Origin of the sequence: Exiguobacterium acetylicum DSM 20416 (assembly GCF_000702605.1) — a bacterium.
Taxonomy (GTDB): domain Bacteria; phylum Bacillota; class Bacilli; order Exiguobacteriales; family Exiguobacteriaceae; genus Exiguobacterium_A; species Exiguobacterium_A acetylicum.
The window spans coordinates 2,870,001-2,926,592 of the sequence record NZ_JNIR01000001.1 but is presented as its reverse complement, the minus strand read 5'-3'; the positions used below and the strand labels follow the sequence as shown (position 1 = coordinate 2,926,592).

At 47.7% G+C, this 56,592-nt stretch carries 58 protein-coding genes, 7 tRNA genes, 2 rRNA genes and 2 pseudogenes (2 of these 69 running past the window's edge); 19 read left to right on the top strand and 50 right to left on the bottom strand.

From position 1 onward, the window contains the following. Positions 1-343, bottom strand: partial view of a ribitol-5-phosphate dehydrogenase gene (locus tag P401_RS0115580; RefSeq protein ID WP_029343156.1) — the start only. It extends 683 nt beyond the left edge of the window; the window shows 343 of its 1,026 coding nt (coding positions 1-343); its start codon is at positions 341-343; the stop codon falls past the left edge of the window. Then, entirely contained in the window at positions 340-1,053 is a 714-nt protein-coding gene (locus P401_RS0115575) for an IspD/TarI family cytidylyltransferase (RefSeq protein ID WP_029343155.1), read from the bottom strand. The genes P401_RS0115580 and P401_RS0115575 overlap by 4 nt, the downstream gene beginning before the upstream one ends. A gap of 298 nt (positions 1,054-1,351) precedes the next feature. Between P401_RS0115575 and P401_RS0115570 the strand changes: the two genes are divergently transcribed. From P401_RS0115570 to P401_RS17855, 3 genes and pseudogenes are all read left to right on the top strand, one after another. Then, positions 1,352-3,118 carry a CDP-glycerol glycerophosphotransferase family protein gene (locus P401_RS0115570; RefSeq protein ID WP_236627125.1) on the top strand — a complete coding sequence of 589 codons (1,767 nt, stop codon included), beginning with the start codon at positions 1,352-1,354 and terminating at the stop codon, positions 3,116-3,118. Continuing rightward, the gene (locus P401_RS0115565; protein WP_029343153.1) at positions 3,115-4,176 is read left to right on the top strand and encodes an acyltransferase family protein; all 1,062 of its coding nucleotides are present in this window, start codon (positions 3,115-3,117) and stop codon (positions 4,174-4,176) included. Before P401_RS0115570 ends, P401_RS0115565 begins: the two co-directional genes overlap by 4 nt. Before the next feature lie 148 nt (positions 4,177-4,324). After that, positions 4,325-5,522 (top strand): annotated as a pseudogene (locus P401_RS17855) (MFS transporter). A gap of 51 nt (positions 5,523-5,573) precedes the next feature. Here the strand turns inward: P401_RS17855 and P401_RS0115555 are convergent. The 3 genes from P401_RS0115555 to P401_RS0115545 all read right to left on the bottom strand — a co-directional run bounded on the left by P401_RS0115555 (position 5,574) and on the right by P401_RS0115545 (position 7,267). Continuing rightward, the gene (locus P401_RS0115555) at positions 5,574-6,068 is read right to left on the bottom strand and encodes a DM13 domain-containing protein (RefSeq protein ID WP_236627124.1); all 495 of its coding nucleotides are present in this window, start codon (positions 6,066-6,068) and stop codon (positions 5,574-5,576) included. Positions 6,069-6,135: 67 nt separating this feature from the next. Continuing rightward, positions 6,136-6,588 carry a DUF4385 domain-containing protein gene (locus tag P401_RS0115550; RefSeq protein WP_029343151.1) on the bottom strand — a complete coding sequence of 151 codons (453 nt, stop codon included), beginning with the start codon at positions 6,586-6,588 and terminating at the stop codon, positions 6,136-6,138. Between the two features lie 49 nt (positions 6,589-6,637). Then, complete coding sequence (locus P401_RS0115545) at positions 6,638-7,267, bottom strand: TetR/AcrR family transcriptional regulator (protein ID WP_029343150.1); 630 nt, start codon at positions 7,265-7,267, stop codon at positions 6,638-6,640. Positions 7,268-7,375: 108 nt separating this feature from the next. On the opposite strand from P401_RS0115545, the gene kynU reads away from it, so the two are divergent. From kynU to kynB, 4 genes are read left to right on the top strand one after another with little or no spacing between them, the layout of a single operon-like run. Continuing rightward, complete coding sequence (gene kynU, locus P401_RS0115540) at positions 7,376-8,653, top strand: kynureninase (RefSeq protein WP_029343149.1); 1,278 nt, start codon at positions 7,376-7,378, stop codon at positions 8,651-8,653. A gap of 10 nt (positions 8,654-8,663) precedes the next feature. Next, positions 8,664-10,043 (top strand): amino acid permease, encoded by a 1,380-nt coding sequence (locus P401_RS0115535; protein ID WP_029343148.1) that lies wholly within the window; start codon positions 8,664-8,666, stop codon positions 10,041-10,043. 23 nt (positions 10,044-10,066) lie between these two features. Next, on the top strand, positions 10,067-10,906 hold the full coding sequence (gene kynA / locus P401_RS0115530; RefSeq protein ID WP_029343147.1) for a tryptophan 2,3-dioxygenase: 840 nt from the start codon (positions 10,067-10,069) through the stop codon (positions 10,904-10,906). 13 nt (positions 10,907-10,919) lie between these two features. Next, the gene (gene kynB, locus P401_RS0115525) at positions 10,920-11,543 is read left to right on the top strand and encodes an arylformamidase (protein WP_029343146.1); all 624 of its coding nucleotides are present in this window, start codon (positions 10,920-10,922) and stop codon (positions 11,541-11,543) included. A 37-nt stretch (positions 11,544-11,580) separates the two neighbouring features. Here the strand turns inward: kynB and P401_RS0115520 are convergent, their stop codons facing one another. From P401_RS0115520 to cydD, 3 genes are all read right to left on the bottom strand, one after another. Further along, positions 11,581-12,222, bottom strand: a complete 642-nt coding sequence (locus P401_RS0115520) for an alpha/beta hydrolase (protein ID WP_029343145.1) — start codon at positions 12,220-12,222, stop codon at positions 11,581-11,583. A 266-nt stretch (positions 12,223-12,488) separates the two neighbouring features. After that, positions 12,489-14,198 (bottom strand): thiol reductant ABC exporter subunit CydC, encoded by a 1,710-nt coding sequence (gene cydC, locus P401_RS0115510; RefSeq protein WP_029343144.1) that lies wholly within the window; start codon positions 14,196-14,198, stop codon positions 12,489-12,491. Next, positions 14,195-15,925: a thiol reductant ABC exporter subunit CydD gene (gene cydD / locus P401_RS0115505; RefSeq protein WP_029343143.1), complete on the bottom strand. Its 1,731-nt coding sequence runs from the start codon at positions 15,923-15,925 to the stop codon at positions 14,195-14,197. The genes cydC and cydD overlap by 4 nt, the downstream gene beginning before the upstream one ends. Before the next feature lie 208 nt (positions 15,926-16,133). On the opposite strand from cydD, the gene P401_RS0115500 reads away from it, so the two are divergent. Both P401_RS0115500 and P401_RS0115495 read left to right on the top strand, forming a co-directional pair. Next, complete coding sequence (locus tag P401_RS0115500) at positions 16,134-16,616, top strand: Rrf2 family transcriptional regulator (protein ID WP_029343142.1); 483 nt, start codon at positions 16,134-16,136, stop codon at positions 16,614-16,616. A gap of 22 nt (positions 16,617-16,638) precedes the next feature. Further along, complete coding sequence (locus P401_RS0115495; RefSeq protein WP_029343141.1) at positions 16,639-17,007, top strand: nuclear transport factor 2 family protein; 369 nt, start codon at positions 16,639-16,641, stop codon at positions 17,005-17,007. Between the two features lie 73 nt (positions 17,008-17,080). Here P401_RS0115495 and P401_RS0115490 read toward each other — a convergent pair. From P401_RS0115490 to ypfJ, 3 genes are all read right to left on the bottom strand, one after another. Next, positions 17,081-18,243 (bottom strand): IS3 family transposase gene (locus tag P401_RS0115490; RefSeq protein WP_152548189.1). Its coding sequence is split into 2 segments (ribosomal slippage): positions 17,081-17,967 and positions 17,967-18,243, totalling 1,164 coding nucleotides; the frame shifts between segments, so codons are not numbered across the junction. A 120-nt stretch (positions 18,244-18,363) separates the two neighbouring features. Beyond that, positions 18,364-18,531, bottom strand: coding sequence for a hypothetical protein (locus tag P401_RS18615; RefSeq protein ID WP_156772481.1), 168 nt, complete (start codon positions 18,529-18,531; stop codon positions 18,364-18,366). Between the two features lie 83 nt (positions 18,532-18,614). Beyond that, positions 18,615-19,457, bottom strand: coding sequence for a KPN_02809 family neutral zinc metallopeptidase (ypfJ, locus tag P401_RS0115475; protein WP_029343140.1), 843 nt, complete (start codon positions 19,455-19,457; stop codon positions 18,615-18,617). Between the two features lie 183 nt (positions 19,458-19,640). Between ypfJ and P401_RS0115470 the strand changes: the two genes are divergently transcribed. The 4 genes from P401_RS0115470 to P401_RS0115455 are packed head-to-tail and all read left to right on the top strand — an operon-like array spanning position 19,641 to position 23,263. Beyond that, a complete protein-coding gene (locus tag P401_RS0115470) occupies positions 19,641-20,537 on the top strand; it encodes a hypothetical protein (protein WP_029343139.1) in 897 nt (298 codons plus the stop codon). An 11-nt stretch (positions 20,538-20,548) separates the two neighbouring features. Further along, positions 20,549-21,259: a polysaccharide biosynthesis protein gene (locus P401_RS0115465; protein ID WP_029343138.1), complete on the top strand. Its 711-nt coding sequence runs from the start codon at positions 20,549-20,551 to the stop codon at positions 21,257-21,259. A 1-nt stretch (position 21,260) separates the two neighbouring features. After that, the gene (locus tag P401_RS0115460; RefSeq protein WP_029343137.1) at positions 21,261-22,400 is read left to right on the top strand and encodes a glycosyltransferase family 4 protein; all 1,140 of its coding nucleotides are present in this window, start codon (positions 21,261-21,263) and stop codon (positions 22,398-22,400) included. After that, entirely contained in the window at positions 22,397-23,263 is an 867-nt protein-coding gene (locus tag P401_RS0115455) for a glycosyltransferase family 2 protein (RefSeq protein ID WP_029343136.1), read from the top strand. The genes P401_RS0115460 and P401_RS0115455 overlap by 4 nt, the downstream gene beginning before the upstream one ends. On the opposite strand, the gene P401_RS0115450 is transcribed toward P401_RS0115455, so the two are convergent. Next, positions 23,247-23,747 (bottom strand): response regulator, encoded by a 501-nt coding sequence (locus tag P401_RS0115450; RefSeq protein ID WP_081834758.1) that lies wholly within the window; start codon positions 23,745-23,747, stop codon positions 23,247-23,249. The genes P401_RS0115455 and P401_RS0115450 overlap by 17 nt on opposite strands. Before the next feature lie 151 nt (positions 23,748-23,898). Here P401_RS0115450 and P401_RS0115440 point away from each other — a divergent pair, with 151 nt between their 5' ends. Next, positions 23,899-25,233: a sugar phosphate nucleotidyltransferase gene (locus P401_RS0115440; RefSeq protein ID WP_051656325.1), complete on the top strand. Its 1,335-nt coding sequence runs from the start codon at positions 23,899-23,901 to the stop codon at positions 25,231-25,233. A gap of 41 nt (positions 25,234-25,274) precedes the next feature. On the opposite strand, the gene manA is transcribed toward P401_RS0115440, so the two are convergent. The 10 genes from manA to P401_RS0115390 form a co-directional block, all read right to left on the bottom strand. Continuing rightward, a complete protein-coding gene (gene manA / locus P401_RS0115435) occupies positions 25,275-26,225 on the bottom strand; it encodes a mannose-6-phosphate isomerase, class I (RefSeq protein ID WP_029343133.1) in 951 nt (316 codons plus the stop codon). Positions 26,226-26,401: 176 nt separating this feature from the next. Next, positions 26,402-27,043, bottom strand: a complete 642-nt coding sequence (locus P401_RS0115430) for a peroxiredoxin-like family protein (RefSeq protein ID WP_029343132.1) — start codon at positions 27,041-27,043, stop codon at positions 26,402-26,404. Positions 27,044-27,083: 40 nt separating this feature from the next. Next, positions 27,084-28,151: a YcjF family protein gene (locus tag P401_RS0115425; protein ID WP_029343131.1), complete on the bottom strand. Its 1,068-nt coding sequence runs from the start codon at positions 28,149-28,151 to the stop codon at positions 27,084-27,086. A gap of 98 nt (positions 28,152-28,249) precedes the next feature. Further along, positions 28,250-28,732: a GNAT family N-acetyltransferase gene (locus P401_RS0115420; protein WP_029343130.1), complete on the bottom strand. Its 483-nt coding sequence runs from the start codon at positions 28,730-28,732 to the stop codon at positions 28,250-28,252. Positions 28,733-28,769: 37 nt separating this feature from the next. After that, complete coding sequence (locus P401_RS0115415; RefSeq protein WP_081834757.1) at positions 28,770-29,207, bottom strand: GNAT family N-acetyltransferase; 438 nt, start codon at positions 29,205-29,207, stop codon at positions 28,770-28,772. A 110-nt stretch (positions 29,208-29,317) separates the two neighbouring features. After that, the gene (locus P401_RS0115410) at positions 29,318-30,016 is read right to left on the bottom strand and encodes a YjjG family noncanonical pyrimidine nucleotidase (RefSeq protein WP_029343128.1); all 699 of its coding nucleotides are present in this window, start codon (positions 30,014-30,016) and stop codon (positions 29,318-29,320) included. Positions 30,017-30,018: 2 nt separating this feature from the next. Beyond that, complete coding sequence (locus P401_RS0115405) at positions 30,019-30,489, bottom strand: DMT family transporter (protein ID WP_029343127.1); 471 nt, start codon at positions 30,487-30,489, stop codon at positions 30,019-30,021. 12 nt (positions 30,490-30,501) lie between these two features. Then, a complete protein-coding gene (locus P401_RS0115400) occupies positions 30,502-31,164 on the bottom strand; it encodes a Crp/Fnr family transcriptional regulator (RefSeq protein WP_029343126.1) in 663 nt (220 codons plus the stop codon). A gap of 12 nt (positions 31,165-31,176) precedes the next feature. After that, positions 31,177-31,602 (bottom strand): DMT family transporter, encoded by a 426-nt coding sequence (locus P401_RS0115395; protein WP_023466686.1) that lies wholly within the window; start codon positions 31,600-31,602, stop codon positions 31,177-31,179. A gap of 121 nt (positions 31,603-31,723) precedes the next feature. Beyond that, entirely contained in the window at positions 31,724-32,341 is a 618-nt protein-coding gene (locus tag P401_RS0115390) for a GntR family transcriptional regulator (RefSeq protein ID WP_034786168.1), read from the bottom strand. A gap of 187 nt (positions 32,342-32,528) precedes the next feature. Here P401_RS0115390 and garR point away from each other — a divergent pair, with 187 nt between their 5' ends. From garR to P401_RS0115375, 3 genes are all read left to right on the top strand, one after another. Beyond that, positions 32,529-33,419, top strand: coding sequence for a 2-hydroxy-3-oxopropionate reductase (gene garR, locus P401_RS0115385; protein ID WP_029343124.1), 891 nt, complete (start codon positions 32,529-32,531; stop codon positions 33,417-33,419). 3 nt (positions 33,420-33,422) lie between these two features. Continuing rightward, positions 33,423-34,862: a four-carbon acid sugar kinase family protein gene (locus P401_RS0115380; RefSeq protein WP_029343123.1), complete on the top strand. Its 1,440-nt coding sequence runs from the start codon at positions 33,423-33,425 to the stop codon at positions 34,860-34,862. Between the two features lie 71 nt (positions 34,863-34,933). After that, positions 34,934-36,277 (top strand): GntP family permease, encoded by a 1,344-nt coding sequence (locus P401_RS0115375; RefSeq protein WP_029343122.1) that lies wholly within the window; start codon positions 34,934-34,936, stop codon positions 36,275-36,277. 42 nt (positions 36,278-36,319) lie between these two features. Here P401_RS0115375 and P401_RS0115370 read toward each other — a convergent pair whose 3' ends face one another. Together P401_RS0115370 and P401_RS0115365 are read right to left on the bottom strand one after the other, a co-directional pair. Beyond that, positions 36,320-37,171 carry a PPK2 family polyphosphate kinase gene (locus P401_RS0115370; RefSeq protein ID WP_029343121.1) on the bottom strand — a complete coding sequence of 284 codons (852 nt, stop codon included), beginning with the start codon at positions 37,169-37,171 and terminating at the stop codon, positions 36,320-36,322. A gap of 74 nt (positions 37,172-37,245) precedes the next feature. After that, a complete protein-coding gene (locus P401_RS0115365) occupies positions 37,246-38,100 on the bottom strand; it encodes an SDR family oxidoreductase (protein ID WP_029343120.1) in 855 nt (284 codons plus the stop codon). A gap of 122 nt (positions 38,101-38,222) precedes the next feature. On the opposite strand from P401_RS0115365, the gene P401_RS0115360 reads away from it, so the two are divergent. Then, a complete protein-coding gene (locus P401_RS0115360) occupies positions 38,223-38,555 on the top strand; it encodes a winged helix-turn-helix transcriptional regulator (protein ID WP_231681699.1) in 333 nt (110 codons plus the stop codon). A 60-nt stretch (positions 38,556-38,615) separates the two neighbouring features. Here P401_RS0115360 and P401_RS0115355 read toward each other — a convergent pair whose 3' ends face one another. From P401_RS0115355 to P401_RS0115340, 4 genes are all read right to left on the bottom strand, one after another. After that, complete coding sequence (locus tag P401_RS0115355) at positions 38,616-39,608, bottom strand: NAD(P)/FAD-dependent oxidoreductase (RefSeq protein WP_029343118.1); 993 nt, start codon at positions 39,606-39,608, stop codon at positions 38,616-38,618. A gap of 64 nt (positions 39,609-39,672) precedes the next feature. Next, positions 39,673-40,566, bottom strand: a complete 894-nt coding sequence (locus tag P401_RS18125) for a phosphotransferase family protein (protein WP_029343117.1) — start codon at positions 40,564-40,566, stop codon at positions 39,673-39,675. Beyond that, complete coding sequence (locus P401_RS0115345) at positions 40,563-41,045, bottom strand: GNAT family N-acetyltransferase (RefSeq protein WP_029343116.1); 483 nt, start codon at positions 41,043-41,045, stop codon at positions 40,563-40,565. The genes P401_RS18125 and P401_RS0115345 overlap by 4 nt, the downstream gene beginning before the upstream one ends. A 13-nt stretch (positions 41,046-41,058) precedes the next feature. After that, positions 41,059-41,619: an isochorismatase family protein gene (locus P401_RS0115340; protein ID WP_029343115.1), complete on the bottom strand. Its 561-nt coding sequence runs from the start codon at positions 41,617-41,619 to the stop codon at positions 41,059-41,061. A gap of 129 nt (positions 41,620-41,748) precedes the next feature. On the opposite strand from P401_RS0115340, the gene P401_RS18610 reads away from it, so the two are divergent. Continuing rightward, positions 41,749-41,922, top strand: a complete 174-nt coding sequence (locus P401_RS18610) for a hypothetical protein (protein ID WP_156772479.1) — start codon at positions 41,749-41,751, stop codon at positions 41,920-41,922. 37 nt (positions 41,923-41,959) lie between these two features. Here the strand turns inward: P401_RS18610 and P401_RS0115330 are convergent, their stop codons facing one another. The 22 genes and pseudogenes from P401_RS0115330 to P401_RS0115225 form a co-directional block, all read right to left on the bottom strand. Continuing rightward, the gene (locus tag P401_RS0115330; RefSeq protein ID WP_029343114.1) at positions 41,960-42,559 is read right to left on the bottom strand and encodes a short chain dehydrogenase; all 600 of its coding nucleotides are present in this window, start codon (positions 42,557-42,559) and stop codon (positions 41,960-41,962) included. 38 nt (positions 42,560-42,597) lie between these two features. Further along, the gene (locus P401_RS0115325; protein WP_051656324.1) at positions 42,598-43,365 is read right to left on the bottom strand and encodes an alpha/beta hydrolase; all 768 of its coding nucleotides are present in this window, start codon (positions 43,363-43,365) and stop codon (positions 42,598-42,600) included. A 23-nt stretch (positions 43,366-43,388) separates the two neighbouring features. Further along, a complete protein-coding gene (locus tag P401_RS0115320; RefSeq protein ID WP_029343112.1) occupies positions 43,389-43,955 on the bottom strand; it encodes a hypothetical protein in 567 nt (188 codons plus the stop codon). 66 nt (positions 43,956-44,021) lie between these two features. After that, the gene (locus P401_RS0115315; protein ID WP_051656323.1) at positions 44,022-44,471 is read right to left on the bottom strand and encodes a toll/interleukin-1 receptor domain-containing protein; all 450 of its coding nucleotides are present in this window, start codon (positions 44,469-44,471) and stop codon (positions 44,022-44,024) included. Between the two features lie 56 nt (positions 44,472-44,527). Beyond that, on the bottom strand, positions 44,528-44,839 hold the full coding sequence (locus P401_RS0115310; RefSeq protein ID WP_029343110.1) for a hypothetical protein: 312 nt from the start codon (positions 44,837-44,839) through the stop codon (positions 44,528-44,530). A 261-nt stretch (positions 44,840-45,100) separates the two neighbouring features. Beyond that, a complete protein-coding gene (locus P401_RS0115305; RefSeq protein WP_029343109.1) occupies positions 45,101-45,829 on the bottom strand; it encodes a hypothetical protein in 729 nt (242 codons plus the stop codon). A gap of 344 nt (positions 45,830-46,173) precedes the next feature. Continuing rightward, positions 46,174-47,970, bottom strand: a complete 1,797-nt coding sequence (gene glmS, locus P401_RS0115300; RefSeq protein ID WP_029343108.1) for a glutamine--fructose-6-phosphate transaminase (isomerizing) — start codon at positions 47,968-47,970, stop codon at positions 46,174-46,176. 412 nt (positions 47,971-48,382) lie between these two features. Next, positions 48,383-49,738 carry a phosphoglucosamine mutase gene (gene glmM / locus P401_RS0115295; protein ID WP_029343107.1) on the bottom strand — a complete coding sequence of 452 codons (1,356 nt, stop codon included), beginning with the start codon at positions 49,736-49,738 and terminating at the stop codon, positions 48,383-48,385. Positions 49,739-49,767: 29 nt separating this feature from the next. Beyond that, on the bottom strand, positions 49,768-51,054 hold the full coding sequence (locus tag P401_RS0115290; RefSeq protein WP_029343106.1) for a CdaR family protein: 1,287 nt from the start codon (positions 51,052-51,054) through the stop codon (positions 49,768-49,770). Next, on the bottom strand, positions 51,054-51,914 hold the full coding sequence (gene cdaA, locus P401_RS0115285; protein ID WP_050676886.1) for a diadenylate cyclase CdaA: 861 nt from the start codon (positions 51,912-51,914) through the stop codon (positions 51,054-51,056). Before cdaA ends, P401_RS0115290 begins: the two co-directional genes overlap by 1 nt. A gap of 79 nt (positions 51,915-51,993) precedes the next feature. Continuing rightward, positions 51,994-52,614 (bottom strand): anti-sigma factor, encoded by a 621-nt coding sequence (locus P401_RS0115280; protein WP_029343104.1) that lies wholly within the window; start codon positions 52,612-52,614, stop codon positions 51,994-51,996. Positions 52,615-52,630: 16 nt separating this feature from the next. After that, a pseudogene (gene sigW / locus P401_RS17845) lies at positions 52,631-53,192 on the bottom strand (RNA polymerase sigma factor SigW). A gap of 124 nt (positions 53,193-53,316) precedes the next feature. After that, entirely contained in the window at positions 53,317-54,225 is a 909-nt protein-coding gene (gene rocF, locus P401_RS0115270; protein ID WP_029343103.1) for an arginase, read from the bottom strand. Between the two features lie 211 nt (positions 54,226-54,436). Further along, positions 54,437-54,512, bottom strand: a tRNA-Ala gene (locus tag P401_RS0115265). Positions 54,513-54,521: 9 nt separating this feature from the next. After that, positions 54,522-54,593: transfer RNA gene (locus P401_RS0115260), tRNA-Gly, on the bottom strand. A gap of 6 nt (positions 54,594-54,599) precedes the next feature. Next, a tRNA-Lys gene (locus tag P401_RS0115255) sits at positions 54,600-54,672 on the bottom strand. 4 nt (positions 54,673-54,676) lie between these two features. Further along, positions 54,677-54,758 (bottom strand) — tRNA-Tyr (locus tag P401_RS0115250). Positions 54,759-54,796: 38 nt separating this feature from the next. Beyond that, a tRNA-Thr gene (locus P401_RS0115245) sits at positions 54,797-54,869 on the bottom strand. A 13-nt stretch (positions 54,870-54,882) separates the two neighbouring features. Then, a tRNA-Glu gene (locus P401_RS0115240) sits at positions 54,883-54,957 on the bottom strand. Between the two features lie 2 nt (positions 54,958-54,959). Next, positions 54,960-55,034: transfer RNA gene (locus tag P401_RS0115235), tRNA-Asn, on the bottom strand. 6 nt (positions 55,035-55,040) lie between these two features. Further along, positions 55,041-55,156 (bottom strand): 5S ribosomal RNA (rrf, locus tag P401_RS0115230). Between the two features lie 46 nt (positions 55,157-55,202). Next, positions 55,203-56,592, bottom strand: a 23S ribosomal RNA gene (locus P401_RS0115225); it runs 1,523 nt beyond the window's last position.

Genomic DNA, 56,592 nt, shown 5'->3' with positions numbered 1-56,592 from the left:
CATCGTATCCACTCGAACGGAAACGACTCGTCCGCAGATAGTTTTCACCGATGATGTCATCTTCTTCCGTCGGTGTATTCGGAACCATCGCGACAAGTGTCCCCTTCTTGAATGTTCCACTCGGATCATGCACGACTTTTCCGATGCCTTCATGAATCATGGCCATCGGTAATTTTTTCGCCAATACTTCCGCACTACGGCTACCCGTGAAGTAGCGTTGATCCGCGTGACAAATCGACAAATACGTGGGACGCACGACAACACGATCCGTATTCAATGACCGTTCATCATATGTCACTTCGATTTGACGCGGGGCGACGAGTTGATAGACTTGGTTAATCATTGATGAATCCGCTCCTTCAAGATAGCATTCGCAATCCGTAGGTCGTATGGTGTCGTCACTTTAATATTGAATAGTTCCCCTGTGACGAGCGCCACATCTTCCCCTTTCAGAAGAAGGATCTTACACGCATCCGTCAAAATCGCCCGTTCTTCCGTTGAGAGCGACTCATAATGCGATTTCAACTTCGTGATTTGGAAACTTTGTGGTGTCTGCCCTTGATACATCTGATCACGAACCGGAATATCCGTGATCGTTTTACCGTTCGTTGAAGCAACGATTGTATCGATTGCTGAAATGACCGTGTCACATGAACCGAATTCTTGTGCCGCTTCGATGTTTTCCTTGATGATGCGGTGCGTCAAGAAAGGGCGGACGGCATCATGTGTAACGATGATATCTTCATCAGACAGACCGTTTTTCTCTTCGATCCAGTTCACCGCTGCCATGATCGATTCATTTCGATCCTGTCCACCTGGTGTGATGACAAGACGCTCATCTTTTCCGATGTATTTCTCTAGAATATCGCGCGTATAGTTAATCCAAGCAGTCGGTGTGACGATGATGATGCGGTCAAACTCCTCATGTAATAGGAATTTTTCTACTGTATGGACGATGATTGGACGTTCTCCGATCGATAAGAATTGTTTCGGTCGATCGACATTCCCCATCCGTGTTCCTTTTCCTCCAGCTAAAATGGCTGCATAAATCATCTTCTGGCGCAGTGTCTCGTTATTTCTTCCAAACGAGACGACCTGCTTCCCTCCCTTATGAAATAATCGTGTTTCGGTTTTCTCTCCCTAACGTTCAGGGTATGTGTAATGATGCAGTCTGTGTTGAAGTGTTATTTTACAAAAACACAAAAAAATAAAGAAATCCCTATCAATTTTAATGTCTCACGATATAATGAGTGGTGATTTCTAGTTTCACTATACTACGTTCACATGGATTTTAAAATTTTATCATTATTGTGTAAATGTAATGTAATTATTCGAGCGAGGAGAGATGGTTTTGACAGAAGAGACACTTGCGCCTACTTTACAAGCCGAGGTCAACTACTTGGAATTAGCTGGAACGACTTTCCGTTTCGAAGCACGTTTAAGTGGATTGACTGATTTTTTGCGTGCCGAACAAACGTTATTTGAAAATCCTGTATCGCAACAGCAACCTGAACTTGAGGAGCCGGGCGATGATTACATCCAGTCCGAACCTGCTGAAGCGTTGGTGCCTCTCGAACGTGCCATCGTCTTCCGTAATAAACGAAACAAACGGACATTCATTTGCCGCTTTCCGTTTGAGGGGGACTGGACGGAAGAGTTCTTTACAGGCGAATTGAACCTGAATCACATCACAACGACAGGTCGTCCATTACCGATGGGCTATTTTGATGCGTTCTTCGCCATCGTTCAAGGGCAGACGATTTTACATGAAGCGCCTTTTGGTGATACGCGTTCGTTAATCCCAGTCGCTTACCGCGTCGATACAAAACATAGTAACGCCTTGATCTTGCTCGAGTACGAACTTGTCGTGCAGTATTCGGAATACAGCAACTCTTTAGGTTTCCATTCCCTGAAGAAAGGCGAATCGAAACGTCTAATCCAAGTCATCGATCGCTATAAGAAGTGGAAGAAGAATATGAAGAAGCGCGCGTTCAAGTTCCGTCGTTTTACCTTTAAGGCGATTTATAACGTCACGAAATGGACGCAACCGATCCAAGAGAATAAAGTCATCCTCGCTTCGGATTCTCGGAGTGATATCAGTGGGAACTTTGCTTATATCTTGGATGAGATCGAGCGTCGCAATCTCGATCTCGATGTGAAGACGTTCTTCAAGCCGAACCTTCAGTCTCGTCGCGATTGGCGCGATAAATTTACGTTGCCCTATCACTTAGCGACAGCAAAGACGATTCTTGTTGATGACTTCTATCCGATGATCTATCCGTTGAATATTCGTAAAGGCAGTGATCTGGTTCAAGTCTGGCATGCCGTTGGTGCCTTCAAGACATTCGGTTACAGCCGCCTCGGAAAACCAGGTGGTCCAAGCGCGAACTCGCTTAGTCACCGGAACTATACGAAAGCCATCGTCAGCTCCCATAATGTCGCTCGTCATTACGCAGAAGGATTCGGTTTACGCGAAGATCAAGTCATCGCGACCGGTATTCCACGGACGGATATGTTCTTCGATCAACCGTTCATTGAGGAAGCGAAAGCACGTATCTATGAAGAATATCCAGTTTTCAAACAAAAGAAAGTCATCATGTTCGCGCCGACGTTCCGAGGAAATGGTGCGAAGAGTGCCTATTATGATTTTGATCAACTTGATCTCGATGCGCTGTACGAAGCACTTCATGAGGAGTACGTCTTCGTTCTGAAACTGCATCCATTCATCCGCCGCCGGATGGAGATTCCTGAAGTTTACGCTGACTTCTTCCTCGATCTGACGGATCATCGTGAAATCAACGAGTTGCTGTTCGTCTCAGACATCTTGATTACGGATTACTCATCGACTTGCTTCGAGTTCTCCCTATTGAATCGACCGATGTTGTTCTTCGCGTATGACCTTGAGGACTACATCTCAAAACGTGATTTCTATTACGACTTCGAGGAATTCGTTCCGGGTCCAATCGTCAAAACATCGGAAGAGTTGATTGAACGGATTAAAAACAAAGACTTTGAAATGCATAACGTCAAAGCATTCGCAGAATATTTCTTTGAACATCAGGACGGGAAATCGAGTGCCCGGTTCGTTGATCAAATTCTGCTAGGTGAGAACAAATGACTGCTCCTATCAAACCAGTGACTACCCCTACGTACGATCATTGGCTTGGGAACTATAAGGTCTTACTCATTTTCATGGTCGTCTTTGGTCACTTGATCGAGACATTCCGTGATTTACCCGGAAACGATAGCGTCCGGATGGCGTATAACGTCATTTACCTGTTGCACATGCCCGCTTTTATCTTCATGAGCGGCTACTTTTTCAAGCAAGTTCGACCTAAACGGATCCTCGCCTTCGTTGCCCTGTATTTCATCTGGCAATCGATTCACGAAATCTATTTGTCCTACACGCAGGATGATTCCTTAAGTGAGATGCTCGATGGATTACTCCATCCGCTCGTTCCGAATTGGACGCTTTGGTACCTGCTCGGGATCATCATTTGGCAGACCGTCACACCCGCATTCCAGGTGATGCGTTTTCCGCTGATCGTCAGTATCTTGTTTGCCTTATTGATCAATGCCAATCCAGATTCAATCACGAACTTCCTGTCGTTACAAAAAGTCGTCAGTTTTTATCCGTTCTTCTTGATGGGTTATCTCGTCAAAGAGCGCGGTTGGTTAACTGACGCCGGCTGGCGAAAGCAAATGACAGCACCCATCGGTCGACTGACCGGTCTGATCGTCTCTCTCTTGATTATCATCTTCATGATTGTCTGGACGAAAAACGGATTTGATACGGTCTGGCTATTCTACCGCGACACCTACGGGGAATTTGAAGTCTCGCTTCTGAAGGGAGCAGCAATTCAACTGTTCCTCTATGCCGTCAGTACGATCATGATTTTCTCGGTCTTGTTGCTCGTGCCGCATCGGTCATTTGGAGATCGATTCGACCAGATCGGCATCCAGACACTTGCGATCTACTTGATTCACTCGTTCATCGTCCGTTTATTCCGTGATTCGGTTCCGCCAGCCATTACGGAGTCGCCACTGTTACTGATTGGACTGTCCTTCTTGCTCGCTACCGGATTCGTCTGGTTGCTGTCGAGTCGCCCCGTCGTAACGATCTTCCGACCGTTGCTATCACCGAACGTCAAATGGCTATTAAAAAAAGAACAATAGATTTGAACAGACTCTATCCGCTCAAGGGATGGAGTCTTTTTTAAGTCCTCGACTCGTCCGCGTTGACAGACGCTTTAGCTTGAATCTAAGATAATGAAGGTGAAACAAATAACCGCTTACAAAAAGCGGGTCGAAAGAAGGGGTCCCCTTGCACGCGGATCAACGAAAAAAATTAACGGTCCTCATGATCAATATGTTTATTGCGGTCGGGAGCTTCGGGATTATCATTCCGATTCTACCCGCTTACTTAGCTTCGATTGGACAGGGGGGGAACGGCGGCTGGATTAATGATTGCGATTTTTGCCGGAGCACAGCTCGTCATGTCACCGATTGCCGGAAAATGGGCGGACCAATACGGTCGTCGCAAGATGATTATCTATGGATTGATCGGCTTGACGCTCTCGATGTTTGTCTTCTATTTCTCAAACTCCGTCACGGTTCTCTACATCTCGCGCGCAATTGGTGGTGCCGGTGCTGCCCTCCTGATCCCAGCAATTTTTGCTTACGTCGCGGACATCACGACGATGGATCAACGCGCAAAAGGAAACAGTTACGTCTCGGCTGCGATGTCACTCGGAATCGTCATCGGTCCAGGAATCGGTGGTTTCCTTGCCGAGTATGACTTAAAATTGCCGTTACTCGTCTCAGCGATCGTCTCAGGTGCAGCCGTCTTATTCAGCGTCTTGTTGCTTCAAGAAAGCGAACAACACGATGCAACAGCGATGGCACCCGATGAAGGGTCGATGCTCAAGAAACTCGGAACGTCGTTTAAGAAACCATACTTCGTCCCGCTCGTCATTACACTCGTTATGAGCTTTGGTCTCATGGCATACGAATCAGTACTTGGTCTATTCGTTGACGACCAATTCGGCGCTTCACCGAAAGACATCGCGATCATGGTGACGTCGACCGGCATCATCAGCGTCATTGCTCAAATCTTCATCGTCGATAAGCTATCACGTAGTCTCGGAGAAGGAAAGGTCTTGAACCTGTTCCTGTTCATTGCGGCACTTGGTTTCTTCTTATCATTGTTGACATCAAGTTACGGTGGATTCTTTGCAATTACCCTTGTCATCTTCCTCGCGACGTCAATTTTACGTCCTGTCTTGAATACAATGATTTCAAAGCTCGCTGGTAATGAGCAAGGCTTTGCTATGGGAATGAACAACGCCTACATGAGCATCGGGAACGTGCTCGGACCGACGCTTGCAGGTATCCTGTATGACGTCAACATTCTCTATCCGTTCGCACTTGGTCTGATCTTCCTCGTCGTGACGTTTATCGGATCGTTCATCTGGCAAAAACGTCAATCGCGTTTAATTAAAAAAGTCGAACAAACTTCTTAACATCAAAAAGCAATGCACTTCCGACTTTTCATTCGGAAGTGCATTGCTTTTTCATTCGTTCCTTGCTTTTAAATCACCTGTTCCAAAGTCAGCATCAAAGGCACGACACCAAATGACGACACGGCTATGTTTCATCAAATCTACGTCTTTTGGAATCACATAGTTCTGATTCCCTTGATTCCCTTTTAAAGCACCAAGACGAATTCCATCTGCTGTATCTTCACCAGGCTCTACTAAATACACAAACAAATCTGGACCGTTCGTCGTTTGAAAATCTTCAAAACGCAGATACAACGTATCGTCTACAGTTAGCGTCTTAACGTCCCCTGATGTTTTGTAATTTTTTTCACCGTTCATGAATGTACCTGATAATTCAGTTTCTGTTTCTTTCGGAGAAGGTTGTGACGTTTCGGTAGTGCTTTCCTCCTCCTTTTGTTTCACTGTCGAAGAACCTGGCGGCAGTCCTTCATCGACTGATTCATTCAAAAAAAGTGGTGATGCGAGCCACCAAACTAAAGCTAGTACGAAAACAATGACGATTCCCACAATAATTTTCGATCCTGTTCGCACCGCTCCCACTCCATTCCTCTATTAGAGAATCGCGACCATTCGTTTAACCGTATTGTTTTTGATGTTCCCGTTTTAACGCTAAATACTCTTCGTCCGCCCGGATCAAATCCCATTTTTCTTGGAAGATCGCAGCGGATTTCGCTTTTTCTTCGTCGATCTCGCGTGTGTGCAATTCGTTTTTCTCTTTATCTTTATATTTGCGTCCACCTTTGTAATTCGCATAACGTCGTGCGCGCGTATGTCCCATTTGAATGAACTTCCGCGCCATATCCATGCCGACGAAGTCTCCGTCTTCTTTATAAGCTAAATACATCTCATAAATTTTCTCGGACGATTCCTTCGCGATGTCCGGCGTCTTAAAACGCCAATGCGGCAAAATCTCACTTTTATAAGGTTCGACGAGTAAGACCCCTTGCTCCCCGCGTCCAACTCGGTACTTTTCCGGCTCCTTACGAAAATCCGTCGTCTTGAAATCGAGATCGTAATCAAACGCCATCCCGGTCACGCTCCCTTCTACTTCGAAACGTTCCCTTCCCGTCCGTTCATCAATCCTCGATCCGGTAGAGTCCTTGTGTATAAATCGTCGCTAAGACGTGTGCAATCTCTTCAATCGTTGCTGTCGCCTCTTCACGGACGACTTCGAATAAGTACATCTCGTTCGCGAAGAACCAACCACGGGCGACGAGTTTCGGGTCGACATCCTGCCGTGCAAGTCCTGTCTTCTGCGCATACTCGATATCCTGACTGATCCGATCAATGAACCGTTCCCGAATCGCTTTCCATTTTGCACGGACGATGTAAGACACGCCGATTGCTTGCTCGACGATCCGTAACATCGCTCGTTCTTCTTCCGCGAGACGTAAGAAATCCGTTGCTTGGGTCACGATGCGTTCCTTTGCCTCCATCGGTGTCGCCGGTTCGAATGTTCGTTCCGCGATCGCGTGGAAACGGCTCATAACATCTTCCATTAAAACGACGAGTAGCTCATCTTTCCCTTCGAAATGGACATAAGCGGTTCCGTAACCGACGCCAGCTTGTTTAATCACTTGTGAAATCGTTGCCGTTTGAAACCCTTGTTCTAAGAAGACGTCACGTGCCGCACTCAACAGTTTCTCGCGTGTCCGCACCGTACGCAGATGACGTTTATCGATTTTTTCTGGTTGAGAAGATGACATGTCCTTCACTCCTTTTGTTTTCTCTATTCGATAATATTGACACAATGTCAATTTGTTTGCTACGCTTTTGTCAAAATTGATTGAGCATTCATTTGAGGAGGATGACGTATGACACTGCAAGCAAAACGGACCGATGCCGTCGCTCGGGACGAGCAAGATGCATTAGCCGCCTATCGTGATGAGTTTTACCTGCAACCGGGTAGTATCTATATGGACGGAAACTCGCTCGGTTTATTATCGAAGCGTGCCGAGAAGACGTTGCTCGAGTCGCTATCAGACTGGAAAGAACTCGGGATCGATGGCTGGATGAAAGGACGTCATCCTTGGTTCGAATTATCGGAACGTCTCGCTGCTCTCAACGCTCCGCTCGTCGGCGCACAAGCAGAAGAAGTCATGGTCACCGGCTCGACGACCGTCAATCTCCACCAACTCGTCGCGACATTCTTCCAACCGACGGAAGGACGAGATAAGATTTTAGCGGATGCGCTGACATTCCCGTCGGACATCTATGCCCTTCAAAGCCAACTTCGCTTACGTGGACTCGATCCGGAGACACACCTCGTCCAAGTTCCGAGTCGTGACGGTCGCTTTTTAGAGGAAGACGATATCATCGCCGCGATGACGGACGATATCGCGTTGATCGTCTTGCCGGCGGTACTTTACCGAAGTGGACAAATTCTCGATATGGAGCGTTTAACGAAAGCGGCACACGACCGTGGCATCCTGATTGGTTTTGATGGTTGTCATTCCGTCGGAGCCGTTCTCCATGCTTTCCATGACTGGGATGTCGACTTTGCCTACTGGTGTAATTACAAACACTTGAACGGTGGTCCTGGAACGGTCGGTGGATTATTCGTCCACGAACGTCATTTCGGAACGTTGCCTGGTCTGACGGGCTGGTTTGGTTCACGCAAGGATAAGCAGTTCGACATGGATCACACGATGACACCGGCGGCGCATGCCGGGGCATTCCAAATCGGGACACCACACGTCTTAAGTCTCGCTCCACAAATCGGTGCATTAGAGATGTTTGACGAAGTCGGTATCGAAGCCGTCCGGACGAAGTCACTCGCGCTGACACAGTACATGATGGAACTTGTCGAGCTGGAGCTTACACCGTACGGTTTTGTCATCGGAAACCCGATCGACGATAAACGCCGTGGGGCGCATCTCAGCCTCGAGCACCCGGAAGCGGCACGGATCTGTAAAGCACTCAAGGAAAATCGAATCATCCCCGATTTCCGAGCACCGAACATCGTTCGTCTAGCACCCGTCGCGCTCTACAATACGTTTACCGATGTCTATGACGTCGTCGCGACACTCAAACGAATCATGGAAGATAAAGAATACGAACGTTTCGCAAATGAACGCGAAGTCGTTGCTTAAGGAGTACACCATGGAACAACCTACTGAACTACGGCGTGAACTCAAGACACGTCAACTTACGATGATTGCAATGGGCTGTGCGATCGGAACTGGTCTCTTCCTCGGAAGTGGGCTCGCGATCGGGCTTGCCGGACCGAGCGTTTTGATCAGTTACGCAGTCGGTGCCTTCATCGTCTTACTTTTAATGGGCTGTCTGGCTGAAATGACGGTCGCCCATCCGACATCTGGCTCGTTCGGTACGATTGCCGAACGATACATTAGTCCATATGCGGGTTTTCTCGTCCGCTATTCGTACTGGATTGCAAACGTTCTTGCAATTGGCGTTGAAGTCAGTGCGATTTCGATCTATATGAAATACTGGTTCCCGGACGTTCCCGGGGTCGTCTGGATTCTCGTATTCGCTGCCGCGTTGATTTACATCAATGCCACGACAGTCAATACATTCGCAACCTTCGAATACTGGTTCTCAGTCATTAAAATCAGTGCCATCTTGCTATTCATTTTGCTCGGTGCCTACTTGGTCATCGGTAGTCCAAGTCCTGAGATTGGTCCGCAAAACTTCACGAACGACGGTGGTTTCATGCCGTTCGGCTTCTCGGGTCTCTGGATCGCAATCTTCATCTCTCTGTTCAGCTTCCTCGGAACGGAATTGATTGCCGTAACTGCTGGTGAAGCGAAGGACCCAGATGTCGCTGTACCGAAAGCATTAAAAGCAACAGTCTTCCGTCTCTCGACGTTTTATGTCATCACGATTGCTTTGATGTTGATGATCGTCCCTTGGCAACAAGCGGGCGGCGTCGATCAAAGTCCGTTCGTCAAAGTAATGGAGATGCTATCGATTCCGTATGCAGGCGGCATCATGAACTTCATCATCCTGACGGCGGCGCTGTCTGCGATGAACAGTCAGCTGTATGCTTCGACACGGATGATGTATTCCTTATCAAAGGCAACGTATGCGCCAAAAGTATTTGGTCGTTTGAATCGAAAAGGTGTACCGCTCTTCGCACTCGCCGTATCAACGCTCGGGATTTTTCTCGCGGGGATCATCAGCAGTCAATCGAGCGTTTCTTATCCATTCATGATGGGAATTTCGATGTTCGGAGCGATTTTCACGTGGTTCATGATTTTCATCTCCCATCTGTACTTCCGTAAAGCATGGGAACGTGAAGGTGGACGGACGTTACCGGTCCGGATGATGGGCTATCCGTATTTGACTGCCCTCGGTGCATTGTTGTTATTCGCACTCGTACTAACGACATGGTTCACAGATTTCCAAATCGTCTTGAAGTTTGGTGTACCGTGGTTAGTGTTCTTATCGATCGCCTATTTCTTCTGGAAACGGGCGCATCCGGAACAACCACAGACCGCTGAAAAACGAAAACTGAATTAATTCGATAAAGGGGATGAACGGGAATGACAAAGACAGATCCTACGTCTATTGAAGCATCGATTCAAACGGATTTTAAGAAAAATATGTCCTACGGGGATTATTTGCAACTAGATCCATTGCTTTCGAGTCAACATCGCTTATCGGGGCATCATGATGAGATGCTTTTCATCATCATTCATCAGACGAGCGAACTCTGGATGAAGCTGATCCTGCATGAGATGCGTGCAGCGACGCAAGCCGTCGCAAACGATGATCTCGAATCATCGTTTAAGATGCTCGCACGCATCTCAAAGATTCAGCACCAGCTAATTCAGTCGTGGAATGTTTTGTCGACCTTGACCCCGGCCGAATATCTTGAATTCCGTGACGCGCTTGGTCACTCATCCGGTTTTCAGTCGTATCAAAACCGCCAAATCGAATTCGCGCTCGGCTTCAAGAATGAGCAGATGCTAAAAGTTTACGCGCATGACGAAACACTTTATCCGATGATGCTCGAAGACTTGAAGACACCAAGCATCTACGATGAAACGATCCGGGCGATGGCGCGCCATGGGCTACCCATCGACGAATCCGTCCTTGAGCGTGATGTCACGCAGGACTGGACGCCGAATGAAAGTGTCGAAGCAGCTTGGGCGACCGTCTATCGGGATGTCGAACAATACTGGGATCTGTATGAACTCGGTGAAAAACTACTCGATATCGGGAGCCAACAACAAATGTGGCGCTTTAACCATATGAGTACCGTCGAACGGATCATCGGACAAAAGCCAGGAACAGGCGGTTCGTCTGGTGTCAGTTATCTACGACGTGTGCTTGACCACAGATTTTTCCCGGAACTGTGGTCAGTCCGCACGACATTATGAGGAGGATGCAGCGATGACACGATGGATTGATGTTTCACAACCACTGGATCGTCACGTCACGACGTGGCCGGGGGATACACCGTTTGAAGCGACATTAACATGGAACAAGGCAGACACCGGTTCCGTTAACGTCGGCAAGGTAACGATGAGTCTGCATACCGGCACCCACGTCGACGCGCCGTTTCATTTTGACGATGCCGGACAAAAAATCATCGACCTTGATCCAGATCTCTATATCGGACATGCGCGCGTCATTTACTTACCAGGTCGTACAGAAATCACAGCCGCTGATTTAGATGGCTTTGAGCTAAATGACGTCCAGCGCTTGATCATTAAAACGGATGGTTGGATCGACAAATCAACTTTCCCAGAAACGATTCCCGTCTTGACGCCAAGTCTTGCTGAACGTCTTGGGGAACTCGGGATTTCGCTGATTGGTCTCGACTTACCAAGCGTCGATGCAATCGATAGTAAGGAAATGGCCGCCCATCACGCACTGGCGCAGCATGGAGTCCATATCCTCGAAGGACTCGTCCTTGATGCGATCACGCCTGGTGATTACCACCTCAACGCCGTCCCGCTCCCGCTCGTTGATGGCGACGGTAGTCCCGTTCGTGCCTTACTTCGTCCATACTAAAAAATCCGTCCAGCAGACTCTCTGCTGGACGGATTTTTTACTTATGGAGCGGTTCAAATAAACTCGCTTCGATTTGACGAACGATATGTCCGAGAACCGCAAGTGATTGATTGACCTCGAATCCTTGATCCAAGGAATGATTCGCTCCTTCGATGACATCAATCGTCAGTTGCGAGGTACGACACGTTTCAAGCGCCGCTTCATCATAAAACTTATCAGCTGTCCCGATGACAAGGAGTCCAGTTTGCGACGAGGTGGCGATTTGTTCGACTACTTCGGCTTCAAGAACGGGTGTTAAGAAGACGATGCGTGCTGTCTGTAGACTTGGCTTAGCAAGTAATGCCGCTAGCGGAATCGTTCCTAACGACTTTGCGATGAACTGAACGTTTTCGTATGGATGCGTCGCCAGCACTTCTGAGACGACGGCGTCGACCCGGCGTGTCATACAGGCATTCGATTCTGCGTCCGTCATCGAAAAAAGCTCTTCCGTTACATAGTGAATACAGACGACATCGATGCCTCGAGCTAGTAGTGCCATCCGGCTGTAGTAGAAGTAAGGATGATCGTATAGGTACGATGCTCCCGAAATCAAGAAGCAGACTTGTTTGGATCCCATTTGAAAATGATCATATGAAATGGTCGTTTGATCGACGACGATAGATGATTGTTCAATATTCATGAAATCCCTCCACACTTTTTTCTAGACTTTACCATTTCAGAAGTGGGCTGTCATGTCTTTTTGACTCTTTCTTATTTCATGAAGAAGTAGTGTGATGTAAGAAACTATCTGCTTGTATCATCCTTGCTTTCTTTTCCTATAGGAGTCAAAGATGAATCTGCTTCTTCTCCCATTTAACAAAAAAGGTCGCTTTCCGATTTTTCATTCGGAAAACGACCTTCTGTTCGTCAAACATTTGTTGATTACCTTTTATCTTTTACTACTTATTATCCAATCGGAGCAAACACAGACTGTTCGACTTGTTTTAATTCATAGAACGCTCCTTGTCGCGCCATCAATTCGGCATACGTTCCGACTTCGATGACGTGACCTTGATCCATGACGATGATTTGATCCATCGCTTCAAGACCTGCTAATCGGTGGCTAACGAGGACAAGTGTCGCATCCGTTGCCCGTTCAAACAGTCGTGTAAGAATCATCTGTTCCGTCAAAGCATCAACGGAAGACGTCGGTTCGTCAAGCAAGTAAAGCGACGCTTCCCGCAAGAGCACACGGGCAATCGCTAAGCGTTGTTTTTCTCCTCCAGACAAGTTCTCGCCTTTTTCAAATACACGGTCGTTCAATTCAAACGTCGTTAATCCAACATCGTCAAGTGCTTGACGCATTGCCTCGTCCGCCGCTTCTTCGTTCGCGAGCAATAGATTGTCACGAAGCGTTCCATAAAAGTAATGATTCTGTTGCAAGACAACATTCGCGTGTTGCCAAAGTCCTTCCGGATCAACCGTCTGACTGTCTTGACCAGCAATCGTTAATCCATCCGTCGGATACATCCGTAGCATCAATTGAAGTAACGTGGATTTCCCGGAGCCACTCGCCCCGACGATCGCCGTCTTCTTACCGGCAGGAATCGCGACGGTGACGTCACGTAAGACCGGACGCGGTGCATCAGGGAAAGTGAACGTCAACGCGTTCGTTTCAAAGGATGGTGCCTGATCGAGAACGAACGTGTCGTAAGTTGGCTCCTCTTGCTCGGTCACGACTTCATCGAGTCGTTTCGCAGCATGCCGGCTATCTTCGAAAAAGCCTGGTAAAATCGCCATCGGTGCTGCATTCTCAAAGACCGTCAGCGATGTCATGACGAGTAAAGCGAGGAATACACCTTCGAGTTGTCCACTCGCGACGAGATAGGCACCGACACCCAGAACGAGCCAAGAGATGATCAGCGTCACCATCGTATTCAGGGCCAGGTTCGAAACAGCATGTAAACCATTCCGTTTTTCTTCCTCGACATACCGTTTTGCGACGGCATTCAAGTCCTGTTCTTTTTGATCGAGTTGCTGGTAAATCTTTAAGTCGCGATAGCCTTGGAACAACTCCGTCACTTCTGTCGACAGATCACCGCGTCGGACACGGACCGAACGTGCGAAACGTTGTTCGCGGTACGCGAACCAACCTGGAATCAAGAAACCGGTCAGAATCAGACCAAGCAATAGAATCCCAGCAATCGTCCACGAGAAGAAACTGACGAAAAAGATCGTACAGAAGAAGACGAGCAACAAGACGATCGGTGGATAAAGGACACGTAAAAACGTATTTTGCAGACTCTCGACGTCCCCAACGATTCGGGCAAGTAAGTCCCCACTTCGGTACTTCCCGAAAATACCGGGTGCAAGCGGCTCGAGTCTCCGGTAGAACGACGTCCGGATATCACTGAGGATCGTAAACGTCGCTCGGTGCGAATAATAACGTTCCGCATACCGACTGACAGCACGCGTCAGACTCGAGATTTTTTGCAGGGCAATCAGGACGGCGAGTGTCTGGATTGGTGGCAACAAGGCTGCCTTTGAAATCAGGTAACCACTTGCTGCGAATAACCCAACTGCTGTCACCCCGGCGAGGACACCGAAGAAGATCGACCAGGCGATATCGCGTTTTTGATTCACCATCAACCGAAAGACTCCTAGTAATTCCTTCATCGTGTTTCCTCCCCTCTCTGGACGCTCCGCATCCGGGCATATTCCGAATCACGTCCAAGTAGTTCATCATGGGTGCCGCGATCGACGATTCGTCCGCCGTCGAGGACGACGATTTGATCCGAGCGCTCGATTGTATGCAGGCGGTGCGCGACAGTGATGACCGTCGCTGCTTGTCCAAGCTGTTCGATCGCTTGTTGGAGCAGTCGCTCTGTTTTGACGTCGAGTCCGGTCGTCGGTTCATCAAAGACGATGACGTTCGGTCGCTTCAAGAATGCGCGTGCCAACGCAACGCGCTGTTTCTCGCCACCCGATAGACCACGTCCGCCTTCTCCGATGACCGTATTAATTCCTTCAGGTAACGTCGCAACCAACTCCTCGAGCCCTGCCGCCTGCGCCGCTTCGAAAATCTCTTCCGGTGTCGCTTGACGGAGTTCACCGATCGCGATATTTTCTGCCAGCGTTCCGGCATACAGATACGGATGTTGCGAGATGTAGCTCAACTGACGGAACCAACTTGCTTCCGCCACATGACTGCGCTCAATCCCGTCGAGCAGAATCCGTCCTTCTTTTGGATCCGCGAGTCCAGCAATCAACTGTAAGACAGTCGACTTACCGGCACCACTGCGACCGATCAACGCCACTTTTTGATATGGTTCAATCGCGAGTGTCACGTCTTGTAAGGCAAAACGTCCTTCTTGATACGTAAAATCAACTTCATCCAAGACGATTCGTGGTGGACGGTTCATCGAAAGTTCTGATTGACCGAAGGCAACGGGACGATCGTCTGCCGTCAGTTCGGCTGCGATCTGTTTCGCTGCCGCGACACTACCGCGTCCGGTATGGAAGGCAGCCCCCATCTCTTTTAAGGCAAGATAGTACTCTGGTGCTAACACGAGCATCAGGAACGCCGGAATGAAGGTGATGCTTTGGAACAGAATCAAGCGCAGACTGACCTCAAGTGCGATCATTCCCATGCTGAGCATCGAGATGAACTCAAGCATCAGCGACGACAAGAAAGCGAGTTTCAAGACCGTTAACGTCGCATCCCGGAAATCAAGACTGCTTTTTTCGATGACGTCACGTTGTCGTTTCGCGCGACCAAATAACTTCAAGGTCGTCAATCCCTGCAACGTATCAAGAAACGTTCCTGAGAACGCCGTCATCTTCTCGAGTTGAGCATCGGCCCGCTTTTGCGTCATGATGCCGATGATGATGTAAAACAACGGAATGAACGGTGCCGTGATCATCATGACGAGACCGGTGATCCAGTCATAGCTGAATGCCGCGATCAAGACCATCAAGGGAACGATTGTCGTCTGGACGACTTTCGGCAAGTATTGACTGTAATAGCTGTCCATCTCGTCTACGGCATCGAGCAAGACACTGACCTTCTGTCCCGCTTGCCCTTGTAGCATCATCTCGACCGAGCGACCTGTGTATTTCGCAACGAGCGCTTCCCGGAGTGCCTGCTTCATGTGCGCCGATAACGTCGTACCGAGACGACCGTTCCAATACGTCACGGCGACCCGGAGCAACAGCATACCGAGAACGACGAGCAGTAACGGAATGACGGCTTCAAACGGTTGCTCTTTCAGGAAAATTCGATCGACCGTCAACACGATGCCGTACGATTGACCGACGACCGCAACCCCCATCAGGAAAGCCGCAATGATGAATTGAATGAGAATACTGCGTGGAATCTGAACGATTCCTTTTAATGGATTCATATACAAACGTCCTTTCACAAAGTGTGAACGACTTTTAGTGAATATTTTCACATATCGTACATTTAGTATACCGAATCCGGAACGGGGATGCCATGCAGATGCTGTCGAAAAGGTGTGACGGTTTTGTGAGAGCATATGACTCGACAGTTCTTTCGAATAAAACTATTATAGACATACATTATCCACGTTTAACGAAAGGAGACTTCTCATGCAAATGAAAACCGGGGTCGAGCAATCCGTCTATGCGATGTTGCTCTTGACCTTTCTTCCGGATCGCGCCGTTTTGCCTGGTGAATTCATCAGCCAGCAACTCGGTGCCTCGCCAACCTATTTTCAAAAGCTCTTACGAAAACTCGTCCAGGCGGATCTATTGTATTCCGTACCCGGTGTCAAAGGGGGCTTTCGCTTACGACGTCCGGCAGACGAAATTCAAATCTTTGACGTCTATCAAGCGATCGAGGGCAAACAAACGTTGTATGCGTCAAGCGGTGTCTTTGAGGATTTGATGGGAATTCAGGAACAGGAAATCGGGCTACTCTCGAATCTGATGACAGAGGCAGAAGATGCGTGGCAATCGACGTTGAAGCGCGAGTCGATCGGCTCGATCCGTCAAGCGATCGATGCCTCCTGTCCACCGGAACATTTAGAACGGTTGCATGCGTTAATCACAGACCGGATGATGACACTTTAATGAATAGAAAGAGGTTTTTACTATGGTATTGAATCGTTATTTCGACTTATTCGACGCGTCACGCACGGACGCACAAGCTTTCGAGGATCTCGTTTCCTTATTCACGACAGACATCACGTTCGTCCTGAACGGACAACCAAAGCACGGCATCGACGCCTGGAAACAGTTCGTCCGTCATGTGTTCACGGCGAATCAAGACATTAAGCACATGTACGCAGGCTGGGAAGAAACAACACCAGGAACATATGAAACACGCTGGGCAGTTTGCGGAAAACGGGCAGACGGTAGTGTCTTCACGCAAGACGGAAAAGATATCGCACGTCTTGATGAAAACGGACGGATCGCTTACCTGGAGAACGTTCCAGATGACCCGACGATGTTCCGTTCATAAGATTACTTTTAAACAACGAAAACCTGTGTTCTAGACTGACCTAGCAATATGAGACACATATAAAAAACCTTGATTAGGCTGCCTGTACACCGTATTTTTTCGGTGTCAGGTAGCCTAATTTTTCTTGGATTCGTTCTTCGTTATAGTAATTTAAGTAATTAGTAACGCGTTCAGAGACCTCATGGTCTCTTAGTGAATTAAATTTGACGTACTGGAATTCCTCGGACTTTAAATTAGAGTGGAACGATTCGATAACTGCGTTGTCCCAACAGTTTCCTCTACGAGACATGCTGCTTGTTAGGTGATTCCTTTTAACGAATTCTTGAAAGGCGTATGACGTATAGACACTTCCTTGGTCCGAATGAAGGATGACCCCTTCGGGATAGTTTCGATTCTCAAGCGCTATCTTCAACGTATCAATCACAAGAGACGTTTGTTGATGCTCGTATAACTTGTATGCGACGATTTCGTTATTAAAAAGATCCATGATGATGGAAAGATATTTCGTCGTGCTGCCGTATTGGATATAGGTGATATCCGTCACCCACTTTTGATTCGGTTTACTTGCTGTGAAATCGCGCTTGATGAGATCCGGTGCCGTTATGATGCGCTCACCTTGAGACTTCCATCTTCGCTTCGGCTTGATCCGACATTGGAGATGGTGTTTTTGCATGATTTTCTGTACGGTATTCCGATTGGCTTTTAACTGATAGATTTGCTGTAATAATGCCTTTATTTTTCGATGTCCATTCCGATACTTCGTCTGTTTACTTAGTTCAATGACGGTTTTTTCGAGCACCGAAGGTGCTTTCACAGATTCCTTAATCCAACGGTAATAGCTTGCTCTTGGTACATTCAAAGCGCTAAGAATGGCGGTGATTGTATACTTTCTCCGAAGAAACTCTACAATTTTTATGACTACTTCTTTCTCAACTCTCTTTCGATTTCCATGTACTTTTTTAAGATCTCATTTTCCATCTTCAGATGTGACATTTGTCGTTCTCTCTTGTCATCCTCACTCGCAGAATCTGGACCATGTCCATAGGTATATTGTTTACCGATTGGCTGATCAAATCGATAATGTTCGTTAGAGCGATACCATCTCATCCATGTTTTGATTTGAGATTCATTTTTGATTCCGTACTTCTCCATGATTTCTCTCGTCGTTAACTTACCACTCAGCTTATCTTTGACTACTGCCCATTTCACTTCACTTGAATATACGTTTTTGCCCATGCAAAAACACCTCCGATGTTAGTACTTTTTAAAAGTGTACCACTCCGAAGGTGTTTTATATTGTCTCAAAATTTTAGGTTAGCCCAGTTCCGCGCAAGCAGAACACAGGTTTTTTGATTTTTAGCGCTTCAGCACGAATCGTTTCAACAAATAGCCCGTGATGACAAGTAATGACGCAATGGCGAAATAGACCACGTAGATCAACAAGTCTGGCGCAAATCGTGACACGATGTACGTCATCACGACGACAGCCGTATACAGCAACAAAAATAAACTGATGTGCTTCAACTTCGACACTTCCCTTTGAATCCTTCCCTCTTCTTTATGAAAATGACTGGAAAATGTTTCAAAAGACCTGTCGTTGCTTCGTTTTATAGATTCTTCGCTTTGAAGGTATCTCCGCCTTCGATCGTGCCGTTATCAAAACCTTTTTGGAACCAACGCTCCCGTTGCGCCGATGTGCCGTGGGTGAAACTTTCTGGTACGACATATCCTTGTCCCTTCTCTTGTAACGTATCATCCCCGACAGCATTCGCTGCCGTCAGTGCTTCTTCGAGATCGCCTTCTTCGAGCAAGTTTTCGCCTTGCGCATGATGCGCCCAGACGCCGGCATAATAATCTGCCTGTAGCTCGAATCGAACGAGGTACTTGTTGAACTTCTCCTCACTCATTTGCTCTCGAAGTGGCATGATCTCGTCCGACTTTCCGAGTAACGTCTGGACGTGATGCCCGACTTCATGCGCAATGACATAGGCCATCGCAAAATCGCCCGGTGCTCCGTACTTCGTCTGCAGTTCATCATAAAAGCTTAAATCGATGTATAATTTCTGATCACCGGGACAATAAAAGGGACCGACGGACTTCCCTGCTTGTCCGCAAGCCGAACTGACTTGATCCGTATATAAGACGAGCTTCGGTTTTTTATAGGTCTTACCATCTTCTTTAAATTCCTTCGTCCAGACCCGCTCCGTATCCGCTAAGACGACGGAGACAAAGTCCGCTGCTTCTTTTTCCTGTGCTGTTTCTTCATACGTCGTATTTTGCTGATCCCCGCCGGTTAAGTCTCCGAGTAATTCAGCTGGATTACCGCCCATCAAGGTGATGACGATCAGCAGGATGATTCCGACACCACCACCTATGCCGGCAATTCCTTTCCCTCCCATTCCCCGTCGATCCTCGACGTTTGAACTGCGTTCTCTTCCCTTCCATTTCATACGCTTTCCTCCTACTCGTTTCGTTGTAGGTCTTTACCCGAAAGCGTTCGTCCGTAACGCTCCGTCTTAGGATGGACGTTACTTCTCGTATTCATTGCTAAAATAAGTACAGCCATTTCTAGGAATATCACCCTCCTGTAGAGAAGAAGTTCAGCACGGATTTTCGCAGAAAGGAGTTGTCCGATGCACTCGTTCCGTCAACATCTCAAGAACTTCATGTATACGTACCGTAAGGACATCCTCGTCCTATCTGGTATGTTTTTATTCATCTTAGCTTATAGCTTCCCATTGTTTCGTTCTGGCATGGTGACGTTCAGCGATCTATCCTTCGGACTGTCCTCCCATCGCTATTTAGAAGAAATTTATGGGGCATGGAACAACCGCTGGAGCACGACGACGCTTCTGAATGTCGCACGACTTCTCTACATCCTACCGTTTTATCTACTCAGTCTATTGTTTGGCTCGTCCGGTCCCGTCTTGATCAAGTCATTCATCATCGGACTGTTGACGATCTCTGCTTTATCGATGTTCGCTTTTACGAAACGACTCCATTCCGTTTATGTCTCGAAGCACTTTTCTTATCTCTCACTGATTGCTTTCGCGATCGCCGCGTTATTTTATGCCTTAAATCCGTGGGTGATCACGCGGATTCAACATATCTATCTATTATGTGGGTATTCCGTCTTCCCTTACGCTTCGATGTTGTTCTTCAATATCTTCGACCCAAAGTTTCGGGAACAGCTCGATCCCGGTTTTCGCTTGTCTGATCGGTTGAGTCGACGGACATGGTTTGATATCACCGGGCTATCGATTGTCTTTGCCTTCATGGCGGCCGGGATCCATTATTTCTTCTTCTCACTGATCTATATGAGCATCATGGTCGGACTCATTTTTCTAAAGACGAGTTGGACGCGTCGCAAAGAACGGATGTGGTCACCGTTACTTTGGTTTTATGTTCGGGCGACCTGTGCGTTTGGTCTCGTTTTTCTACTATTCAATGGATATTGGTTCTTGATGTACGTCGGCTCGATTCTGACCGGCTCACAAGCTTCACAACACAATCCGTCGTCAAAATCCTAGCCACATGGCTTTTGATTCAACAAACGAACGTTATCTATGCATTATTATTCATCTTGGCCGGCATGATTGCATCCTATCTCTTAAGTCTCATGCAAGTCCCGTTCCCGACGAGTACCGGGCATCTCAAGGCGAGCGGACTCGTCCATGTGATTCACACACAAGTTGTCATGACGCTTTTTTTCACACTCGATAGCCTTCTTGTCACCCGTTACTTTCCACAGCTAGCAGGAGATTATTCCGTTGCCTTACGATTCGGTCAACTGCTGTTGTTCGTCGCATTATCGCTCGCCCAACTGTTATTACCGCGCTTAAGCCAAAAAAGTCAGGATCAATCCTTTCTTCTCTGGGAGCGTCGCTTTTACAGAATCTTATTAGGCGGACTCGTTCTTGCTGTTTTGGTGTACTGGACGATCGTCCCTTATCTGATTCCGATGTTATTCGGAAGTGGTTACGACGCGGCAACTCATTACATCAAATATATGGTTTTCGTTTATGTCGGCATCACGTTGATTCAATACGAGGCACTCGTCCAGTTCTCGCTACACCGAACCGGCTACTTGAAAGGCTATTGGTTGATTCTGATTCTCTACATCCTTGTCTTGATCACCTTTCACTCGTCCGTCGAGACTTGGTTACTCGCGCAAGCAGGTGTCTTTTTACTCGGCTCCCTGATCTTACGTTTCACCTTACCCCGACACCCCCATTCAGCGAAGGAGGCGTAACATGAAACCCCATCTACTTTTTTTATCTTGGCGCGATATCAAACATCCGAAAGCGGGTGGCGCAGAAGTGTTCACCCACGAGATGCTCCGACGTGTCAGTGATGAGTACGAGATCACTCATTTTTCTCCAGCATTCGATGGCGGACACGATGTCGAGTATTTGGACGGAGTCACTTATATCCGGAGAGGTACCGCACTCTCCGTCGTTCCACTTGCCTTTTCTTATTACCAGTCGCATGCTGCGACGATTGATTTAGTCGTCGATCAGATGAACACGCATCACTTTTTCACACCCCTTTATGTTCCTGTAACAAAACGAGCCCTCTTCATCCATCAGTTGACGCGCGAAATTTGGCAAATCAACGTTCGTCCCCCTTTCTCATACGTTGGCGAATGGACGGAGACACCACGTTTGCAGCTGTACCGGACTGGTCGCGCTTTGACTGTCAGCCAGTCAACAGCAGACGATTTACTTGCTGTCGGATTTTCCAAAGACGAGGTGACGATTTTACCAGAAGGTCTCTCTTTCACCCCCTGGAACGAGGAGGACTGGAAGCCAAAAGAAGCACACCCGACATTTTTATATGCCGGGAGGATGTCAGCCTATAAAGGGATCAATGATGCACTTCAAGCTTTCGTCATCGTCAAACGGGAGTATCCCGAGGCTCGTTTCTGGGTCATCGGGAAAAAAGACGAGGCGTATATTACCGAACATCTTCATCCAATCGTCCCGGAAGAGATGCGAGACGCCATCACTTATTTTGGATTCGTCAGTGAGGAAGAAAAGCTCGAACGGATGAGTCGTGCGACGGCGCTCCTGTTTCCTTCAAAACGAGAAGGTTGGGGATTGACGGTCAGCGAAGCGGCGGCAGTCGGTACACCGACGATTGTCTATGACGCCCCTGGACTGCGTGACGCCGTCCAGTACGGTATGACCGGTTACATGGCAAAGAGTCAGACACCGGGTGCCCTTGCTGCCGAGATGCGGGCTTGCTTACGTGACCCAGAAGAATACGAAATGATTCAGGTAGCTGGTCATCGTTTTGCTCAGACGTTACATTGGGATCACACAGGTCAAGCGTTCAGAAACTGGTTACAACGTGAATTGATACCCGTTGCACTGAAGGAGGATTATTCATGATTGGAATTGCTATGTCCACGTACGAGAACGAAGCGATCATAACGGAAACGATCCGCTCACTTCAGACACAACACGCCTCTTTCCTTTGTGTCATCGCAGATGATGGTTCGACTGATTCCACCGTCGAGACGATGCGTCGATTGACCGCAAATGATACGCGATTTGAAGTACTTGCGCTTCCGCACGGTGAACGAGGGATCGCCCGCAAGACTGCGATTGATCGCTTAAAGCAACACAATGTCGAATACCTCTATATCATTGATTCCGATATGGTACTTGAAGAGCAGTTATTAAAAAGCTGCCTCTTATATCTTGAGGCACATTTAGAGGTCGGAGCACTCGTCATTCCCGAACGCGCGTACAGCGATTTTGATAATTACTTCAGTCAAGTGAAGGTCTTTGAACGTAACTTGTTCAACATACCAACGAATCAACTTGATACACATACGATGGAAGCCGCGCGTTTTTGGCGGCTCGAGGCGTATATCGCATCGGGTGAGATTGATCCGACGCAAATCAGTTTCGAAGAGACGCAACCGACGATTCGTTATTTGGAACAAGGCGGAATCATTCGTCGCGCGACGTTCACCTACGTACACCACAACGAAAAGCAGGTCGAATTAAACGACCTGCTTCGAAAGAAACGCTATTACTTTGATGTCATGCCTGCGACGCTCGACGCGGAACAGGGTGGCTTCATGAAAGCTTTACGACGTTGGTATTTCTTCCGTCCCGTTCTCTATCATCAGGCTAATTTAAGAAAGTACAGCCGTCATCCGCTGTTGACCGTTGGCGTCATCTACATGTACTTACGTCTTAGCTTCATTGGCGTAGAGTCTCTCTTCTTCAAACGGGTTTCGTAAGACTACCGGTCAGCGATTGATAAAGGATGTACGTGCCGAACTGTGTCGGGAATTCGAAGCGATGAATACCGTTCTGGTCTTCTAGAATCTGTTCATGATGATCAATCGTTAGGGCACGTTGACTGACGATTGATCCATCTTCGTAAAATAGACAATATGGACGATTTGAATTGATCAACACATCGGTAAAATGTTGCCTCAGATTCCGTTTACGTTGTTTCGTTTCCACGACCTCATCTCCGATGCGCGTCATGATCCCAAGAACCCGATCGTCAATCTTCAATGGTTTCGTCATCATCCGACTGACGTTTCCTGCGTTCACAGCCGCCAGCAACGTATGGACTTGCATATAGTCCGTCAAGACGATTTGTTTCGTCAACGGTGCACGTTGTTTAGCGGCACGTAATAACTCAACACCATCCATTTCCGGAAGTCGAAGTTCCGTCAGTAAAACATCGACGTCGGATGATGCGAGGTGTGACAGTGCTTCTTCTCATGAACCTGCCTCCTGTACGTCTTGTCCCGCTGCTTCCAATTTCCGTCGTAAAATGTGTCGTGTCGGTTCATGTGAGTCAACTAATAGATAAAGTGCCATATGCTATCGCCTCCGTTTTAAAAAGAAAGGATGGTCGTCAATGTATATTCTCTTACTATCAGGTGGATCCGGAAAACGGCTTTGGCCGCTCTCGAACGATTTAAACTCGAAACAGTTCTTAAAAATTCTTGAAGATCGCGATGGCAATAAACAGTCGATGATGGAACGTGTTTTTCAACAGCTTCAGGAAGTCGGTTTGGACGACCGGACCGTCATCACGACGACGAGTTCACAAGTCGATGCAATCGAAAATCAACTCGGCTTCCGTACTTCCATCATTCAGGAACCGTCACGTCGCGATACGTTCCCTGCCATCATGCTCGCAACGAGTTATCTAGCAGAGCGAATCGATTTAGAAGAGACGGTCGTCATCATGCCGGTCGATCCTTACGTTGAATTGTCGTTCTTTGAGCGATTCGAGCAACTCGATCAAGCTGTTCAAGCACATCCGGATGCACTCCATCTAATGGGTGTCGAACCGTTGCATCCGACGTCAAAGTACGGCTATATCATTCCGCAGACATCTGAAAACATGTCCATCGTCGATCGCTTCCAGGAAAAACCGACCGTTGAAGTCGCGGCTGATTTAATTGAACAAGGTGCATTATGGAACTGTGGTGTCTTTGCCTGTCGCCTTGACTTCTTAATGCAATGTTTAGAAGAACAAGCTGTACCGACGACGTTCGAGGCGCTCCGTTCGAATTATGAGGCACTAGAAAAGACATCTTTTGATTATGCGGTCGTCGAAAAGACCGATTCCTTATTCGTTCACCGGTATGATGGTTACTGGAAAGATCTCGGAACATGGAATACATTAACGGAAGAGATGCCGCATCCGCTCCACGGAAACGCCCGGATGCTCCACTCAAAAAACACGCATATCGTCAATGAACTACAGGTTCCTGTTCTAGGGATTGGACTCGATAACTTAATCGTATCGGTGAGTCCAGATGGTGTCCTCGTTGCGTCAAAAGACGAGACACCTGCCTTAAAAGAATATTTGACGGATGATACCTTGCCACCACAATTTGAGTGGAAACGCTGGGGCTATGCGACGATTTTACATCAACAGCAACTAGATGACGGACGTTATGCTGTGACTCGACGGCTTCATATCAAAGCACATCAGCAAATCAGTCATCATTATCATGCACATACCGACTCGACATGGAGCATCTTACAAGGTCGGGCAGAAGCACTAATCGATGGTCAGTCACAGCAGCTCGGACCAACTTCTGTCGTGCATATTCCACAAGGTGTTCCGCATACGCTGACCACACTAGAAGACTTGATCATGATTGAAATTAAATACTCGATCGATTGGACAGAACAGGATAACTATCCGCTCCCTACCTCCATCCGGTCCAAACCATAATGTTAGAAAGGGCACCTCCTGTTGGTGCCCTTTCGTCTGCTTTAGTCTAAAAACACCTCACTCGTCACGAACGTCACGGATCCAGATATTTCGTAACCCCCCGATCGACGCGGTATAAAGAATTGGTTTCCTTTCTGTAAAGGAATCACGCGATTCCCTTGTCGCGCTTCTCCTTGACCATCAATGACAGTCAATAAACGAAAGACCGGATGATCATGCAATGCGTACCGACCGCTCACTTCATGACGAATGACCGTGAAGGAAGGCACCTGCAGCAGCTTCGTCATGACGCCCCCCTCCTTGACGATCGTCTCTGATTGGTTCGTCCACGGCTCATCTGGAATCGTTGTGACAGCAATCGCCTTCTCAACGTGTAATTCTCGCGGTTTCCCGTCATCTCCTAATCTGTCGTAATCATATAGTCGGTACGTCCGATCGCTCATCTGTTGAATCTCAAGAAGAACGACGCCTGGTCCTAAAGCGTGGATCGTACCACTCGGAATGTAATAGAACTCGCCAGGTTTCACTTTTTGATGGCGAAGTGACGTCTCCCAGTCCTTTTCTTGCGCGCACCGCAATAATGCATCTCGTGATTGTAGATTGTGACCGAGAATGATCTCTACCTCTGGTGCAGCCTCTAAGATATACCAGCATTCGTTCTTGCCGTACGGTTCTCCTTCAAGACGTCGTGCCTCCTCATCATTCGGGTGAACTTGTACCGATAAGTAGGCGGACGAATCTAGCAATTTTACATGTAGCGGGAACGCATCGAGCAGATAATCACCGAACAGTTCTGTCCGCTTCGTTCGCCATAGTTCAACTAGCGTCTTTCCTTGATCAGGTCCATCTAAGAAGTGCGTCCGACCACTCGCACGGGCGGATGCTGTCCAACATTCTCCAATTTGTCCTTCTGGTAACTCAAACTGAAATAACGCCTCTAAACGTCGACCGCCCCAAATTCGTTCTTTGAAAATTGGTTGAATGGCATACATATCGACGCGGACTCCCGATAGACTAGGAGCGACGCTTCACCTCCATCTATACGTTTGGTTACCTCTTTATACTCATTTTTATGTCTATATTATCCAAATAAAACAGATTGAATCATAAAAAAACCAACTCTTAGTGCATCACTAGGAGTTGGTTTTCGCATAGTTTGCAAGCCCTTTTATTGTTCGAGGTACTCGATGATCGTCTGCGGATCCACGCGTTTCGTATAATCCGATGAGACTTCTGCGAAACGAATCACACCATCCGTATCAATGATGAACGTCGCCGGTTTCGGTAACTGCCAATCCTCATTTCCGTTGTGCTTCGCTACATCAAGTCCCGATGCTTTGTAAATCTCAATCAAATAATCTGGCAGGTCGAACACCAAATCAAATTGACGGGATACATGTAAATCAACGTCACTTAAAACAGGGAAACTTAACGCATTCTTGTTTGCCGTCTGTTCAGCAAAATCAGGTGTCTCCGGACTAATTGCAACGACGGTCGCTCCCTGAGCGCGGATTCGATTGATTTCCCGTTCGTACGCTCGAAGCTCGAGATTGCAATATGGACACCAGCCGCCCCGGTAGAACGTCAAGATGACAGAACCTTGCTCGAGTAATGTCTCGATCGCCACAGGCTTGCCGGATACATCAGGTAACGTGAAGTGTGGAATTGTATCACCAACATCTAGACCTTTAGCGATACCGGAAGCAGCCAGCTCAGCTGTCGCTTCCGCCATCAACCGTTGTTTCTCAGCAGGTGCCTTTTGTCGGAATTCCGATTGATACTGTTTGATTTCTTCGAGTAATCGTGTCATATGTTCTCCCCCTTTATTGCTGTATAGAATAACAGGGAGATTACTCGTTTGTCTCTTCTGACGACTCTTCTGCCTTCTTCCGGAATCGTTTGACAAACCCCATCAGTTGTTCCGGCGTCAGCTCGAGCTTATTCTCATAGACATATTTCGTTCCGTATCCGAGTGCAAGAGTAGCGGTCGAAGCGACTCCCGCTGCAATGACGGCACCATACCCTGGAACTAACTTTGCTATTTGCCGAAAAGCAGTCTTTCCGGAGTTTCCGACAATTGTCACGACAAGCAACTCCTTGGCACTCTCTTTGGATAACTGTCGTTCATACAGATTCGATAACTTGAGCATCAAGCCGATTTGAATTGAAGTCAACGGAATGATATCAGCTCCCGGGAACGGGACGGCACCGATCGCACCAGCGGCTGTTCCGGCACCCACAATCCAGTTGTTGGCGATCTTGCCTCGAACGGTCGGATCCATCTGACGAACGAACACATTATCCTTGTCGAACTTTTTTAAGATATCGAGGACCTCTCGACGGAGCCGATCAATGTTCGTTCCTTCTCGTGCTGATACGGGAATGATTTTGGGTCCTGGTAGTTTTTCTGCAATATGCTGAACGATCGTGTCGACATCATCCGTCGCATCCATCTTCGTAACGACGATCAAGACATTTTGGTTATGTTGATAAATCTTACGGAAATTCTTCGTCTCCGTTTCGGATAAGACAGTACCTGCCGCATTTAAAAAGTAAAGGATGACATCGGCACTTTGATAGTACGTCCACGTCGCTTCCGAGTTCTGTGTATTGGCATCATTTAATCCCGGTGTATCGACGAAGATGACTTTATCTTCCGGATGCTGCCTGACTTGATCGATCCGGACCGTTTCACCCGGGCGCGCTCCGACCGTTGCGACTTCACGACCAAGAATCGCGTTCAAGGTCGAGGATTTTCCTGCATTGACGTCTCCGATCAGAGCAACTGTCACGTCCTGCTCCAACGATTGATTAAAATCCCGTCGCTCCGATTCAAATGACTGATCAAAAATTTCCTCCAGTTTGCGTTTCCGCTTTTGTTGATTGGTCTCAAGTCCTTCACCAAAAAAATCATCCATCGTGATCCCTCCCCCTTCTTTTGCTGTCTGTCTTTTCCCGTTATCTATTGATTTCAATACAAAACAGGCAAGTGAACCTCTTGTCCACTTGCCTGTTTTTAAAGATATGTGCTGCGTCGCTCGAGCAACACCGTATCGCGCCATCTGCCTCCGAGCCGACCGATTCGCTCCCGTCGACCGACTTCCCGAAAATTAAAACGTTCATGAAGGCGAAGACTCGCTTGATTTTCCGGAAAGACTTGCGATTGTAAGGTCCAGATTCCGGCTGCTTCACTTGCTTGAATGACGTCTTCCATCAAGCGTGTGCCGACACCTTTGCCGCGCGCGTCTTCCGCGATATAGAGGCTGATTTCAGCGACACCGGCGTATGCCGGAATCGAAGAGAATGGACTTAACGCGACCCAACCGAGCAGTTGCTCGTCTTCCATCGCAACGAGTCGACTGTGTTCGTGGTGATGACGCGTCCATTCTTCGTACGGTAATGCTTCTGTGCGGAACGTCGCGTTCTCCGTCTTTATTCCTTGTTCGTAGATCCGAACGACTTCTGGATAATCCGATTCTTTCATTAGTCGAATGTGCATGGTGTCTCCTCTATTCGTTCTATCATCTCATCAAGTTTTATACTTCTAATCGCACTGCCATTTCTCGACCGAATCGGTCCCCGTGGTCGATGAAGCCGAGACTCGCATACAGACGGTGTGCCGCCTGATTATCCGGTCGATAGCCGACGGCGATTCGTTTTGCTGCAGGTAACGTGCGCATCTCGTCAATCACAGCTTGCATCGCTAATCGTCCAATGCCGTTCCCTTGCTGCGCTTGATCGATCATGATGCGGTAAATCCAGTAGCCATCGAGTTCTTCTAGTTCCGTGTTGTACATCACAAAACCAACGACGGTTTCATCTGCAATGATCGCCCGAAGGACAAGGCTAGGTTCGAACTTCGCTTGCGCGATCGAGTAGACGTTCGCTTCCATGAAGTCTTGCTGTTCTGCTGTCAGTGTCAGCTCACAACACGCTTCCCAGTTCTCTGCTGTTACTGGTACAAGTTGAATCATGTTCATTTCCCCTTTTAGTTAGACGGGAGTTCCCTCCAGCGTCTGTTGATCACATCGTTGCACAGTGATCGCCCCCTCTCCTTCTCTTTCCTATCGGCTGACTCGCTTCATTATTGAAGGACTGCTGCCTTTTCAAGCACCGCAGGAAGTTCGGCTAACGAAGTAATCGTAAACGTCGGCTTGATATCCGTCGCTGGTTTTCCTTCCGGATTAAACCAACACGTTGCGATACCAGCTTGATTGCCACCTGCGATGTCAGCTGACAAGGAATCCCCGACGATGATTGTTCGCGTCGGATCGAATTGCGGAATCCGCGCAAACACATGATTGAAAAATCCTGCCATCGGTTTTTGAAAACCTGTCTCTTCTGAAACGAAAATCCCTTCAAAGAAATCTGTTAATCCAGCGCCATCGAGCCGTGCGCGTTGCGTCTTCGAAATACCGTTCGTGACGACGTACATCGTGACGTTTCCGGTTAGCTGCTCAAGTAGCGCCGTCGCACCCGGAATCAATTCTGTTCCTTGTGCGAGATAGCCGCGATACGTTTCGTCAACTTCTCGTCCGTCGACTTCTCGTCCTTCTTCCGCGAAGAATGTCACGAACCGTGAGTGAATGACTTCCTCACGTGTCATCTCACCTCGTTCGAGTGCTTTCCAAAGTGCTTGATTGAGTGTTTTATAGCGCGTTTCTCGCTCGGCCGTCCACTGCAACTCTTGTTGCTCGAGCAGGCGGCGAAAGGCAATCCGTTCCGTTGCTTCAAAATCGAGTAATGTATGGTCAATATCGAATAATACCGTCGTGTAAAACATATTCAAGCTCCTTTTCGTACGTGTTGTACAGTCGTTGTTTTCCCGCCCAGTTGAAATAACAGCACGCCGCCACCAATCAATAGGACACCGAGTGCTTTCGTCCACGTAAACGGAACGGCTTGTAATCCGAACCAGCCGAGCGTATCCCAGAGTAAGGCAAACAGGATTTGCGATACCATGACGATCGAAATCGCTCGACTCGGTCCGAGTTGTTGAACGCCTTGCGTCACACAGAGGACGACACCGACACCAATGATTCCGCTGAACCAAAACCAGGTTTGTGCCTCTTTTAGTGCAAATAGTTGTGCTCCTTCGACGATCAGACCAATCGTTAGTGAAGCGAGGAACCCGAGTCCAAGGACTAGCGTTGTCGTCGCCCAAGCACCGGCGTGTTCTTTGACTTTTGCGTTAAATGTATTTTGAATACAGACGAGCATGCCCCCACAAAGGGCAAGGATGATTCCCGTAACCATGTCGCACCTCCTTCATTCGTAAATGCTTTCTCCGACTCGCTCCATCAATCCGTCTCGATCAATGATCTCAATCGTATGTTGCGTCCGGCGGATCAACCCATCGTCGACGAACTGGCGTAAGACACGATTGACATGACGGTAACTCGTCCCGATCAAATCTGCTGCATCGACGAGTTCCTTACTCGCAAAAGCATCCGTATTAGGTGTCATCGACAGCAAATAACTGGCTAGCCGGACTTCGACCGGGTACAACAGATTGAAGCTGAGCGTATGTGATTTCAATTCAAACTTTTTCGTGATCGTCTCGAGTAAAAATAATAGAAAGGCAGAATGATGAACACGTGCTTCTTCCAAATCCGGATAAGCGATCCGTAAGACGGTCACTGGTGTCACGGCCTCGACCGTGTTCATCAAATCAATCTTTCGGACGAACTCAATATCGCCGACGAGATCAAACGGATGCTTGAAGGACAACACGAGACGTTTCCCCGTTGCCGACATATGCGTGATCTTCAGTTTCCCTTCGACGAGCAGGTAGAGTTCATGCGCAACATCGCCTTGTCGGCATAAAGCCTCGCCCGGTGCGAACGTCTGGATGTGCATCACCTTGCGTAGCGATCCATCAAAGACATGCGTTAACTGATACCGTTCCAAATAACTCACAATGTCCGTCACTTCTTCTCCTCCTTAGCTCTTTAAGATGAAGATGCCTGCGACCATCATCAAGATGCCGATGATCTGCGGTCCCCGCAGTCGACGTTTCATGACGCCGAACCAGCCTCTTCCGTCAATCCATAGTGCCAGCGCTAATTGCGCCAATAAAAAGAGCGAAATCGTCAAAGTCACGCCCATCCGGTGGACAGCCGTCATGTTGCTGAATAATATGATCGCTGCAAAGGCACCCCCCGCCAAATAAAGCGGTTTGACACGTCGCATCGCTGAAAAACTACGATCCCGTAAGACGATCGCTAAGAGGATCGCAACGATGAACCCAGTCATCTGAGTGATTGTCGCCGCTTGCCACGTCCCGATCGTTTGACTGATCCGGGCATTGGCAACACTTTGGAGCGTTAAGAAAAAGCCACCAGCAATCGCAAATAAGACACCACGCATGTACATACTCCTCTCCTATTCCATGATACTTTCATTTAACGAGAGTCCTTCTGATTTGAACAGGACATTTGTCCTGAGAACGCGTCAAGATGTAAAAAAGGATGAACGATATCTAACTCGTTCATCCTTTCATCCAGTTCAAACAAAATTCTAAATCCAGTTGAAGGTGCGCCTTCATCAATCGCTCCGCTTCTCCTGGTTGATGATTCAGAATCGCTTGATAGATCTCATCATGTTCTTCAATCAAGAGTGGTCGTTTGTGGTGGACAACGGTCTTACGGAATAGATAGATGATGGATTGCATCCGATCGATGATATCAATCATCACCGGGTTGTTCGTTGCCCCGACGATCACATCGTGAAATTCCTTGTTCGCCGCCATCACTTCTTCGAGTTCGCCCGTTCTACCGATTTCGACACACTGCTTCAACTTTTCTAAATCGGCTTCTCGCATATATGTCGCACAATGACTGGCTGCGAAGCCCTCAAGCAACATCCGGACTTGAAAGATGTGTCGCAAATCCATGTCGCTTGGATTGACGACACGTTTTTCCCTAATCAATCCTTCTTGCTCCAGTTTTCGAATCGAATCTCTGACGGGAGTGCGGCTAATTCCCATTTCCTCTGCTAGACGCTCTTCGACTAACTTCGTTCCACGTTCCAGTTCTCCGTTTAAGATGCGATCCCGGATGTACTCATATGCCTGCACATATGCTAATTGTGTCGTTTTCTTCCCCACGGCCATCGTCTCCTACATTCGAATTTCTTCTAGTTCAAAGTATAAGTTTAATACTGGGAATTGGAAAGAGACATATTTTTGTATACATTTTTAAATAAATTGTATACAAAAATGAACTTAGTGTGTACAATTCGGTTAAAGACTTTTATGAAAGCGCTATCTTTTTTATGAAAAGGAGTTTGATTAGATGAACACACGCGTTGGATTTATTGGTTTAGGCATTATGGGAAAACCAATGGCCTTGAATATACTAAAAGCCGGTTATGACGTCACGGTGAATGATTTAAATACGGAAAGTGTCGAGACACTCGTTCAAGCGGGTGCGGTATTCGGAACACCTGCTGATATGGGAGCAACGTGTGATGTCATCATCACGATGCTACCGGCTTCGCACCATGTCGAGCAAGTCGTCCTTGGAGAGAACGGTCTTTTACAAACTGCTACAGCTGGGACGATCTTGATTGATATGAGTTCGATTTCACCCGTCGCCTCGGTCGAGATTGCAAAACAAGCAGCACTACGCGGAGTCGAGATGCTCGACGCACCCGTCAGTGGTGGAGAACCGAAAGCAATCGACGGGACGCTTTCCATCATGGTCGGCGGGAAAGACGACGTCTTTGAAACCGTCCGACCACTCCTTGAAGTCGTCGGTGCAAGCGTCACGCTCGTCGGCAAAAACGGGAGCGGTGTGACAGCTAAACTTGCCAATCAAATCATCGTTAACTTAAATATCGCTGCCATGTCCGAGGCATTGACGCTCGCTGCGAAAGCAGGCATCGATGTGGAGAAGATGTATCAAGCTATCCGCGGCGGTCTTGCTGGTAGTGCCGTGCTTGATGCGAAAGTACCGTTGATTCTAGAGCGAAACTTCGTTGCCGGTGGACGCATCGATATCAACTTAAAAGATATGACGAACGTCATGGAAACCGCGCATGAGATTGGTGTTCCTTTACCCCTCTCTAGCCAACTCGTTGAAATTTTCCATGCATTGAAAATTGATGGGAAAGCTGCAGATGATCACGGCGGCATCATTCAGTACTACGAAAAATTAGCACATGTTGAAGTAAGGAAGGTGTAAATAATGATCTCGACATTCCCGACATTACCAAGTAAAACGACACTTAACCAATTACCGTCTTTACCGGATGCAACAGTAGTCGATGAATTGTTAGTTGAGGCCTTACATCAGTTTCCTCATAAAATCATCGTTCTCGACGATGATCCAACAGGTGTGCAGACCGTCCATGGCGTCTCTGTCCATACTGACTGGACGAGCGAAAGTATCGAGGCCGGATTCAACGAAGACCAGTCAATGTTTTTTATTTTGACGAATTCTCGTGGGTTTACGCGTGAAGAAACACGACAAGTCCACGAAGATATCGCGGCTACCGTCCAAGCCGTTTCCGATCAACGGAATCAGCCGTTTATTTTAATTAGTCGTGGTGATTCGACGTTACGTGGGCATTATCCGCTCGAAACAGATGTCTTACGCCAAACTCTCGAACAACAGTCCAGTGGTCACTTCGACGGTGAAATCCTGATGCCATTCTTCCAAGAAGGTGGTCGTTATACGATCAACGATGTCCATTATGTGCTTGAAGACGACACACTCGTACCAGCAGGACAAACGGAGTTCGCAAAGGACCGGACGTTCGGTTATTCCGCTTCGCATCTTGGAGAATGGGCAGAGGAAAAATCAGATGGAGCTTTTCCGGCAGATGCCGTCATTTCTTTATCACTGGATGATTTACGGCAGGTCCGTCTTGACTCACTCGTGGCACAACTGATGAACGCTCAAGATTTCAATAAAATCATCATCAATGCGACGGATTATCTCGATGTTAAAGTCGCGACGATCGCCCTGATTCGCGCGATGAACGCAGGAAAACGATTTTTATTCCGGACGGCCGCGGCCTTTACGAAAGTCATTGGTGGAATCGATCAGCGCCCCCTCCTGACAAAAGAAGAACTCGTGTCCGATACGACGTCTGGCGGTTTGATCATGGTTGGATCACATGTCCAAAAAACGACAGAACAACTTGCGGAATTAAAAACGTGTGACTTCATTCATTTCATTGAGTTTGATGTCCATCTTGTCCTGTCTCCTGATCAATTCGAACAAGAAATCGATCGAATCATCACGACGGCGGAACAATTGATTACGTCTGGACAGACAGTTGCCGTCTATACGAGACGAGAACGTCTCGACCTAGGAGAGAATCAACAAGAGAATGAATTAAAGCTATCCGTAAAAATCTCTGATGCTGTGACAAGCATCGTCACCCGTCTGCATGTACGTCCAAGCTACATCATCGCTAAAGGCGGAATCACGTCGAGTGATATCGGGACGACTGGTCTGAAAGTCAAACGAGCAACTGTTGCCGGTCAAGTCAAACCGGGCATTCCGGTTTGGAAAACAGGAGCCGAAAGTAAGTTCCCCGGACTGACATACGTCATCTTCCCAGGGAATGTCGGTTCGAAGACGACGCTAAAAGAAGTCGCAGAGTTACTTCACACTTGATATTTTTGTAAGCGTATACAAGAGGTGAGTCATCACCTCAGCGGAATTCATGATATGAAGGAGAGATCTTGATGGTTACGGGTAATTTATTGGTCGTCATTTTTATTCTGTCTCTAGCTCTACTGTTCTTTTCCATCCTAAAGCTTAAAATCGAACCGTTTCTGGCACTTGTAGCGATCTCCATCTTGACGGCTTTAGCCATCGGGATGCCTGTCAAAGAAGTCGCCTCCGTCGTCACGACTGGTTTCGGGAACACACTCGCGGGTGTTGGTATCCTAATTGGTCTTGGTGTCATCTTCGGTCAGTTTCTTGGTGCATCGGGTGCTGTCGAAAAGATTGCCCAAGCTGTCTTGAATGTGTTCGGACCTAAAAAATCCTCTGCCGGACTTGCCCTGACCGGAACAGCGGTTTCTATTCCTGTCTTTTTTGATGCAGCTTTCGTCATCTTAAGTGGATTGATTCGTTCGCTTTCTTCTAAAACAGGCATCTCCGTCGTTAGTTTCGTTACGGCACTCGGTGTCGGTCTGATCGTCTCGCATAACATGATTGCCCCGACACCTGGACCACTCGTCGTCGCAGAAAATACAGGATCAGAGCTCGGCTTCTTTATTCTGTATGGGATCATCGTCGCCATTCCAGCTACTCTCGTTGGTGGTTACCTGTACGGTATGTTCATCGGAAAACGAATTAAGCATTCTGGCGACATCGAAGAACTCTCCATCGACCCAGCGGATTTACCGAAGAAAGAAATCGGCACAGGGCTTAGCTTCTTTATGTTAGCTCTCCCCATCGTCTTGATCTTATTGAATACGGTCTCTCAACTGCTGTTTCCCGGAACTTCGGTTGCGACGTTCTTTGGATTCATCGGTGAGAAAAACGTTGCCTTATTGATTAGTGTCTTTGCTGCTGTCATCTTATTGCGCCCATACATCGCAATCTCGAACGCACGCTTATACTCGGAAGCGATCAGTTCAGCCGGAATCATCATCTTGATTACCGGAGCCGGTGGTGCCTTTGGTGCCGTCATCAATAATAGTGGCATCGGGGATCATCTCATTACGACGATGCAAAATTGGAGCATCCCGGTTCTCTTGCTGGCATTCATCTTTTCGCAAATCCTTCGGGCGTCACTTGGATCAGCGACGGTCGCCCTCGTTACGACATCGAGTATTCTCGGTCCGATGGTCGGAGAATTAGGTGTGTCTCCCATTCTTCTCGGTCTAGCGATTTGTGCTGGTGGGATTGGACTTTCTTTACCCAACGATTCAGGTTTTTGGGTCGTCAACCGGTTTGGTAAATTGACGATTCCCCAAACACTCCTTGCTTGGACGGGCGGTGGCTTTATCGCTGGTTTAACAGCGCTCGCTACGGTCTTCCTCTTAAGCCTATTCACAGGGATCTTACCTGGACTCTAACTCAAAAATGCCATCGATGACGTTCATCGGTGGCATTTTTGTTCATTCATTTTCCAATCGTTTAATCGCCTCATCTAGCTGTTCCTGATCCTCTTCCGATAACTTCGGATATTGTGGATCAATTTCCTTCAAGACGTCATTCATGACTTCGGTGACGATATAGCGGGAATACCATTCGTCATCTGCCGGCAAGATATACCACGGTGCATACGATGTCGACGTCGCCGAGACGAGCTCAGCAAAAATCTCATGGTATTCGTCCCAGTGCTTGCGTTCCTCAATATCACTGAACGAGAATTCGAAGTTTTTCGTTGGATCCTTCAGACGCGTCAACAACCGTTGCCGTTGCTCCTCTTTTGAGACATGGAACAAGAACTTGACGACCCGGAAGCCGTTCTCAACGAGATAGCGTTCAAAGTCATTGATTTGGCGATAGCGCATCTGCCAGACGTCTCCGTCATCCGGCTTTTCTTCCTCCTCGAGCAAATCATGGATGCGTGGCGCAATGACTTCCTCATAGTAGGAACGGTTCAAGATGCCGACTTCCCCTTTTTCCGGTAGTCCTTCGTGGATCCGCCATAGATAATCGTGTTTTTGCTCCGTATCCGACGGTTTTTTGACGGAAATCGTCCGGAGTCCTTGTGCGTTCAAGTTAGAAAAGATGTAGCTGATTGCCTCATCCTTCCCTGCTGCATCAATCGCTTGCAGGATGACGAGGACGCCGTTCTTCTCTTCGGCATGCAAACGCCAGTGTAACTCTTGTAACGTCTCGACACTTTTCGGAATCCGCTTTTCTCGCAATTCCGCTTCCGAAATCTCATGTTTTTCTGATGTCGGGTAATTCGAAAACGAGACTTGCTCGCCTTCCTTAACACGATAGGATGACAGTTTCATGGTAGGGCTCCTCCTTTAATTGCTTCTAAAGGGGGTTTACCCTACTCGTTCATCCTGAAAACGTTCAGATGAACTTATCTTTTCAAAAGGAGATGGACTCCCACTTCTAGCGTCGTCACAGGACGACCGAGTAATTCTTCAAAATCAGTACTTTCTACTGCTAGAGTTCCGGCTGCGATATCTGCCTGGATACCAGTCAGCATTGGAATCAAGAAGTCAGGTAAGCCAGCTGCCTGCATCCGCTCGCCATAGGTCGCGCCATCTACTTCATCTAAAGCGACCGATCGGTTAAGCACTGTTCCGACTGCAGTTGCGAGTTCTGCTTGTGTATGCAATGGACCTGATAGTTCATAGATCGCTTTTGGATGCTCAAGCGTCAGTCCCGTCGCAATCGCTAGCGCATACTCATCTTGTAACGCCCATCCGACTTTGCCTTCACCTGCTGCCGTTAACCAGTCTGCGCCTTGTGCGACGGCCTCAATCGTTCCGAGTTCATTTTCGAGATACCAGTTGTTACGGAAAAAGACATACGGGATACCTGTCGCTTGAATCGCCTCTTCTGTGACCCGATGTGTTCGCGCAAGCCCGTTCGTGCTGTGTGCCGCATTGGCGATGCTCGTATAGCCGATCAGTTTGACGCCTGCTTCTTTTGCTGCCGTGACAGCGGCTTGGTGTTGCCGGATCCGCGTGCTCTCTTCACCGTCTGTCGAGATGATCAGCAGACGGTCGATGCCTTGAAATGCTTGTCCGAGTGTTTCCGGCTGATCGAAATCACCGTGTCGAACATCGATCCCTTGCGCCGTAAAGCTTGCCGCTTTTTCGACGTCACGGACACTAACCGCTATGTTTTCGTTGCCGACTTGTTCACTGAGATGTTGCACAATCCGCGCCCCTAATTTTCCGGTTGCTCCTGTAATTAACCATTTCATGATGAAACCACTCCTTTGAAGTTTGATGTTGTTCTTCATGATACGTCAGGTGATACACTAAAAAAAGTAGGCACTTATCTGAAACTAGGTCCCTCAAAACGAACCAATGGGAGAGGATGAACGTGGCTGTATTCGATTCAACGACCAATCAACGGACGGCTTGTCCGGTCACTCGGGTCCAACAGATGGTTGCTGGCAAATGGAAGATCATCTTGCTGTGGCACCTGACACACGGGACGCATCGTTTTCATGAACTGCAACAATTAACAGGCATCTCTAAAGGAACATTAACGCGTCAGCTTCGTGAGCTCGAGGCGGATGGTTTGATTCAACGACACGTCTTTGGCGAAGTTCCTCCTCGCGTTGAATATTCCCTGACGGATGCCGGACATAGTTTTTTACCGATTCTTGACCAAATGGCAGCTTGGAGTGAACAACACTTCCAAGCGGAATGACCGTGAGTAACAAAAAACATGCACTTCTTCTCGATTCAGAAAAGAAGTGCATGTTTTCGTTCATTCCGTCGCTGTCACCGTCTGACGTAAGTGGGTATCGATGGCTTCAGCGACGCGTAACCCAGAGATGACGGCACTCTCGACGCGCGTCCGCCCTGACGCATCATCGGCTTCAAGGAACGCATCACCAGCAAGCCAAAGCGGATGTGCCGCTAGTTTTAAGTATGGTGTCCGGTAAACCGCGCGTGCCTGAGCATAACGCCAACGTTTGAGCTGACGCGAGACGATCGTCACCGGTCCGAGTTGCTGTTGTAACAGACGCTCGACTTCAGCGAGTGTCTCTTCTTCCGGACGCTCGTACCAGTCTTCACTGAAGCGGGCTGTCATATAGACGCTCAGGAGTGTCGTCTTCGAAATCTGCTTCTCGGCATTATTGACGAGCTTCAACATTCCATCGACGAGTTGTTCATCTTGTAGACCGACTTCTCCGATCGTGAGTCGCTCTTCGATTTCAAACAGACCAACGAATGTCGGCTCGAACGTCACCTGACGCAACTGCTCATGATCGTCCTCTCCGAGTGTCAGATCAGAAGCCTGCAACAGTTCATATGCTTGCGGCACAGGCGCCGTCACGAGTAACGCATCATACGTACCTTGATGATCTGTCGCTTGTGTGACGAGTTCGTCCTCCGTTGCCATAATATGCGTGACCTGTTCATTCAACTGAACGGGAATTCCTCGACCAATGGCTTGTACAAGTTGATTCATGCCGTTTGTCGCAACGTAGCGTGGAAAGTCTTGTCCGAACCACTTACGAACCCATCCCTTCTCAAGCCAGTCGTCGACTTCACGTTCCAACTCTTCCGTCCGAACCGTGAAGAAGACGGCCCCATGATCCGCTGTTCCTTCATCAACACGACGAGTCGCCATTCGCCCCCCGACGCTCTGGCTTTTTTCGATGATTTCAACAGTATGTCCTGCCGCCTGTAATTGACGTGCCGCAAAGATCCCGGCGAGTCCACCGCCGATGATTCCGATTCGTTTTCCTGTCATCTTGCTTCCCCCTCCGATTCCTCATTTCCCTAAGTATAGAGGTTTCTTCCAAGACATGGGTGAATCAATACCCATCCGATATGCTCGTCGTCTGTAATTCCTGCTCGATAAGCGCGATGTTCTCCTCAAAGAATGCTCGGTGCTCTTCTAATCCACGTTTGATGCACCATCCGACGGCCGTGAGTGCTTCCCACAAACGATAGTATGAAAGATACGTCTCGATCGGCACGTCTGGGTGTAACGTCGCGTATCCTTCTTGAAATGCCGTGACGTAAATGGAACCGAATGTATTGAGATTACGGACGATCTTCGTGAAGTCCATCTCGACGGCCCCATAGCGGGTCGTCTCGAAATCGATCACCCCTGTGACTTGATCACCTACCGTCAATAAATTCGCTAGGCGGAAGTCACAATGTGTGGCAACGGGACGTGAAGGCTCCGGTAACAACTGTTCCCGTCTGACTAACTCTATTTGGATGTTCTCTAAAAAACCGGGGTCGAGTTCGGACGTGATGAACGGCATGAATCCATCGAGTTTTTCATTCCGAAAATACCGCCAATCCTGAACCGGATAGGCATAAAATCCATCTTCCGTATACTCGCCGTAGGATTCTCCTATGCACGTATGCAGCATTGCGAGCGTTCGACCAATTTCGTACGCCAATTTTTTAGTCATCGTAACCGGTGCCTGTCCTGGTAAGGCAGCAAGCACGAACGCCCCGGTCGTCTGCCCGGGAGCTGCCTCAGCTAAGATGTGCGGCACGGGTACAAACCCTTCTAGTGCATGAATCCAGCCACGCTCCCGGTACCACTTTTCAGTCGTATACGGGCGTTTCAAGAAAACGACCTGACCATCCGTTAGGACGAGACGATCGACTTCAGAACTATACGATTCGTCGACGGTCGCGCATACCACGACGTCGAGTTGAAAATGTTCAATCCATTCGTCTCGTGTCATGTTGTCGTCCCCAGCATTTTCTGTAGCGTTTCACCTGGTAGACCGTCAATCGGTCCCACATAGGTCGATTCAAAACCTAATCCGATCAAAATACGACGCGAAGCTTCATGTGCTGGATCAATCGTCGCCGTGACGACCCGCAACTCCTCTTCCGTCGCTAACTGTAACAGGCGCTCTGCAATCGCTGTACCGTATCCGCGTCCCCATTGATCGGGTAATAGCATGTAGCCGAGCTCTGCTTCGAACGGTTGCGTTTGACTCCGGGACATGTGCCCGATTCCAATCCATGTCTCTTCGGCATAAATCAGATACGATCCGAGTCGGTCGTGTTGCTGTTGTTCAAGGATTCGGTCAAAGCGTTGTTTCGTTTCCGCATCTGTTAATGCCTGCTCCGTGATATAACGCATGACACGTTCGTCTTGGACGAGCGTCGCGTAGCGTTCGTAATCGGGCGCTGTTATTTTTCGTAATTCAATCATCTTATTCTCCTCTTCATGTCCGGTAGTCATTGTGGGTTGGGGTGAAGACATCTTCCGTTGACGGACGAACGATCACAAAATGTTCGACGTTATAATGACCGTGCAAGACTTGATTATGGTGAGCGATCATTTGCTCCGGAGTCAGGACATCGGAGCCGTTCGTCGTGTGCCCATCGGCGACAAGCGTGACATCAAAGCCATGCACCGTCGCGCTGCGCACCGCGGTATCAATGCAGTGTTCCGTCTTACAGCCTAAGACAATCAGATGGTCAATTGATGCTTGCTGTAGATGTTCGAGCAAGGGGGTGCCATGAAACGCATTCGTCGCCGCTTTATCAAACGTGACACTTGACGCTGGAACGGGAATCGAGTCATGGACCGCAAACCCAGGTCCTGTTCCGCCAGCGACGTCGAGATCCCGAATGAAGACGACCGGGATATTCCGGTCGTCTGCTTCGAGTACGACCGCTTCGATGACGTGCGCGACTTGTTCCTTTAAGTATACTGGACGTTCTTCCGTGTTCCCGTCGACGAGTTCTTGTTGAAAATCAATCACTAGGACCGCTTGGTTCATCGTCATGTTCCTCCTTGTAAAATCGACTGTTTGTTTCCTTCCCGTTCATCTGAATGATTTCCTGCTCTTGACAGACGCGAAACTTTTTAGCTGTTGGATTCGTTAAGAAGAAGGAAAGGATGTGTCTGGATGATTTGGTTTGGCGTTATCTTCTTATGTGTACTTCTCGTTAATCTGACACTGGAGAAACTGATCATGAACCGGACGATGACAGGTCGCTGGTTCGTCCGTAACTTACTTATTTGTCTCGGAATCACTCTCTTACTATTCGGAATCGAACGTTATATCCTATCCGGATTCTAAAAAAGCAGATAGCGATTTTCGCTACCTGCTCTTTCATTTAATAGACTTCGTAATTTTGCCCCGTCTGTGCCCCTTCGACACTTTTCTCAAACGCCGTCGCGACACGTGACGCCGGAACGGCTTCAAAACCACGGAAGAAGGGTCCGTACTTTTCAAGTGACTCGATCAGTACATTCGGACTGACGCTGTTGATCCGAATGCCTCGTGGCATCTCGATCGCTGCTGCATGAACGAACGCTTTGACTCCACCGTTAGCAAGCGCAGCAGATGCGCCTTGGCGAATCGGATCGTCCATCATGATGCCGGTCGTCAGCGTAAAGCTTCCGCCGTCTCGTACTGACTCTAAACCAAGCAAGACGAGATTGACCTGACCTTTTAGTTTACTGTCGATCCCGATTTGATTAAGCTCCGGTGTTAAGTCCGTCAATGGACCAAAATGAGCGCCACCTGTGGCACTAATAACGGCGTCAACAGAGCCGACTGTTTCATACATTGCCCGAATACTTTCCTCTGATGTGATGTCGACTTGTACATCCGCTCCGGTTCGTCCGGCACGAATGATGTCATGCCGCCCACTCAACTGTTCGACGACTGCCTGCCCAATCGTTCCGCTTGCCCCTACTACTAAAACTCGCATGATCCCTTCCCCTTTCACGTCTAGCTTACCTATCTAGCCTACTGCACAGCAGATGATGGTTTCAAGGAATGTACCGGATGGGTCTTCAAGAAGATAAGGATTTCTTCGAACAAACGCTGTTTGTCCCGATCGAGCGTCAGTAAATGTTTACTGTTCGGAAGAAGGACCTTTTTCTGATCTTGGCTCGGCACCGTCGTTTCGATTCTCTCGAGACTTGCATGATAGACGGCATCATCCAAGGCACCAAGGAATAGAGCGATGGGCTGTGTGATACTCGGTAAGACAACTCCTGTGTCGAGAATGAACTGTTGCAGTGCTCGTAAGTCTTTTTCTGGGCGTGGAAAATGACGGTCGACAAAGTCTACGATCCACTCCGGCGAACGATCGTCAAATTGAAAATACCGTTCCGTATAACGAAGGACGCGGTGCTCGAGTCCGGCAATCGTCCGCTCAAGAATCGGCGTCGAGAGTAAGATGAGTCCGGCACATCCTGACTGTTCTGCCAGTCGAAGTGCCATTACTCCACCGAGTGATTGTCCGATCAAAAAGATGTCTTTGTGTCCTCGATCTTGTAAAAACGCGAGTCCGACTTGCGCGGACTGCCAGACGTCTTCGATCGTCGTCTCAAACAAGCGCTCCGGCGATTCCCCGTGCCCGGCGTAATTGGGCGCGTAACAGGTGTACCCGGCTGCATGTAAAAAACGAGCGAGACCACGCATCTCATTCGCACTTCCAGTAAAACTATGTAACAACAAAATAGCAGGTCCAGGTCCTTCTAAGTACAGATCCTTTGATTTCGTAATCAAGTGCGCACCTCCTTTTCATCTCTTCAGACTTCCTCTACCGAAGCATCCTCCCGTAACGATTCTATAATCCGAAAGCCTGGATAGTCCGCTTCGGATCGTCGTTCCCCACTCGTCCGGTAATAAGCATTCCAGTAACTGATCATTCGGTCTTCGGTCCGCTTCATGTATCTTGGGTCATCCTCGACGAATTGTCGTTTCACTTCCGAATCCCATTGCTCGATTACGGGTACGATGCTGTCGACAATTTCACGGACGTACTCACTAGCAAGTTCGATGATATAGGCGAGGACCCATCCGTCGCGCGGACGATTTTTAAGCAACTGCTGGAGATAATGCTCACGGACATAACCGTCATGATGACGGGTGTAGAGGCAATATAACATCGTCTGTTGTGTTGGCGTCAACTGTTCAATTCGCTCGGACGCGACTTCTGGCATGTATACGCGCATCGGAATCTGTATCTGTTCCTGCTCTACATTTACTTCGATCGCCCCTGGTGATAAGCGTGTCCATCCAAATGGTAGACATGCTTTAACGATCCGAACGTCCTGTTCATATCGTTTAGGGAATGCAACAATCCAGCGATTCATCTCGTTCTCCTTTTATAGCGAAACACTTGCTGTAATCTATTAAAATACATTCTATTAATCCTTTGTTTAAAAACCCTCCACTGCGATTTTATCTTTCATTGCATTGACTATCTGTTCTAGGGTATGTATAGAAGAATTCAATGCTTTAATATCAGGTAATGTAAGGTTGTATTGACTAATTTCTTCTATCGTAATATTATGCCAGATAGGTAAAATTAAAGAGTTTTGTTCTATAGCCATTCTCTGAAAAATAGCATTCAATTCATAGGTACCAGCCCAATGTTTTTTAAAAAAGTCTGTCGATAGAACTACTATACAGAAACGTGAGTTAATCAGTCCTCGGTCAATACTTTGTCGTATACTTTCTCCCCAACCAATCTGATCTGCATCATACCATGTTCTGATTCCCGCATCTTTCAAAGCCTTTGTTAGTGGTTCTACAAAACTTTGTTTATCTTCTGAGGCGTGTGAAATAAAAACATCATACTCTTTCTTTAATTCTAAACTAGATCTCACATGTGCATGTTCTACATTCTTATTTATACGTTCTATTATTTTTTTTATTTCTTGTTCTAACTTTTTATCAAATTCTGATATCTCTTCCCCAAAGTATTCTGCATTTTTTTATCTTTGTAAGATTTATATTCTACTAAATTTTCCAGCAAACGAGCGACTTTTAGATTAGATTCTCTCTCTAAAATTTGACGCATTTTATTGGCCTTAGAGCAGTATTCTTCATAACCTTTACCCTCGTAAATTTCAATATTGATTGAATCATAGATAAATCGCTCAAATGTATTGTTAGAAAAATCTAATACATAACCACTTTCCATTTTCAAAAAATCTTCTATATAGTTTTTTTCAATTGATTTTAACTCAGCCATTATTCTCGCCCTTCTTTCATATTAATATAATAAGTAATCTGAACATTTATATTGAATTTTTCATTATAATGAGTTGATAAAAAATCATATACTTAAGATTAGTCCATTCCAGATTTTCCTTATATATTAACTATCAAGTAACTCTTTTAACATATTTCGAACCTCTCAGGTCTTTATAGTAAAGGTGATAATAAACAACAACTGAATACAGCATATTCTTTGTATATAAGTTTATAAATAAAGTTAGTATTCAGTTGCCAATTAATTATTCCAAGGACATGAGCTAATATAATCAATATTCCACTTCAATTTTCTAAATATTTTAAAATCATGTAAATTATCAAATTGTAATTGAGATAATTCGCTTAACAAATGTTGATGTAAATTCGATGCAATTTTTGGTTCCTCATACATTCCATATAAATAATTTACAAAGTATAGTTCGTCAGCATCTTTTAAAATAATAGGTACTTTATTCCCTTCCCAACTATAAAAATTCATATTAAATTTTACATTTTCTATCGATTCACACTCAGGAATTATGTCTAAATTCATAACTTTAGGATCTATTATTATTCTAGGAAAGTCCGCCAAACTACTTTCTAACTTATATGCTCTTATAAATGCCGGTCCATAAGCTATTGTATTTTTATGGTATAAATCTCCGGCAGAAATGCCTCCCCTGATTAAAATACCCTCATCTGCTAATATTTTTTGAATAAAATTGATACGCATAATAAAAGTAGAAAAGCTGACTGTATCGATATATCTTTGACTAACGACCAAGCTGTCAGAGAATTGGACCATTTCAAAATCTCTGTTTTCTTCTTTTTTCTTTTCTTCGTTATAATTAACTTGATGTTGTATCTGTTCCAATGCTCTAAAAATCTTATCTCTATATTCTTCATCCTGCACACTTTTCTCTACCATTGCACTAAACCCTAAAATATCAATAAATGCTACCAATCTATGTTCATACTGTTGATTCATTAATTTTCTACCCTTCTCTATAAATTTTTAATTTATTTGCTCAAGTACTTTTTGATATATTTTATATCTTTCAAGCGGGGTGTAAAATTTTTTTAAAACACGCCCTGAAAACTTAAAAACAACGATTTCGTGCTAACCTATTGCTTCCTTCAATTCACTTTTTAACGTACGATGCCCTTACTTTTTTTTACATAAAAATACCCCTTTAGACTATAGTAATCTAAAGGGGTATAACGGTACAATTTTTTATAAAAAGTATAATTTTTTTAAAACGGCATATTTTTTACGATATACGGTACAAAGTTATTTCATATCTATATATCGTTTGGAGTCGATTTGTTTTCTTATTCAACCGTTACCGACTTCGCCAAGTTACGTGGCTTATCGACGTCACAGTCGCGACCGAGTGCCGCGTAGTATGAGATCAATTGAAGTGGTAAGACAGACAAGAGCGGTGACAAGAGTGGCTCGACTGCTGGGATGACGAATGCATCCGTTGGCAATTCAAGACCTTCTGCTGCGATGACACACGCATTTGCACCACGTGCGACGACTTCCTTGACGTTACCACGGTTGTTAAGGTGAACGTGTGGTTGTGTCACGAGCGCGATAACCGGTGTGTTGTCTTCGATCAAGGCGATCGGACCGTGCTTGAGCTCTCCACCCGCGTATCCTTCTGCTTGGATATACGAGATCTCTTTGAGTTTCAATGCGCCTTCCATCCCGACGTACGCATCTTGTCCGCGACCGATGAAGAACGCGTTGCGTGACTCAGACAAGTATTCTGTCGCGATTTCTTGGAAACGATCTTTTTGAGACATGACTGATTCCATCGCACTTGAGATTTTACCGAGTTCCTTCATGAGATCGAAGTTGACGGCAACCCCTTTCGCTTGAGCAAGGTCAAACGCAAGGACAGCAAGAACAGCGATTTGAGCTGTATAGGCTTTTGTTGAAGCAACGGCGATTTCTGGACCTGCGTGGAGCAATAATGTTGCGTTTGCTTCACGTGACAATGTTGATCCTGGAACGTTCGTGATCGTCAGTGCCGGGTGACCGAGTTTCTTCGCTTCGACGAGAACGGCACGGCTATCCGCTGTTTCACCTGATTGTGAAAGGAAGAGGAAGAGCGGTTTCTCTGTCAATAGTGGCATGTTGTATCCGAACTCAGAAGAGATGTGCACTTCTGTCGGGATGCCTGCGATTTGTTCGATCAACTGTTTCCCGATCAAACCAGCATGGTAGCTTGTTCCGCAACCGATGATGTAGACACGGTCACGACCGAGTACGAGATCACGGACTGATTGGTCGAGTGTGATGTCGCCTGCTTCGTTTTGATATTTTTGAACGATGTTACGGATGACCGCTGGTTGCTCATCCATCTCTTTAAGCATATAGTGCGCGTACGTTCCTTTTTCGATGTCTGATGCATCGATTTCAGCCGTGTACGCTTCACGCTCTTGGACGTTCCCGTCGAGATCTTGGATCGTCACGCTATCACGCGTCAAGATGATCATCTCACCATCATGCAACTCAACGAATTGATCCGTTACTTGTAACATTGCCATTGCGTCTGATGCGACGACGTTGAACGTACCGTCACCGAGACCAACGAGAAGTGGTGATTTGTTTTTTGCGACGTATAAGACGTCTGGATTTTCAGCATCGATCAATGCGAGGGCATACGAACCGTGCAAGACGCGGAGTGTTTGACGGAATGCTTCCGCGACGTCACCTGTCTCGTTGAAGTTCTTTTCAATCATCTGAACGATGACTTCTGTATCCGTGTCGCTGAGGAGATCGACATTCAATTCTGCTTTTAGCTGCTCATCGTTTTCGATGACGCCGTTGTGCACGAGTGTGAAACGTGCTGACGCACTTTGGTGCGGGTGTGCGTTTGGTACGCTTGGGACACCGTGTGTTGCCCAGCGTGTGTGTCCGATTCCGACTGTGCCGTCTGCATCAGCAGGAACGACTTCGCGTAGCGCAGCAATCCGGCCTACTTCTTTGTGGACTTGAACGCCGTCGTTGACGAACGCAAGACCTGCCGAGTCATAGCCGCGGTACTCGAGCTTTTCGAGACCTTTTAATAAAATTTCCTTCGTGTTGACCTGTCCGATCATACCTACGATTCCGCACATGTTACATCTCTCCATTTACAAGTATTTCCCTAAAGAGGAAACGGCTCTTGTTGAGAGGATCCCGATCGGTCTGTTTGTCCGTCCAATCACTTGGACGATTTCAGAACGATTTACGGTATGGATCTGGTACCGGGAGGCATCCGCCGAATGATTCGATAAACCTCCACCTCGTCAGCTTTCATCCTACGAAGAAAGCCCTGGCGCTTCTTGTTTCCGTCTGACCCCGTTTCTGTCCGACTTCACCATCATACGAACTTTAATGTGAAAAAGCAAGAAAGGTAACGTATTTGTAACTATTCCCGATATTTTTCTATTCAATACGCATAATCCCTATTTTTTGTAAAAATATCAATCTATTTTTCTAAAATAATTGTAAAAAAAGAAGCAGAGCAATCGCTCTGCTTCGGGTTGCTTAGTTTTCTTGTAACGCGTAGTTCTCACGAACGACGTTCGCGATCCGCTCGACGTACGCATCACACGCTTCTTGTGTCGGAGCTTCCGCCATGACACGAACGAGTGGTTCTGTTCCTGACGCACGGACGAGAATCCGTCCGTTGCCCGCCATCTCCGCTTCGACTTCTGCAATGATCGCTTGCACGGCAGGGCCGCTCATTGCGCCATTTTTGTCTGAGACACGGATGTTAACGAGACGTTGTGGGAAGATTGGCATCTCAGCTGCAAGTTCCGATAACTTCTTCCCTGTCGCTTTCATGATTTGCAACAACTGGACGCCTGATAACATACCGTCCCCTGTCGTTGAGTAGTCCATGAAGATGATGTGTCCCGACTGTTCGCCACCGAGTGTATAGTCGTTCTTACGCATCTCTTCAACGACGTAACGGTCACCGACCGCTGTCTGAAGCGCCGTCATCCCGTTTTCTTCGACGGTTTTATGGAAACCGAGGTTACTCATGACCGTCGCGACGATCGTGTTGTCTTTCAAACGACCGAGTTCGTTCAAGTATTTCCCGCAGATGAACATGATTTTATCGCCATCCACGATATCGCCGTTCTCATCGACTGCGATCAAGCGGTCGCCGTCTCCATCAAACGATAAACCAACGTCCGCGCCTTTTTCCTTAACGAAGGCAGCAAGATGTTCAGGGTGTGTCGAACCGACACCATCATTGATGTTGAGTCCGTTCGGAGTTGTACCGATCGTCGATACTTCCGCTTCCAAGTCACCGAATAGACGTGGTGCGAGGCTTGACGTCGCCCCGTGTGCGCCGTCAATCGCAACATGGATGCCTGAGAAATCTTCATCTGATGTCTGACGAAGCATGTGGAGATATTTCTGAGCCCCTTCATAGTAATCATGAACGAAGCCGAGTTCTTTTCCGGCTGGACGTGGCAATGTATCTTCTGCTTCGTCGAGTAATGCTTCGATTTCAAGTTCTGTTGCGTCATCGAGCTTAAAGCCGTCTGAACCGAAGAACTTGATCCCGTTATCTTCCACTGGATTGTGCGATGCAGAGATCATGACTCCGGCTGTCGCATCCATCGTTTTTGTCAGGTATGCGACACCTGGTGTCGAGATGACACCAAGACGCATGACTTCTGCACCGATTGATAACAGACCCGCGATGAGTGCATTCTCAAGCATTTGACCAGATACACGTGTATCGCGTCCAATCAAGACTTTTGGTCGTGTGCTTTCGTGTTTCGTCAACACGTAACCACCTGTTCGACCGAGGCGATACGCAAGTTCCGGTGTCAATTCTACGTTTGCGACGCCGCGTACGCCGTCAGTTCCAAAATACTTACCCATGTGTTATTTCCTCATTTCACTAATTTGTTTTAATTGGTCGGAATCGATGTCCGGGGAATCGCTTTTAATGTGACATCCATATTATCCGGACGCAGGACATCAAAGGCTTTTGATGTCTGATACGAGATCGGCAATCCATGCGTTCCTTCTTTTAATCCTGTCACGTCGATGACCGCTTTGATATCCGTCGCATCAATCGATGCTAAATCAGATTCTTTCCCGCGGACGACGACATCAATCGTTTGATTGTAATCAATCGTATACTTTGATTCATCGAATCCATTCAACGTGACCGTCACACCCGGAATCGTTTTCTCCGCTCGATCCTCGACAGTTTCTGTCGTCGAATTGGCATTTTCTTTTTCGACGACGATATTGACAGTGACCTGTGTCGGATCCATCGCTGTCGCGTTTTCCGGTTCAACGAGTTTGACGGTTTTTTCCGTCGTCTTCGTCAATCCTTTGAGCGAGACCGCTTCCGTATCAACAGAACCGATACGCTCTAGTTCTTCTTTTGTTCCATATAGACGAGCTTCCGTCGTGACGGGAACGATCTTGACGACAGTATATCCTTTTTTAACGTTGTCTTTTGTCTTCACATTAATCGGTACCGTCTTACTTTCCTTATAGATCGGTACTGTGATTTCTAATTGTTCCGGTTGATAAGATGCACTGATCGTATTCCCGTTCGTGTCAGTCGCTTTAGCATTGAACGTCTCTTTGAACGTCTCTGCCCGACCGGTCACATCGATCGGTACTTGGATTGCTGAAATCGCCTGTAACTTCTCTGCGCCTCCCGTGACTTCAACAGTTTGTTGGTTCGGTTGCGCTTCCCCAGCGACATATCCTTCAGCGATTTTGTTTTTATTGAGTAAGGCGACTTGTACCGGTACTTCCTTTGTAATCTTCTTATCGAGGAAGACTTCGATTGTCTCCTGTTTCGGCGTCACCTCGACATCTTTTCCGAAGCCGGTTGCTGTGACACGGACACGATGATAGCCAGGGTCGAGTCCTTTCAAATCAATCGATAATCCAAAATCCTGGACGAGCCGGAGCATCGTCAAACTACTCGACGGACCTTTGACGGTCACTTCCATGCTATCTGGAATATTATAGGCGATCCACTGCGATTCATCATACTGGACCGTGACCGGCACGTCAAATTTCGTCGAACCTTGTCCTGCAATCGGTAATAGACTAGCGGCATCACTTTTTCCCGTCGTATTCGAACCTGCGACCATCAAATACAACATGACGGCCAAGGCGACGGCAACGATGCGTAAAAACCAGCGTTCATTGAACCACTTTTCGAACATTATTTTTTCGCCCCCATCCAGTTCAAGAAGGAAGTATTCGTCGGTTCGGCTTTGACGATCGTCTCAAGTAACTTCGTCCGTAAGGATTCTTCGTCGAGTTCCCGGTACAGACGTCCATTGATGGCGAGTGAGACACCACCCGTTTCTTCCGAGACGACGAGCGTGACGCTATCCGTCACCTCACTGACACCGATGGCAGCACGGTGACGTGTTCCAAGCTCTTTTGAGATATGTGCACTCTCAGACAGCGGTAAGTAACAAGCGGCTGCTGCTAACTTGCCTTGCTGGACGATGACGGCACCATCATGTAAAGGAGTATTCGGAATGAACAAATTGATTAACAACTGACTCGTGATTTGTGAACCAAGCGGAATGCCCGTCTCCACGTATTCACTCAGTCCGGTTTCACGTTCAATCGTCACGAGTGCCCCAATACGACGTTTTGACATGTACTGAGCAGACGATACGAGTGCATCGACGATTCGAACTTGTTCATCTTCATCACTGATGGCACTACGTGAGAAGAATTTACTCGTTCGTCCTAAGTGCTCCAGTCCACGCCTTAGTTCAGGTTGGAAGATGATGATGATCCCCAGTAACCCGTAGGTGATGATTTGATTTAGTAGGAATTGCAGTGTTTTGAGTCCAAAAAAGCCACTCAGGAACCAACTGATCAAAATGACCGAGATTCCTTTAATGAGTTGGACTGCTTTTGTTCCTTTGACGATGATCATGAGACGGTAAATGACGAACGTCACGACCGCGATATCAATCACATCATTAATATAATCGTACCAATGTACGTTTTCTCCCAGTTTCAACAATTGAAATTGAAGTGGTTGCCAGCTGAAGTAATTCACCAACCGTGCCCCCTAACTCATCTGATTTAAACAGTTTCCATTATAGCACAAAGGGACGAGTTCGACTCGTCCCAGCTGATTATTGAAATAGACGCTTGATTCCGTACCAAACGCGTTCGAATAATTGATCAATTTCCTTGATTTCTCCGGTCACGCTACCAGCACTCGCCGTGTACGCTTTCCCGTCAACGGTCATGACATCGCCATTGACTTTCCCTTCGATTCGGACGTTCCCACCTTCGACATATAGATCTTGATCGACCGTGACGCCTTTCGGGACGACGACCTCGCCATTTTGAGCGACGATACCTGGTGCATTCGTATAGGATAAGTCATGTTCTTCTTGTGCCATATAACCACCTAGGCTACCGACCGACAAGAGTAAGAAAACAGCCGCTGCCGCGAGCAATGGGTACTGCTTCATCTTACCTCCAAAACGAGACGGTTGCGGTTGGTGCAGCAAAGCAGCGCTTGGCGTCTCCACCTGGTCGGGCAATTGTGCCAGCACGCGGGATGTAAAATCTGCCGATAATTTGGGCGCTGGAAGTTGACGCAGTCGAGCATCAAGGAGTCGATACTCTTCGAACTCGTCCATCGCGTCTACTTCTCGTAACTCTGCTTCTAATCGCTCGAATTCCTCAGGTGGTTGATTTTGATCTAAATAATCCTGGATCCGTTCATGTACATGCTCTCGTGACATGGTGAGTTCCTCCTTCTCATCGTTTGGCAAAATGCTTCTTCAGCGCTTCTCGTCCACGATGAATTCTAGTTTTGACAGTAGCGACAGGTAATTCGATCATTTCACTGATTTCCTTTAGCGAAAGATCCTCTACATATTTCAGGACGAGTGGGACACGGTATTTTTCTGGTAAAGCTGCAATCGCGTCCCCGACTTCGTTTCGTTGCTCGTTATCGACCACTTGGTCCTCCGGCAAGGTGTCCTTGCTCTCGAGTTGTGAATACAATGTCAGTCCTTCAGTACCTGACATCTCAGCATCAAGAGAATAATCAGGTTTCTTTTTCCGTAATCGGTCAATCGATACGTTCGTGACGATTCGGTACAACCAAGTCCGGAACTTCCATTGTGCATTATACGAATCAATTTTCGTAAATACACGGATGAAGGCTTCCTGTGTCGCATCCTCCGCCTCCATTCGATCGCGCAAGACGCGGAAAGCCACAAGAAAGGCACCTTCCTTATATAGATCAAAGTGCCGCGAATGCATCACGGTCTCCCTGTTTCACTCGCTCAATTAAGCGTAGTGTCGTTTCTTCCACTTTGAATACCCCCCGCTCTATGCGGTCAATCTCTTATACGAAGTCGACCGATAAATGTTTCATCTCCTTTTAAATTGTAACAAAAAAACTTGAACCCCGATGAAAAGAGTTCAAGTTCTATCCATTATTTTACTAAGCGATGTGTTTCCATTGCCAAAAGTAGATCTCCGATTAGTTCATTCGCAAGTTCTGCTGTTCCGTTTCCTTCTTCAAGTAACGGATTCACTTCAACGAATTCAGCTGCAATGAAGTCTTCTGCCGTTGCGCAATGCTTGAGCACTGTCTTCGCATCGTCTAAGAAAATACCGTCAGCGACACGTGTTCCTGTACCGACGACGAGTGATGGATCGAGACCGTCCATATCGAAGCTAAGATAGAACGCATCCGTCGTTTCCTTCAAATAAGCAATCGCTTCTTCCATGATCGCGTCCATTCCCCGAGTTCGGATCGCTTCCATATCATAGACACGAATACCAAGACGATCAATCAGCTCTTGTTCGCCTGGATCAACGTCACGTAATCCGATGAAGACGAGATGTTCCGGTTGCAGCTTGACATCTGTTCCTCCGACTTCCGTTAAACGCTGATGTCCTTCCCCAAGGGCTACAGCGAGCGGCATACCGTGGATGTTACCAGACGGTGATGTTTCCGGTGTATTCAAATCACCGTGTGCATCGAACCAGATGACGCCAAGACGTGGTACAGTCTGACGTAACCCTGCAATCGTTCCGATCGCCATGCTGTGATCGCCACCGACTAATAACGGAAAACGTTGCTCCGATAACGCATCACGTACAATTAGATGCAAGTCATTCGTCGTGTGGACGACGCCTTCAAGACGTTTCAGCTTCGGATCTTCTTCTCGGACTGCATCCTCGGATAAAACAGCCGCTTCCCCGTAGCGTACTGCTTCTTGTCCCCGTGCTTCGAGTGTCGCGAGTAGACCCGCTTTTTCGACAGCAGCAGGTCCGTGTTCAGTGCCCGGCTTTCCTTGTCCATAACGGTACGGTACGCTGATATACGCGATGTTCATACGATATTCCCCCTATGTCATAGTCACTTCTACATACATTGTAAGCGGTAACAAACAAGTGGTTCAACTCAACAAAAAAACGCATGAATATACAAAAAAACACCGTGAAGGGAATCACGGTGTTCTTGCGTACGTACTCTGGTTATGCTTGGCATTTCATATAAAAAAAACTTAAGACGAACGAAACTCGCTTAAGATCTTTAAATAAAATTGGTGGAGCCTAGCGGGATCGAACCGCTGACCTCCTGCGTGCAAGGCAGGCGCTCTCCCAGCTGAGCTAAGGCCCCAAAAGAAAAAGCGGAAGACGGGATTCGAACCCGCGACCCCGACCTTGGCAAGGTCGTATTCTACCACTGAACTACTTCCGCAAGAAATGAGCCATGCAGGATTCGAACCTGCGACCCTCTGATTAAAAGTCAGATGCTCTACCAACTGAGCTAATGGCTCGACATGGTGGGGGGGCGGATTCGAACCGCCGAACCCGAGGGAGCGGATTTACAGTCCGCCGCGTTTAGCCACTTCGCTACCCCCCCAGTTTGTCTAGGAAACTTATACAATTGAGAAAAAACAGTGCCGGCAACAGGAGTCGAACCCGCGACCTACTGATTACAAGTCAGTTGCTCTACCAGCTGAGCTACACCGGCACAAAAAATATAATGGTGACCCGTACGGGATTCGAACCCGTGTTACCGCCGTGAAAGGGCGGTGTCTTAACCGCTTGACCAACGGGCCATTGGCTCCGCAAGTAGGATTTGAACCTACGACCTACCGGTTAACAGCCGGTTGCTCTACCGCTGAGCTATTGCGGAACGATCGCCTGGCAACGTCCTATCCTCACAGGGGGAAGCCCCCAACTACTTTCGGCGTTCAAGTGCTTAACTTCCGTGTTCGGCATGGGAACGGGTGTGACCACTTGGCTATCGTCACCAGACGACGGGCTCGCGCCCTCAAAACTGAAGTCATCAACAAGCATCTGCTAGAACAAGGCCTCGACCGATTAGTATCACTCAGCTCCACATGTCGCCATGCTTCCACCCGTGACCTATCTACCTCATCGTCTCTGAGGGGTCTTTCTTGATTACTCAAAGGGAAATCTCATCTTGGAGGGGGCTTCATGCTTAGATGCTTTCAGCATTTATCCCGTCCGCACGTAGCTACCCAGCGATGCTCCTGGCGGAACAACTGGTACACCAGCGGTGCGTCCATCCCGGTCCTCTCGTACTAAGGACAGCTCTCCTCAAATTTCCTGCGCCCACGACGGATAGGGACCGAACTGTCTCACGACGTTCTGAACCCAGCTCGCGTACCGCTTTAATGGGCGAACAGCCCAACCCTTGGGACCTACTCCAGCCCCAGGATGCGATGAGCCGACATCGAGGTGCCAAACCTCCCCGTCGATGTGGACTCTTGGGGGAGATCAGCCTGTTATCCCCAGGGTAGCTTTTATCCGTTGAGCGATGGCCCTTCCATGCGGAACCACCGGATCACTAAGCCCGACTTTCGTCCCTGCTCGACTTGTAGGTCTCGCAGTCAAGCTCCCTTCTGCCTTTGCGCTCTACGAATGATTTCCAACCATTCTGAGGGAACCTTTGGGCGCCTCCGTTACTGTTTAGGAGGCGACCGCCCCAGTCAAACTACCCGCCTGACACGGTCCTCCAGCCGGATCACGGCTGCGAGTTAGAGACTCTATGCATGAAGGGCGGTATCCCAAGGGTGACTCCTCCGAAGCTGGCGCTCCGGGCTCGACGTCTCCCGCCTATCCTGTACATCATGCACAAAGCCTCAATATCAGGCTGTAGTAAAGCTCCATGGGGTCTTTCCGTCCTGTCGCGGGTAACCTGCATCTTCACAGGTACTATGATTTCACCGGGTCTCTCGTTGAGACAGTGCCCAAATCGTTACGCCTTTCGTGCGGGTCGGAACTTACCCGACAAGGAATTTCGCTACCTTAGGACCGTTATAGTTACGGCCGCCGTTTACTGGGGCTTCGGTTCAAAGCTTCGCTTGCGCTAACCCATCCCCTTAACCTTCCAGCACCGGGCAGGCGTCAGCCCCTATACGTCATCTTGCGATTTAGCAGAGACCTGTGTTTTTGCTAAACAGTCGTTTGGGCCTATTCACTGCGGCTCTACTCATGTAGAGCGTCCCTTCTCCCGAAGTTACGGGACCATTTTGCCGAGTTCCTTAACGAGAGTTATCCCGCGCGTCTTAGAATTCTCATCTCGCCTACCTGTGTCGGTTTACGGTACTGGCGCCTTCCCCCTCACTAGAGGCTTTTCTTGGCAGTGTGAAATCGTGACCTACGTCCCTACGGGACTCCGCATCGTTCCTTGACTTTGGTGCCTGACGGATTTGCCAATCAGACGG

What these genes read in the sequence shown, in the direction of transcription:
- P401_RS0115470 (WP_029343139.1), top strand. Translation starts at nt 19,641, where the DNA reads ATGCACTCGTTCCGTCAACATCTCAAGAACTTCATGTATACGTACCGT.
- P401_RS0115575 (WP_029343155.1), bottom strand. Translation starts at nt 1,053, where the DNA reads ATGATTTATGCAGCCATTTTAGCTGGAGGAAAAGGAACACGGATGGGG.
- glmS (WP_029343108.1), bottom strand. Translation starts at nt 47,970, where the DNA reads ATGTGCGGAATCGTAGGTATGATCGGACAGGTCAACACGAAGGAAATT.
- P401_RS0115330 (WP_029343114.1), bottom strand. Translation starts at nt 42,559, where the DNA reads ATGCGAGTTTTAGTAGTAGGGGCAAGCGGAACGATTGGGCAGGCAGTC.
- P401_RS0115415 (WP_081834757.1), bottom strand. Translation starts at nt 29,207, where the DNA reads ATGATTCAACTTGTACCAGTAACAGCAGAGAACTGGGAAGCGTGTTGT.
- kynA (WP_029343147.1), top strand. Translation starts at nt 10,067, where the DNA reads ATGACAAAGACAGATCCTACGTCTATTGAAGCATCGATTCAAACGGAT.
- P401_RS0115290 (WP_029343106.1), bottom strand. Translation starts at nt 51,054, where the DNA reads ATGTTCGAAAAGTGGTTCAATGAACGCTGGTTTTTACGCATCGTTGCC.
- garR (WP_029343124.1), top strand. Translation starts at nt 32,529, where the DNA reads ATGAACACACGCGTTGGATTTATTGGTTTAGGCATTATGGGAAAACCA.
- P401_RS0115430 (WP_029343132.1), bottom strand. Translation starts at nt 27,043, where the DNA reads ATGACACGATTACTCGAAGAAATCAAACAGTATCAATCGGAATTCCGA.
- P401_RS0115340 (WP_029343115.1), bottom strand. Translation starts at nt 41,619, where the DNA reads ATGAACCAAGCGGTCCTAGTGATTGATTTTCAACAAGAACTCGTCGAC.
- manA (WP_029343133.1), bottom strand. Translation starts at nt 26,225, where the DNA reads ATGTATGCCATTCAACCAATTTTCAAAGAACGAATTTGGGGCGGTCGA.
- cydC (WP_029343144.1), bottom strand. Translation starts at nt 14,198, where the DNA reads ATGAAGGAATTACTAGGAGTCTTTCGGTTGATGGTGAATCAAAAACGC.
- P401_RS18125 (WP_029343117.1), bottom strand. Translation starts at nt 40,566, where the DNA reads ATGACACGAGACGAATGGATTGAACATTTTCAACTCGACGTCGTGGTA.
- P401_RS0115495 (WP_029343141.1), top strand. Translation starts at nt 16,639, where the DNA reads ATGGTATTGAATCGTTATTTCGACTTATTCGACGCGTCACGCACGGAC.
- P401_RS0115320 (WP_029343112.1), bottom strand. Translation starts at nt 43,955, where the DNA reads ATGAATCGCTGGATTGTTGCATTCCCTAAACGATATGAACAGGACGTT.
- P401_RS0115535 (WP_029343148.1), top strand. Translation starts at nt 8,664, where the DNA reads ATGGAACAACCTACTGAACTACGGCGTGAACTCAAGACACGTCAACTT.
- P401_RS0115410 (WP_029343128.1), bottom strand. Translation starts at nt 30,016, where the DNA reads ATGTTTTACACGACGGTATTATTCGATATTGACCATACATTACTCGAT.
- P401_RS0115280 (WP_029343104.1), bottom strand. Translation starts at nt 52,614, where the DNA reads ATGTCACGAGAGCATGTACATGAACGGATCCAGGATTATTTAGATCAA.
- rocF (WP_029343103.1), bottom strand. Translation starts at nt 54,225, where the DNA reads ATGAACATCGCGTATATCAGCGTACCGTACCGTTATGGACAAGGAAAG.
- cydD (WP_029343143.1), bottom strand. Translation starts at nt 15,925, where the DNA reads ATGAATCCATTAAAAGGAATCGTTCAGATTCCACGCAGTATTCTCATT.
- kynU (WP_029343149.1), top strand. Translation starts at nt 7,376, where the DNA reads ATGACACTGCAAGCAAAACGGACCGATGCCGTCGCTCGGGACGAGCAA.
- P401_RS0115420 (WP_029343130.1), bottom strand. Translation starts at nt 28,732, where the DNA reads ATGCACATTCGACTAATGAAAGAATCGGATTATCCAGAAGTCGTTCGG.
- P401_RS0115550 (WP_029343151.1), bottom strand. Translation starts at nt 6,588, where the DNA reads ATGGCGTTTGATTACGATCTCGATTTCAAGACGACGGATTTTCGTAAG.
- P401_RS0115345 (WP_029343116.1), bottom strand. Translation starts at nt 41,045, where the DNA reads ATGATTGAATTACGAAAAATAACAGCGCCCGATTACGAACGCTACGCG.
- P401_RS0115425 (WP_029343131.1), bottom strand. Translation starts at nt 28,151, where the DNA reads ATGGATGATTTTTTTGGTGAAGGACTTGAGACCAATCAACAAAAGCGG.
- P401_RS0115405 (WP_029343127.1), bottom strand. Translation starts at nt 30,489, where the DNA reads ATGGTTACGGGAATCATCCTTGCCCTTTGTGGGGGCATGCTCGTCTGT.
- P401_RS0115565 (WP_029343153.1), top strand. Translation starts at nt 3,115, where the DNA reads ATGACTGCTCCTATCAAACCAGTGACTACCCCTACGTACGATCATTGG.
- P401_RS0115440 (WP_051656325.1), top strand. Translation starts at nt 23,899, where the DNA reads ATGTATATTCTCTTACTATCAGGTGGATCCGGAAAACGGCTTTGGCCG.
- P401_RS0115355 (WP_029343118.1), bottom strand. Translation starts at nt 39,608, where the DNA reads ATGACAGGAAAACGAATCGGAATCATCGGCGGTGGACTCGCCGGGATC.
- P401_RS0115365 (WP_029343120.1), bottom strand. Translation starts at nt 38,100, where the DNA reads ATGAAATGGTTAATTACAGGAGCAACCGGAAAATTAGGGGCGCGGATT.
- P401_RS0115305 (WP_029343109.1), bottom strand. Translation starts at nt 45,829, where the DNA reads ATGAATCAACAGTATGAACATAGATTGGTAGCATTTATTGATATTTTA.
- P401_RS0115455 (WP_029343136.1), top strand. Translation starts at nt 22,397, where the DNA reads ATGATTGGAATTGCTATGTCCACGTACGAGAACGAAGCGATCATAACG.
- P401_RS18610 (WP_156772479.1), top strand. Translation starts at nt 41,749, where the DNA reads ATGATTTGGTTTGGCGTTATCTTCTTATGTGTACTTCTCGTTAATCTG.
- ypfJ (WP_029343140.1), bottom strand. Translation starts at nt 19,457, where the DNA reads ATGAAATGGAAGGGAAGAGAACGCAGTTCAAACGTCGAGGATCGACGG.
- P401_RS0115375 (WP_029343122.1), top strand. Translation starts at nt 34,934, where the DNA reads ATGGTTACGGGTAATTTATTGGTCGTCATTTTTATTCTGTCTCTAGCT.
- glmM (WP_029343107.1), bottom strand. Translation starts at nt 49,738, where the DNA reads ATGGGTAAGTATTTTGGAACTGACGGCGTACGCGGCGTCGCAAACGTA.
- P401_RS0115395 (WP_023466686.1), bottom strand. Translation starts at nt 31,602, where the DNA reads ATGCGTGGTGTCTTATTTGCGATTGCTGGTGGCTTTTTCTTAACGCTC.
- kynB (WP_029343146.1), top strand. Translation starts at nt 10,920, where the DNA reads ATGACACGATGGATTGATGTTTCACAACCACTGGATCGTCACGTCACG.
- P401_RS0115380 (WP_029343123.1), top strand. Translation starts at nt 33,423, where the DNA reads ATGATCTCGACATTCCCGACATTACCAAGTAAAACGACACTTAACCAA.
- P401_RS0115545 (WP_029343150.1), bottom strand. Translation starts at nt 7,267, where the DNA reads ATGTCATCTTCTCAACCAGAAAAAATCGATAAACGTCATCTGCGTACG.
- P401_RS0115310 (WP_029343110.1), bottom strand. Translation starts at nt 44,839, where the DNA reads ATGGCTGAGTTAAAATCAATTGAAAAAAACTATATAGAAGATTTTTTG.
- P401_RS0115500 (WP_029343142.1), top strand. Translation starts at nt 16,134, where the DNA reads ATGCAAATGAAAACCGGGGTCGAGCAATCCGTCTATGCGATGTTGCTC.
- P401_RS0115460 (WP_029343137.1), top strand. Translation starts at nt 21,261, where the DNA reads ATGAAACCCCATCTACTTTTTTTATCTTGGCGCGATATCAAACATCCG.
- P401_RS0115520 (WP_029343145.1), bottom strand. Translation starts at nt 12,222, where the DNA reads ATGAATATTGAACAATCATCTATCGTCGTCGATCAAACGACCATTTCA.
- P401_RS0115370 (WP_029343121.1), bottom strand. Translation starts at nt 37,171, where the DNA reads ATGAAACTGTCATCCTATCGTGTTAAGGAAGGCGAGCAAGTCTCGTTT.